This window comes from Paenibacillus sp. FSL M8-0334 (assembly GCF_038000405.1).
Taxonomy (GTDB): Bacteria; Bacillota; Bacilli; order Paenibacillales; family Paenibacillaceae; genus Paenibacillus_AQ; species Paenibacillus_AQ campinasensis.
This window is the reverse complement of sequence record NZ_JBBOCH010000002.1, coordinates 1,958,972-2,016,642: the sequence shown is the minus strand read 5'-3', so window position 1 is coordinate 2,016,642 and position 57,671 is coordinate 1,958,972. Positions and strand designations below refer to the sequence as shown.

General features: G+C 51.8%; 53 protein-coding genes and 1 pseudogene (2 of these 54 running past the window's edge). 46 read left to right on the top strand and 8 right to left on the bottom strand.

All coding sequences use genetic code 11. The annotated features are described in order from the left end of the window. On the top strand, positions 1-1,050 hold the 3' portion of the coding sequence (locus MKX64_RS23295) for a hypothetical protein (RefSeq protein ID WP_341037607.1). 114 nt of this gene lie to the left of the window's left edge; the window shows 1,050 of its 1,164 coding nt (coding positions 115-1,164); the start codon falls outside the window, past its left edge; the stop codon is at positions 1,048-1,050. 45 nt (positions 1,051-1,095) lie between these two features. After that, complete coding sequence (locus tag MKX64_RS23290; RefSeq protein WP_341037606.1) at positions 1,096-1,494, top strand: hypothetical protein; 399 nt, start codon at positions 1,096-1,098, stop codon at positions 1,492-1,494. A gap of 509 nt (positions 1,495-2,003) precedes the next feature. Here the strand turns inward: MKX64_RS23290 and MKX64_RS23285 are convergent. Continuing rightward, positions 2,004-3,203: an Acg family FMN-binding oxidoreductase gene (locus tag MKX64_RS23285; protein ID WP_341037605.1), complete on the bottom strand. Its 1,200-nt coding sequence runs from the start codon at positions 3,201-3,203 to the stop codon at positions 2,004-2,006. A 28-nt stretch (positions 3,204-3,231) separates the two neighbouring features. After that, positions 3,232-3,813 (bottom strand): TetR/AcrR family transcriptional regulator, encoded by a 582-nt coding sequence (locus MKX64_RS23280; RefSeq protein ID WP_095263723.1) that lies wholly within the window; start codon positions 3,811-3,813, stop codon positions 3,232-3,234. A gap of 414 nt (positions 3,814-4,227) precedes the next feature. Between MKX64_RS23280 and MKX64_RS23275 the strand changes: the two genes are divergently transcribed. The 11 genes from MKX64_RS23275 (at position 4,228) to MKX64_RS23225 (ending at position 16,022) form a co-directional block, all read left to right on the top strand. After that, on the top strand, positions 4,228-5,148 hold the full coding sequence (locus MKX64_RS23275) for a phosphatidylinositol-specific phospholipase C (RefSeq protein WP_341037604.1): 921 nt from the start codon (positions 4,228-4,230) through the stop codon (positions 5,146-5,148). Between the two features lie 159 nt (positions 5,149-5,307). Beyond that, positions 5,308-6,375: a LacI family DNA-binding transcriptional regulator gene (locus tag MKX64_RS23270; protein ID WP_230875643.1), complete on the top strand. Its 1,068-nt coding sequence runs from the start codon at positions 5,308-5,310 to the stop codon at positions 6,373-6,375. 359 nt (positions 6,376-6,734) lie between these two features. After that, complete coding sequence (locus MKX64_RS23265) at positions 6,735-7,217, top strand: hypothetical protein (RefSeq protein WP_095398478.1); 483 nt, start codon at positions 6,735-6,737, stop codon at positions 7,215-7,217. Then, entirely contained in the window at positions 7,198-8,337 is a 1,140-nt protein-coding gene (locus MKX64_RS23260; RefSeq protein WP_341037602.1) for a CehA/McbA family metallohydrolase, read from the top strand. Before MKX64_RS23265 ends, MKX64_RS23260 begins: the two co-directional genes overlap by 20 nt. Then, positions 8,334-9,041: a glycerophosphodiester phosphodiesterase gene (locus MKX64_RS23255; RefSeq protein ID WP_341037601.1), complete on the top strand. Its 708-nt coding sequence runs from the start codon at positions 8,334-8,336 to the stop codon at positions 9,039-9,041. Before MKX64_RS23260 ends, MKX64_RS23255 begins: the two co-directional genes overlap by 4 nt. Next, positions 9,025-10,410: an MATE family efflux transporter gene (locus tag MKX64_RS23250; RefSeq protein ID WP_155617792.1), complete on the top strand. Its 1,386-nt coding sequence runs from the start codon at positions 9,025-9,027 to the stop codon at positions 10,408-10,410. The genes MKX64_RS23255 and MKX64_RS23250 overlap by 17 nt, the downstream gene beginning before the upstream one ends. A gap of 140 nt (positions 10,411-10,550) precedes the next feature. Further along, the gene (locus MKX64_RS23245; protein WP_341037834.1) at positions 10,551-11,375 is read left to right on the top strand and encodes a carbohydrate ABC transporter permease; all 825 of its coding nucleotides are present in this window, start codon (positions 10,551-10,553) and stop codon (positions 11,373-11,375) included. Between the two features lie 20 nt (positions 11,376-11,395). After that, entirely contained in the window at positions 11,396-12,241 is an 846-nt protein-coding gene (locus tag MKX64_RS23240) for a carbohydrate ABC transporter permease (RefSeq protein ID WP_095263730.1), read from the top strand. A 115-nt stretch (positions 12,242-12,356) separates the two neighbouring features. Beyond that, the gene (locus MKX64_RS23235) at positions 12,357-13,769 is read left to right on the top strand and encodes an extracellular solute-binding protein (RefSeq protein WP_341037599.1); all 1,413 of its coding nucleotides are present in this window, start codon (positions 12,357-12,359) and stop codon (positions 13,767-13,769) included. 365 nt (positions 13,770-14,134) lie between these two features. Further along, positions 14,135-15,130, top strand: coding sequence for a sigma-70 family RNA polymerase sigma factor (locus MKX64_RS23230; RefSeq protein WP_341037598.1), 996 nt, complete (start codon positions 14,135-14,137; stop codon positions 15,128-15,130). Positions 15,131-15,395: 265 nt separating this feature from the next. Continuing rightward, positions 15,396-16,022 carry a 3D domain-containing protein gene (locus MKX64_RS23225; protein ID WP_341037833.1) on the top strand — a complete coding sequence of 209 codons (627 nt, stop codon included), beginning with the start codon at positions 15,396-15,398 and terminating at the stop codon, positions 16,020-16,022. Between the two features lie 99 nt (positions 16,023-16,121). Here the strand turns inward: MKX64_RS23225 and MKX64_RS23220 are convergent, their stop codons facing one another. Continuing rightward, entirely contained in the window at positions 16,122-16,970 is an 849-nt protein-coding gene (locus tag MKX64_RS23220; protein ID WP_445670849.1) for a polysaccharide deacetylase family protein, read from the bottom strand. 253 nt (positions 16,971-17,223) lie between these two features. Here MKX64_RS23220 and MKX64_RS23215 point away from each other — a divergent pair, with 253 nt between their 5' ends. Beyond that, a complete protein-coding gene (locus MKX64_RS23215; RefSeq protein ID WP_095263734.1) occupies positions 17,224-18,252 on the top strand; it encodes an NADH:flavin oxidoreductase/NADH oxidase in 1,029 nt (342 codons plus the stop codon). Positions 18,253-18,997: 745 nt separating this feature from the next. Here MKX64_RS23215 and MKX64_RS24340 read toward each other — a convergent pair. Continuing rightward, positions 18,998-19,159: a helix-turn-helix domain-containing protein gene (locus MKX64_RS24340; RefSeq protein WP_413773597.1), complete on the bottom strand. Its 162-nt coding sequence runs from the start codon at positions 19,157-19,159 to the stop codon at positions 18,998-19,000. Between the two features lie 202 nt (positions 19,160-19,361). Next, positions 19,362-19,658, bottom strand: a pseudogene (locus MKX64_RS23210) (DUF6434 domain-containing protein); the annotation flags it as partial. A 184-nt stretch (positions 19,659-19,842) separates the two neighbouring features. Between MKX64_RS23210 and lpdD the strand changes: the two are divergent. From lpdD to mobB, 7 genes are all read left to right on the top strand, one after another. Further along, complete coding sequence (gene lpdD / locus MKX64_RS23205; protein ID WP_341037594.1) at positions 19,843-20,199, top strand: prenylated flavin chaperone LpdD; 357 nt, start codon at positions 19,843-19,845, stop codon at positions 20,197-20,199. A 227-nt stretch (positions 20,200-20,426) separates the two neighbouring features. After that, complete coding sequence (locus tag MKX64_RS23200; protein WP_095263737.1) at positions 20,427-21,095, top strand: PspA/IM30 family protein; 669 nt, start codon at positions 20,427-20,429, stop codon at positions 21,093-21,095. Positions 21,096-21,255: 160 nt separating this feature from the next. Continuing rightward, entirely contained in the window at positions 21,256-21,660 is a 405-nt protein-coding gene (locus MKX64_RS23195; protein WP_341037590.1) for a DUF350 domain-containing protein, read from the top strand. A gap of 25 nt (positions 21,661-21,685) precedes the next feature. Then, positions 21,686-22,192 carry a DUF4178 domain-containing protein gene (locus MKX64_RS23190; protein WP_095398469.1) on the top strand — a complete coding sequence of 169 codons (507 nt, stop codon included), beginning with the start codon at positions 21,686-21,688 and terminating at the stop codon, positions 22,190-22,192. A gap of 10 nt (positions 22,193-22,202) precedes the next feature. Beyond that, positions 22,203-22,940, top strand: coding sequence for a DUF4247 domain-containing protein (locus MKX64_RS23185; RefSeq protein WP_095398468.1), 738 nt, complete (start codon positions 22,203-22,205; stop codon positions 22,938-22,940). A gap of 211 nt (positions 22,941-23,151) precedes the next feature. Further along, the gene (locus MKX64_RS23180) at positions 23,152-24,465 is read left to right on the top strand and encodes a molybdopterin molybdotransferase MoeA (protein ID WP_341037588.1); all 1,314 of its coding nucleotides are present in this window, start codon (positions 23,152-23,154) and stop codon (positions 24,463-24,465) included. After that, the gene (mobB, locus tag MKX64_RS23175) at positions 24,462-24,998 is read left to right on the top strand and encodes a molybdopterin-guanine dinucleotide biosynthesis protein B (RefSeq protein WP_095398466.1); all 537 of its coding nucleotides are present in this window, start codon (positions 24,462-24,464) and stop codon (positions 24,996-24,998) included. The genes MKX64_RS23180 and mobB overlap by 4 nt, the downstream gene beginning before the upstream one ends. 74 nt (positions 24,999-25,072) lie before the next feature. Here the strand turns inward: mobB and xerS are convergent, their stop codons facing one another. Beyond that, a complete protein-coding gene (gene xerS / locus MKX64_RS23170; protein WP_095263743.1) occupies positions 25,073-26,155 on the bottom strand; it encodes a tyrosine recombinase XerS in 1,083 nt (360 codons plus the stop codon). Positions 26,156-26,388: 233 nt separating this feature from the next. Here xerS and MKX64_RS23165 point away from each other — a divergent pair, with 233 nt between their 5' ends. The 12 genes from MKX64_RS23165 (at position 26,389) to MKX64_RS23110 (ending at position 40,362) form a co-directional block, all read left to right on the top strand. Beyond that, positions 26,389-26,907, top strand: coding sequence for a GNAT family N-acetyltransferase (locus MKX64_RS23165; RefSeq protein WP_095263744.1), 519 nt, complete (start codon positions 26,389-26,391; stop codon positions 26,905-26,907). A gap of 193 nt (positions 26,908-27,100) precedes the next feature. Beyond that, positions 27,101-27,889 carry an SDR family NAD(P)-dependent oxidoreductase gene (locus MKX64_RS23160; protein ID WP_341037587.1) on the top strand — a complete coding sequence of 263 codons (789 nt, stop codon included), beginning with the start codon at positions 27,101-27,103 and terminating at the stop codon, positions 27,887-27,889. A gap of 261 nt (positions 27,890-28,150) precedes the next feature. Next, on the top strand, positions 28,151-29,038 hold the full coding sequence (locus MKX64_RS23155; protein ID WP_341037586.1) for an aldo/keto reductase: 888 nt from the start codon (positions 28,151-28,153) through the stop codon (positions 29,036-29,038). Between the two features lie 638 nt (positions 29,039-29,676). After that, a complete protein-coding gene (locus MKX64_RS23150) occupies positions 29,677-31,011 on the top strand; it encodes an ABC transporter substrate-binding protein (RefSeq protein WP_155617789.1) in 1,335 nt (444 codons plus the stop codon). Between the two features lie 122 nt (positions 31,012-31,133). Continuing rightward, positions 31,134-31,991, top strand: coding sequence for a carbohydrate ABC transporter permease (locus MKX64_RS23145; RefSeq protein WP_095263748.1), 858 nt, complete (start codon positions 31,134-31,136; stop codon positions 31,989-31,991). Between the two features lie 21 nt (positions 31,992-32,012). Next, positions 32,013-32,888 (top strand): carbohydrate ABC transporter permease, encoded by an 876-nt coding sequence (locus tag MKX64_RS23140; protein ID WP_095263749.1) that lies wholly within the window; start codon positions 32,013-32,015, stop codon positions 32,886-32,888. A 305-nt stretch (positions 32,889-33,193) separates the two neighbouring features. Further along, a complete protein-coding gene (locus tag MKX64_RS23135; protein ID WP_095398463.1) occupies positions 33,194-34,024 on the top strand; it encodes a PadR family transcriptional regulator in 831 nt (276 codons plus the stop codon). 129 nt (positions 34,025-34,153) lie between these two features. Then, positions 34,154-35,911, top strand: a complete 1,758-nt coding sequence (locus tag MKX64_RS23130) for an ABC transporter ATP-binding protein (RefSeq protein ID WP_095263752.1) — start codon at positions 34,154-34,156, stop codon at positions 35,909-35,911. Then, positions 35,892-37,847: an ABC transporter ATP-binding protein gene (locus MKX64_RS23125; RefSeq protein WP_230875641.1), complete on the top strand. Its 1,956-nt coding sequence runs from the start codon at positions 35,892-35,894 to the stop codon at positions 37,845-37,847. Before MKX64_RS23130 ends, MKX64_RS23125 begins: the two co-directional genes overlap by 20 nt. 16 nt (positions 37,848-37,863) lie before the next feature. Beyond that, positions 37,864-38,031: a hypothetical protein gene (locus MKX64_RS23120; protein ID WP_155617788.1), complete on the top strand. Its 168-nt coding sequence runs from the start codon at positions 37,864-37,866 to the stop codon at positions 38,029-38,031. A 30-nt stretch (positions 38,032-38,061) separates the two neighbouring features. After that, positions 38,062-38,415, top strand: a complete 354-nt coding sequence (locus MKX64_RS23115; protein WP_095398462.1) for a DUF2200 domain-containing protein — start codon at positions 38,062-38,064, stop codon at positions 38,413-38,415. A gap of 729 nt (positions 38,416-39,144) precedes the next feature. Next, a complete protein-coding gene (locus tag MKX64_RS23110) occupies positions 39,145-40,362 on the top strand; it encodes a collagen-like protein (protein ID WP_341037583.1) in 1,218 nt (405 codons plus the stop codon). 342 nt (positions 40,363-40,704) lie between these two features. On the opposite strand, the gene MKX64_RS23105 is transcribed toward MKX64_RS23110, so the two are convergent. Then, a complete protein-coding gene (locus MKX64_RS23105; RefSeq protein ID WP_341037582.1) occupies positions 40,705-42,255 on the bottom strand; it encodes an esterase/lipase family protein in 1,551 nt (516 codons plus the stop codon). A gap of 520 nt (positions 42,256-42,775) precedes the next feature. Here MKX64_RS23105 and MKX64_RS23100 point away from each other — a divergent pair. The 4 genes from MKX64_RS23100 to MKX64_RS23085 all read left to right on the top strand — a co-directional run bounded on the left by MKX64_RS23100 (position 42,776) and on the right by MKX64_RS23085 (position 49,213). Continuing rightward, complete coding sequence (locus MKX64_RS23100; RefSeq protein WP_341037580.1) at positions 42,776-45,949, top strand: bifunctional cytochrome P450/NADPH--P450 reductase; 3,174 nt, start codon at positions 42,776-42,778, stop codon at positions 45,947-45,949. 253 nt (positions 45,950-46,202) lie between these two features. Next, entirely contained in the window at positions 46,203-46,550 is a 348-nt protein-coding gene (locus MKX64_RS23095) for a hypothetical protein (protein WP_095263756.1), read from the top strand. Between the two features lie 625 nt (positions 46,551-47,175). Beyond that, positions 47,176-48,120 carry a tyrosine-type recombinase/integrase gene (locus MKX64_RS23090; RefSeq protein ID WP_244908081.1) on the top strand — a complete coding sequence of 315 codons (945 nt, stop codon included), beginning with the start codon at positions 47,176-47,178 and terminating at the stop codon, positions 48,118-48,120. A 466-nt stretch (positions 48,121-48,586) separates the two neighbouring features. Beyond that, entirely contained in the window at positions 48,587-49,213 is a 627-nt protein-coding gene (locus MKX64_RS23085; RefSeq protein ID WP_095263758.1) for a LysE family translocator, read from the top strand. Positions 49,214-49,352: 139 nt separating this feature from the next. Here MKX64_RS23085 and tlp read toward each other — a convergent pair whose 3' ends face one another. Beyond that, positions 49,353-49,580, bottom strand: a complete 228-nt coding sequence (tlp, locus tag MKX64_RS23080; RefSeq protein ID WP_095263759.1) for a small acid-soluble spore protein Tlp — start codon at positions 49,578-49,580, stop codon at positions 49,353-49,355. A gap of 230 nt (positions 49,581-49,810) precedes the next feature. On the opposite strand from tlp, the gene MKX64_RS23075 reads away from it, so the two are divergent. From MKX64_RS23075 to MKX64_RS23035, 9 genes are all read left to right on the top strand, one after another. Continuing rightward, a complete protein-coding gene (locus tag MKX64_RS23075; RefSeq protein WP_095263760.1) occupies positions 49,811-51,100 on the top strand; it encodes a YCF48-related protein in 1,290 nt (429 codons plus the stop codon). A 357-nt stretch (positions 51,101-51,457) separates the two neighbouring features. Further along, positions 51,458-51,634: a hypothetical protein gene (locus tag MKX64_RS23070; protein ID WP_176475566.1), complete on the top strand. Its 177-nt coding sequence runs from the start codon at positions 51,458-51,460 to the stop codon at positions 51,632-51,634. Between the two features lie 286 nt (positions 51,635-51,920). Then, complete coding sequence (locus MKX64_RS23065; RefSeq protein ID WP_095398455.1) at positions 51,921-52,322, top strand: DUF2500 domain-containing protein; 402 nt, start codon at positions 51,921-51,923, stop codon at positions 52,320-52,322. Positions 52,323-52,447: 125 nt separating this feature from the next. Further along, positions 52,448-53,203, top strand: a complete 756-nt coding sequence (locus MKX64_RS23060; RefSeq protein WP_341037577.1) for an SDR family NAD(P)-dependent oxidoreductase — start codon at positions 52,448-52,450, stop codon at positions 53,201-53,203. Between the two features lie 297 nt (positions 53,204-53,500). Further along, a complete protein-coding gene (locus MKX64_RS23055; protein ID WP_341037576.1) occupies positions 53,501-54,151 on the top strand; it encodes a copper resistance CopC family protein in 651 nt (216 codons plus the stop codon). A gap of 3 nt (positions 54,152-54,154) precedes the next feature. After that, positions 54,155-55,243: a copper resistance D family protein gene (locus tag MKX64_RS23050; protein WP_341037574.1), complete on the top strand. Its 1,089-nt coding sequence runs from the start codon at positions 54,155-54,157 to the stop codon at positions 55,241-55,243. A gap of 235 nt (positions 55,244-55,478) precedes the next feature. Next, the gene (locus MKX64_RS23045; protein ID WP_095266532.1) at positions 55,479-55,901 is read left to right on the top strand and encodes a cell wall hydrolase; all 423 of its coding nucleotides are present in this window, start codon (positions 55,479-55,481) and stop codon (positions 55,899-55,901) included. A 54-nt stretch (positions 55,902-55,955) separates the two neighbouring features. After that, positions 55,956-56,381, top strand: a complete 426-nt coding sequence (gene gerQ / locus MKX64_RS23040; protein WP_095266531.1) for a spore coat protein GerQ — start codon at positions 55,956-55,958, stop codon at positions 56,379-56,381. A gap of 398 nt (positions 56,382-56,779) precedes the next feature. Further along, positions 56,780-57,671 carry the 5' portion of a hemolysin family protein gene (locus tag MKX64_RS23035; RefSeq protein ID WP_095398453.1) on the top strand. It continues 422 nt past the right edge of the window, so the window shows 892 of its 1,314 coding nt (coding positions 1-892); its start codon is at positions 56,780-56,782; its stop codon lies off the right edge, out of view.

The window sequence follows — 57,671 nt, the reverse complement described above, 5'->3', positions numbered from 1 at the left end:
CAATATGATATTGACACCTATGAGAAAACAATTTCCTACAAAAATATGAAAGTTGTCATTAAAGATGCCGAAAATCTTGACCTTTTTCTGGATGGAAAAAATTATGAGAATCTGAAATACGAGAAACAATTCAGCAACGAGTTTAATACTACTCTTATCTCTGCATCCGGAGAAATTGATGACCAAAATAGTGTCTATGTTCGCTTGGTTTATGATAAAAAAGAAAACGCTAACGGAAATATTGTATTAACTCGCCGTCATGAAGCATTACCAAACGAATTCAATAAAGATCTCTCATCAAATGTGTTGGAAACTAAGGAATATATTCGATTTGCAGCAATAGAGCCAATTGATTTAAAAACATTGGCTAATGGGGTCGAAAAGAATACAGTTCAAGGCATACCAGATCCAATAAGCAAAATGAGTCTAATGGCATCAGGGGATTTGCCTGTGGTCAAATCATATAAGTACAGTAACTATATGTATGGTGGTGTTTTTTGGAATACGAATTATATTGCAACCGGAAGTAGCGTTGTACAACTTAAGTTTTCACCATTGTACGGTACCTTAAATACTTGGACTGATCCGTATGGTCGTAGGGGGACACTGATAAAAGACCAATCAATGGTGATTTCTACAAATGCTACTTACTCTTTTGTCGGAAGTGGTCCTAAAGGAAGCACTCAACCTACTGTAGATAATCCTAACAACCCTAGGAATGTCACTATAAAAGCTGCTTACAGAGGAGTTGGAGTAACGGTAACTTTACCGTTAGGTTCTAATAACAGTATTTCTCCAGGAATTTCTGCAAATTGGAATTTGAAGAGACAGTATCTTGATTTTGTTGATAGTAGAAGGGGAGACCTGGACCAGTATTATCTAGAAGGAATAACAACAATTACTGGTGCAGGAAGAAGTACTGAGGTGTCAACGAGTGCAACGGTTGAAATCGGAGCAATGTACTACTTCGGTAATATTCCTGCACAAGATGTTATTTTGCGAGATAGCTTTGATATTCCTAGATTCACAGCTTCTATTGTTAGTGAGTAATAGTAAAGAATAACAAGGGGGCTCTGCCCCCTTGACTTCAACGAGGTGATTACTATTAAAACAAGCAGAATTTTAAATGTTCTCCTTATTATTTTCTTCACCTGCACGCTGGCCGCTTGTTCTACGGGGAAAGAAGATGCCGTCCGTGACATGGTTTCGCCTCAGCAAAAATCCTACAATATTTATGTCTTTTGGGATGGGCGTCAATCAGATTATTCCGAACTTATCGAAGAAATGCTGAATGTCATAAATTCAGAAGCTATTCTTGAATCGTTACCCATTCATAATATGTCTTTTATTAGTCTGGATGACCAAACTCAAAAATATGACTATAAGAAACTATTTGCTATTGAACAGTCGCCCACTATTATTGTATTAGATCATGAAGGAATAGTGCTACAGACCAATGATCCTAATGATATTTACGATATTCCAAGGAATTAAAAGTCGTGCACGGTTGATAAAGCCAGTTCGTCTAAGCTGTTATCAGTACTCAGGTACAGTGCAGTATGACCGTTTGCAGAGCGGTCTTTTTTGATTGATATTTTCTACGGGTTAGTTGACATGGTCAAGTCTCTCCGAGGCTCAAGTGAACCATCCGCTCTTGGTGAAATTGCGGGACGCTGCTTTTTCAATCGCTCCTTCGCAGCTGCTTCATAAACGGCTTCAGTTTTTGTATGATGTCGACTTTGATGTGTGATTGGAATGCAGGAAATGAGTTTATGTATAACCCGTTGATGAATGGCTTTCCTGGCAGCATATTTTGACTACAAAAAGCATGAATTCGGGGGGATCTCGAGTTCATGCTTTTTTGGCATCTGGCAAACGATCCTGTCAGCCCGGATCGGAGTTCATCCCACATTCCGTTCCGCAGCGACATAACGAGGAATGATGACTTATCAAGATGTAGGTGCTCGCGGAGAAATGTGCATTGTCCTTCGCGCCTGCCCGGATCATTGCAGCTGCACTTCCTCCGCCGCTCGGCGCGGGCTCGGGATCGCTTGTTCCCGCGCATAGCCGATGCGAAACAGAAACACATGCTCGCCGCGGCCAGCTAGCCGCTGAAGGGCGCTGCCAAAGAGCGGCTCCAGTCCAAGCTGCTGTTCCCGGTCCTGACGCTCATTCGCTTGATTCAAAGGATGGAGAGCAAGTCCCTTGCTGGTAGCCCAAAGGTGAACCCGCTGCCACAAGCGGCCCGCTTCCAGCAATTGCGTTCTGGACCTGGCGGAGACAACGATGCTGCCGAAGGCGGCGGCTGTTGGAATATGCGTGTCTTTTGTCATGCTGAGCCAGTAATCATTCGAAGACGCCTCGGAGATGGGGAGGAGCTTTCCAAGTGCCCGGATGAAGGCGGGGTTGCCTGTGGCGTCCAGCGTTGTCCCGTCCTTGAAGCGATGAATGTCCTCCCTGGTATGACGATACCAGCGATGACTATCGTGAGCCTGAACCGAGTCCTGTATGATCGCTTCCGTTGCTTGAATAATCAGTGCACCGACGTGCTTCTTCGATTGATCGTCCGCATGCCATACCAGATCTGCATTCGGATTATCCCGGCTCAGCAGGCTCATGTCCCGCAGCAGTTGCTCCGGTATTGGCTGCTTGGTATCATAAGCGCCGCGATGGGTATGCCGCTTCGTCATCATCCGGACCAAGGGCGAAACTTCCGGAATTCGATCTGACAGCGTAATATCAGCAACCTTGATACGGTCAAACTCCCCTTCATGCAATTGCACCTTCGGCTCATAACCGAACGCTTTAGCAGCCAGACACAGATTCTCAATCGCACAGCCCAGGCTGATGTTCATTTCCCGATAGAAGGGGTCCATGGCACCGATATTTCGGGACAGGTCAGCGAATAAGTCGATTCGGTTATCCTGTACACGGAACAGCCACGGTTGGGTGTTATGCGCATTGGCGGCCAATATAGCGTATTGTACCAATTTGACAGGATCCTTCTCTGCAAGGTCCGGTTCAAACGCTACATCGACATTCCAGGGAACATAAGCGGGTCCCCGGGCCGTAGAGAATACCCCTTGATCCACAGCCCGGTATAGTCCTCCTCCTGCGAGCAGCACCAATGCAGCCCCTGATGCCTTGAGAAAATTCCTTCTTGACATGTTCTTATGCGGTTGATCCGATTTCGTAGGCTCCACAATCCATCCTCCAGTATATGATTATTGTCTACTTCACGAGATACGGGTCGAGTATTGCCCAGATCAGGCCGACGCCATCGGTAAAACTGACCTCATCGACAGGCTGACCGTTCATCTCGAGAAAGGACAGCCAATTGTTCGCAATGATCCAGCAGGCGATCAGCAGTTTCTGCAGCTGCTCGGAATCAGCTTCGATCCGCAGCACGCCATCCGTGATAAATCTTCGTATAAACGCTTCCTGCTCCACCAGTCGGGTGTTCATCATCTCCGTATGCAGGAGTCTTAAAGCTTCATCTGCCTGAAACAATGACAGTGCCTCCCGGTAAAAAAATCGATACCGCCACAAAATGTCGAAGTTCATCAGCAGCTTCTGCTCCAGATGCTGTTGGGTCAGTGTGACATGTTCGGGGAGCGACCATACCTCATTCCATTCCTCATACATGTCCAGCAGAATCGCTTGGATGATCTCGGACTTGTTCTTGAAATGATAATAGAGATTGCCTGGGCTCATCAAAGCGGCAGCGGCGATATGATTGGTCGATACTTTGCCGATCCCTTGCTCATTAAATAACTGAACCGCAGTTTGCACAATTCGTGATTTGGTGTTCAATCACACATCACCTCTGCTTTAGAGTAATTACTCTAAATATAGAGGGTCACCGATTTTATGTCAACTCAAGTGATGATGTCTCAACGAAAAAATCTGCAAAATCATAAAATGTCACGCAAGATTTTACGAAAACAATGCCAATGATTAACACAGCAAAAATATCTTCTTAATTCTTAATTAACAATCGATTGATAGGCTAATTGACGAGATGTCTATACCTTTCCTTGGCAGGGGTCTTGTATGGATAGATACATAGGCTGTTGCCCCGCGCGGCTTTTGTGCTGCCATCCTAGGTTTCATGATGTCCCGAGTTGTATGGATGACTTCTCGTTGTATGAATGACCTGCTCGATGTTACTCAAGCTGGCGCCGCTTGATTGACATAAAACTATGAAAAGGCAAGGTGATACTCGTGTTGAAGAAAGCGATTCTGCGTGTAACCGTCCTCATGCTGTTTGTAACGTCTGTAGCCGGCACTTTCTTTGCTTCCGATGCCTCCGCGTCATACAACAGTTCCAACTGGATGGGATCCATCAGCGACAACACTTCCCTGTCGAGCCTCTCGATTCCGGGAACCCATGACTCCGGTGCATTGTACGAGCCGATTTACGGTACAGCCAAGAACCAGGATCTCACCATTGCAGAGCAGCTGTCCGTCGGTGTGCGTTACTTAGACATCCGTACGAGACACTATAAGGATGCATTCACCATTCATCATGGTGCGGTGTACCAGAATCAGAATTTCGACGATGTTCTGAACGCGGTCATCTCGTTCCTGAACAACAACCCGACAGAGACGGTTATCATGAGTGTGAAAGAAGAGCATACCGCTGCTGATAACACGCGCTCCTATGAGGATACGTTCAACTGGTATGTAAGCAAAAACCCGGACAAATGGCTGATGACGAATCACGTCCCAACGCTTGGCGAAGCGAGAGGTAAGATTGTGCTGCTGCGCAGATTCCAGGCTGCCCAGCTTCCGAAAGGCATCGACGCCACATCTTGGCAGGACAACACAACCTTCACGATTCAGAACGCTGCCAATCTGAAAATCCAGGATTATTACAAAGTGTCGGATCGCAACAAAAAGTGGAACGACATTCAGAACATGTATCATGAAGCCAATTCGTCCAACCCGTCATGGCTGTACATCAACTTCACCAGCGGTTATAACCCGGGCTTGTTCGGCATCCCGAACATTCGCACGATTGCCAATGACATCAACCCGAAAGTCAATCAGTTCTTCAGCACTAACACCCACGGCCGCTTCGGCATCACCGTGATGGACTTTATTACAGGCGATCATGCCTCGAAAATTATCTCTACCAACTTCTAATCGGCAACGCGGCAAGGAATGGGGGGGACGGTGAATGCTTTCACCGTCTCCTTCTTTGTGCGCGCCAGCTGAAGCCAGGCTTCTGTGTGTTTAGCGCAATGTGGAGGATCGGCACCGGTGCTGTCGCTGCATCCGGAGAGGTTGACGTGAGGATGGGCGTTGTCATATCGTAGAAGACAAGCACGATACTGGGTAAGGGGTGGCATGGTGGGAGCTAGCATTAAAGATGTTGCGCGCAGGGCCGGGGTGTCGGTCACCAGCGTTTCCAGAGTGTTGAATGGCGAGAAGTATGTAAGCCAGGAGCTGCTTGATAAGGTGAACCGGGCGATCGAAGAGCTGAATTATACGCCGAGCCATATCGCACGCAGCCTGAAGATGCAGAAGACGAATACAATCGGCATTATCGTGCCGGATCTGACGAGTCAATTCTGCTCAACGATATTGAGCAGCATTGAGGAAACCGCGAGCGCACAAGGATATAACCTGCTCGTTGGCAACATTGCAGAAAGCATGGAGAAAGAGCTGCGTTACCTGCGTGTTTTTCAAAATATGAGGGTGGACGGCATCATCGTCATGCATCAGAAATTCAATCAGGATATCCTCGAGTTTTTTGAACATGCTTCAATGCCGATTCTGTTCTCCAGTGTGAAAGGTCCGTCTTCATCCTACTTATCGGTGCTGATCGACGACTATCAGGCGGCATTCGATGCGACGGAGCATCTCATTTCCTCAGGCCATGAGAAGATTGCCTTTATCGGCGGCGACCTGGCGGACATTACGTCCGGGTTCAGCCGTTACAACGGTTACGCGGAAGCGATGAAGAAGCACGGCATCGAGCCGGACCCACGTTTTGTGAAATTCGGGGACTACAAGCTCCCTTCGGGCCGGAGGCTGATGAAGGAGATGCTCGGCGAGGACGAATGGCCGACGGTCGTGTTTGCCGCCAGTGACGATATGGCTGTCGGAGCGCTGAATTGCGCGCTGGACCACGGGCTGAAGGTGCCGGAAGATATGTCGATTATGGGCTTTGACGGAAGTTTGATTACCGAGGTCGTGCGTCCGGCAATGACGTCGATGCAGCAGCCGGTGGAGGAGCTTGGGAAGAAGTCGGTGGAATATATGCATCACATGATCGTTAATCCCGAATTTACATTTGATTCGGATATTATTTTGCAGCATCGTCTCGTTGAGCGTGAGAGCTGCCGCCCAAGGCTGGCACACGCGTGAAACGAACAGCAGGAGCTGGGAACAGGCTTATCAAACGATAAGCCTGTTTTTTTATGCTCGCGGCCGCTGCAAGCAAGCGGCAATCCAGCGGCAATCCAGCTTTTCCGCCTATGCAGTAAGAGCTCAATTCCTCTCATGGCGATGGCGCTATCATCATTTGACAAAATCAGACGTAATTCTCCACGAAATTTATATAACGCCGAGGAAAAACGGTAATAGATTTTACAAATGTCCTCTAAAATACGAAGTATCATTCTTCTGGTAACGATACCATACCGCAACACAGGTGACAGAGAAGCAAGACATCAGCATGGATAACCAAAGCGAAAATCCATGAAGCAAAAGGTGGTCGAAAACTTATGGACGATCTGTTGATTGTGGAGGGAAACGTAACTCCGCTTAGCTCCAAGACACATATTACCTATCAATTTCATATCGATGAGCCTGCCGCCTGCCTAGACATTGCTTTTGCCTACAGCCCGAAGGCGCTCGAGGATCGGGAAGCTTCGCGGCGGATGATCCTGGAGGCCATCGACAAGTATGCGGAGCCGTCGATTTCTGAGCTCCAGAAGCAGCATTGGGAGCGATTCGTTCCCCTGCAAAATTTGCTGACGCTATCGCTCGATGATCCGTCCGGTTTTCGCGGCTCGGCTCATCGGCATCCCCCGGAGCAGCATCATCTCCTGACTGAGGAGCAAGCATCGCCCGGGTTCATTGCCGGGCCGCTGCCCAGCGGCATCTGGAAGCTTACGATCAGCATTCACTGCGTCGTGACGCCGGAGTGCCACTATCGACTCGTTGTGAGAAAGGGAGGGAATGCCGATGCCATGGGTACCATTTGAGCTGCACACTCATACACCGCATAGTGACGGAAGACATTCGCTGCTGGAGATGTGCAGGGAAGCGAAGAAGCTGGGTCTTGGAGGCATTGCGCTGACCGATCATAATACGCTGTCAGGCATGGCGGAAGCCAATGCGGCACAGGAGGAAACCGGGGTAGCGATCATTCCCGGGATGGAATGGACGACCTTTTACGGACATATGCTGACCCTTGGTGCCCCTTACTGCGAATGGAGAGATCTCGGACCGCGGGATATTCATAAAGGGATCCAGCGGGTGCATGAGGCCGGAGGAATCGTAGGGATCGCACACCCCTACAGCATGGGCAGTCCGATATGCACAGGCTGTCACTGGGAATATGAGATCCAGAATTGGAACGATATTGACTATGTTGAAGTGTGGCATGAGATGATGCCGCCGTACAAGCATCACAACATCCCGGCATTCCAGCAGTGGACAAGCCTGCTTAATGAAGGCTTCCGGATCACGGCCACCGCAGGGCGGGATTGGCATCACTCAGAGCATGCAGACGGCTGGTCAGCCTTCACCTATGTCGGTTTGGAGAAGGAAAGCGAACGCAGCCGGCCGGAATCGGTCGTGTCAGCCATTCGGCACGGACGCTGTATCGTGAGCATGGGACCCCTGCTGCATGTGGAAGCAGCGCACGGCGGGGCGACATACGGGATTGGCGATATCATCACGGTCTTAAGCCCGGAGACGGCCACGATCGAACTGCGTATTCAGGTAGAGCCATCGTCCGTACCTGGCCGGACGGCGGATGAGATGCAAGTGACGAAGCTGATTGTGGAATCGAATGCAGGAGAGCTTGCGATTCTGCCAAGGACAGATCAGCAGGGCGCCGCGGAATGCAGCATCCCTGCGGCAGGGATTCGCTGGCTTAGAGTGAAGGCTGCGGGCATGCTGGCAGGCGGCCATGCAACACTCGCGTTCACGAACCCGGTATACATCCTGGCGGCTTCGAACGACGAGTCGAGGGAACCGTACAGTGACGTGGAAGAAATGGACGGGGTACCAGCCTGGCAGAGCCGCAACATCGCCGCGTTCACGGACGGAATAACACCGGAGAAGCATGGAACAGAGAAGGGAGCTACAGAGAAATGAATCAATTCGATTGGATTGCCCATACCGGATGTGATGGCACGCCTTATAACTCGCTCGTCTCCTGCCAGGCAGGTTACGAGACCGGGGCCGATGTGCTGGAGGTCGACGTCCGGACTTCCCGAGACGGCATAGCGGTCCTATACCATGATGATCAGCCCGACGTCTCACAATATACATACGAGGAATGGACTGCGGCCGGTTATGAGCCGGTCGAGAAGCTGGAAACCATTCTCACCCCGTATCGAGGAAAGCCAGTTGCTTTCAACCTGGATCTCAAAACCGAGGAAGCCTATGCAGCTGCAGCGGCCGTTGTTGATCGGCTGGATGTATGGAGCCAGGTGTACTTCACGGGCGTGACCGATCATTTGGCCAACGGCCCGCGCGCGAGGCATGTCATCTGGAATCTGCCGCCGATCCCGACGGACCTGGCGGATGACATCTATGAAGAGCGTATCCGGCAGTACTGCCAGCAGGCAGAGCAAGCAGGCTATGCCGGAATCAATGCGCAGTACGGCTCATGCCGGCCTGCCCTCGTGGCGCAAGCGCATCAGCTCGGATTGCGGGTGTGGCTCTATACGCTCCCGGCCGACGAGCCCCTGCTTCGCCATTATGCGGATATGGGCGTGGATGCGCTGTCCGTCACCGACCTGACCCCGGCAATGGAGCTGATGAAACGCGGGTCAACCGATGGCCACCGCTCGTAAATTGGCCGAGCCCGGCCAGCACTTCCTCGAGGAATCGCCGCGGTTCTCGCTGTTCCGGCTGGCCTGGCCGCTTCTGCTGAGCCAGTTCGTGCAGACGCTGATCGCCTCAATCGACACATTGATGTTAAGCGGTCATTCCGATCAAGCGGTTGCCGCTATCGGCACCGTGTCGCAGGTGATGACCGCGGCCCATCTGCTGTTCGGATTTATCATCGTGGGCGCGTCGATTCTGATCGCCCAGTTCTCCGGGGCAGGCAGGGTGCAGGACGCAACGAGAATTGCTTCCATTGCGCTCGGAACGAACATGATGTTCGGGCTGCTGGTCGGGCTGTCACTATATACATTTGCGGGACCGGTGCTGGGCGCGATCCAGCTCCCTGCGGAGCTTATGGATGAAGGAAGAACATACTTGTCAATCATCAGCCTGGGGGCGTACGCAACCGCCTTCGTCATGACCTCGGAAATGATTCTGCGCATGAACGGCCTTGTCAAGCGGATGCTGCTCTTATCGGTCATCATGGTGACGCTGAATACACTGGGCAACTATGTTGTGCTGTATGGTCCATGGGGCCTTCCCACTTACGGGGTGGCCGGGGTGGCGTGGGTCACGCATGCCAGCCGCCTGGTCGGCTCGGTGATCGCGGCGGTGTTCTTGATAAAAGGGCTGGAGGCCAAGCTTTCCCTTGCGGTCATGCTGCGTCCCTTCGGGCGAGATCTGAAGCAAATATTCCGGCTCGGCATTCCTTCGGCGGGAGAACACCTGTCCTATACGGCCTCCCAGGTGGTTGTCACGATGATGATTGCGGTGATCGGCACAACCGCTCTAACGACCAAGGTATATACCCAGACCTTGATGGGTTATGTGTTCCTGCTGTCAGAAGCGCTTGGCATGGCCGCTGCCATCCTGATCGGTCACCGCATTGGCGCCAAAGCCTATGATCAGGCCAGCCGGATGGGCATCCGGTACACGCTGCTTGCGGTTGCAGCCTCGGTGTTGATCAGCGGCACGCTGTACATCGCAGCCGTCCCGCTGCTGGGCCTGTTCACGGATGATCCGGACGTGCTTCGCATCGGGAAGATCCTGATGCTGATCGGCATCCTTCAGGAGGCTGGCAGAGCATGCAATGTCATGATGATCAGCGCGCTGAATGCGACAGGAGAGGTGCGGTACCCCGTCATCGTCGGCCTGATCATCATGTGGGGCTTCAGCATGCCGCTCACTTATGTGCTGACGATGACGCTCGGATGGGGCATTTACGGGGTATGGATCGTGTTCGTGATTGATGAGTGGGTCAGAGGCGCCTTCATGATCGCACGCTGGCGGTCGGGCAAATGGAAACGAATCAAGCTTGTCACATCGGAAGGATAAGTAATCCCTGTCGTTGATTCCACGAAAAGGAGGGAGGGCAGCGTAGTCGCTGTCCGGTCAACAATATGTCGCAGATTCGAACGAAACTATTCGGAAAATGGAGGGTCGCTTCACGAAGGGAGTCGCACGCCATATGGTATGTGTTCTTGCTTCCAACACTGCTGGGCATCTTGCTGTTTACGGTGTACCCGTTGATCGAATCGCTCCGGCTCAGCTTCACTAGAGGAGCGAACGAGCGGTTTGTCGGCACGCAGAACTATGCCGATGTGCTCGCCTCGGAAACGTTCTGGTATGCGGTGTACAACACGGTATACATCACGGTATTCCAGCTGTTGATTGCGATTCCGATCGGCTTTCTGATCGCCTGCTTGATCAACAGCTTGCGCCGATCCTCCAATCTGTTCAAGGTGCTGTTCTACATCCCGAATGCGACCTCGATGGTCGCGGCAGCCACCGTATTCCTTGCTATTCTGCATCCGGACGGGCCGCTGAATTATGTCGCACAGCTGCTCGGGTTCGAGAAGGTCGTGTGGCTGTCCCAGCCGACCTCAGCCAAATGGGGCGCGATCATACTGTCCGTATGGCATTGGCTCGGCTTCGTCATCATTATTAATCTGGCGAACCTGCAAGCGATCCCGATTGAGTATTATGAGGCGTCTGCGATTGACGGCGCGACTCCCTTCCAACAGTGGTGGCGGATCACGGTGCCGAATATGGTTGGCAGTCTGACGATCCTGTTTGTACTTGGGTGGATTGGAGGGCTGCAGCGCTTCACGGACGCCTACATGCTTGGCGGACTGCAGGGAAGTCCGGCCCGATCGCTTCACACCGTGGTCGGATTCATATTCGAACGCGGCTTCGGCGGGAATGAATACGGGATTGCTTCAGCAGCCGCTTACATTCTGTTCGTATTCATCCTGATCTTCACCTATATCAATACCAAATTGCTGCGCATGAAAATTTAACAAGGACGGGGGATCCATATATGCCTGGCATGCAAGACAGACGGAAACTGATAAACGGGGTCATATTCATCCTGCTGACGGTGCTCGCCTGTACGATGATCTATCCGTTCGCGTGGATGATCAGCGTCAGCCTGGAGCGAACGGCCAATCTGGCGATGCCGTTCCCGCCAAGACTCATTCCCGGGGATTTCTCGTGGTTCAACTATCGGCTCGTATTCGAGAACAACGCCCTGCTTCAGGCTTACTGGAACTCGATAGTGATCGCGGTATTCAGCGTCACCTTCAGCGTCGGCTCGGCACTGCTGGGGGGATATGCCTTCTCCCGGGGGGACTTCAAGGGCAAGCGGCTGCTGTTCTTCACCGTGCTGGCCACGATGATGATTCCGTTTGAGACTCGTCTGATTCCGATGTTTACGATGTTCAATGATCTGGGGATGATCAACACGAAGTATCCGCTCATTCTGCCATCATTCGTGAATGCGCTGGGGCTTGTGCTGACCAAGCAATATTTCGACCAGCTCCCGGAGGGGCTGCGGGAGTCTGCCAAGATGGATGGTGCGGGGGAGTTCAAAACCTTCTTCTACATCTTCGTTCCGCTGACCGGCCCGATTACGGCAACGCTGGCAATCCTGTCGTTTCAGGATAGCTGGAACTCCTTCATCTGGCCGCTGGTGGTAATCAACGATCAGGATCTGAAGACGGTGCCGCTGTTCCTGTCCAGTTTCTCCGCCGAGAATGGAAGCCGGCTTGCCGGTGTGACGATGGCGCTGGCTACGATGAGTATTTTGCCTTTGCTGCTGGTGTTCCTGTTTTTCCAAAAATATATCATTCGAAGCGTCGCACTCAGCGGCCTGAAAGGAGAGTGATGGGCCCGGGACAATCAAACGAGAGCGGAAGCGATGGATCGGGAGAAGCAGTCTGGTTGTGGGATAGGCACTACGGGGTTTAAAAAAAATCATTCATTCATCTGGAGGAATAACGATGATCAAAGTAAATTCCAAGTTTGTTGTCATCACCCTGCTGTTGTTGTTTGCGCTGACGCTTAGCGCCTGCGGCGGGACCAGCACCGACAATGCCGGGGCGAATACGAGCGAGACAACGACCGAAGCGCAGACAGAAACGACGGACTCGGCGGAAGCCGCTGGGCCGGAGCTGTCCGGCAAGCTGAAGGTTCAGCTGATCGGCGATTTCTCTTTGGAGGACAAGACCGATGCGCTTACAGGACAGACGTCCAAAGGCGTGAAAGTGCTGAAAGATGAGTTCGAAAGACTGTATCCGAATACGGAAGTCGAATTTGTTCTGATGGGCTGGGACAACTACAACGAGAAAACACAGACCATGCTTCAGTCCGGTGCGGCGGATGTGTATCAGCTGCCAGGCATTGCTACATTCGCGGAACAAGGGCTGCTGGAGCCGCTTCAGCCCTATATTGAGCGGGACAGCTTCGATCTGGACATCTATCTGAACGGTCAGGTGGACGGCTGGAGAGCGATGGGGCCAAACGATCAGGAGCCGGAAATTTACAGCTTGCCATTCATCGGGGATGCGCGCTTAATCGTATATGATAAACAGCTGTTCGACGATTGGGGCGTGGAGTACTTATCCGAAGAGCCAACGATCGAAGAGATTATAGAGAAAGCATCCAAAATGACGGGCACCAATCCGAAAACCGGTGAAAAAAACTATGGCCTGACCTTCAACGGCAACGATGCTGCTGACAGCATCATGAATATTAACGAGTCGAAAGGCGGTCAGTGGGGTACCGGATTCTTGTGGAAGGACATGAAGCTGGAATTCGACTCGCCTACGATGATCGAAGCTGCGGAGCTGCTGAAGGAAGCGGCCCAGTATGCACCAGAAGGCGTAATGGTGAACCAGGGAGCCGAGAATTTCCTGCAGAATAACAACAATGTTGCCATTAACCTGCGCGTGGCGCCAGGCTTTGTGAACAGCCTGGAGACGTTTGGCACGCAAGAGCGGTATCAGGGAGCGCTGCTGTTCAAGCATCCGGAGAAGGGCATGGGCGGCATGTTTGCCGGAAGCCCGTTTGCCATCGGGGCGAACAGCCAGAACAAGGATCTCGCCTGGGAGTGGCTGAAGTTCAGCGGAAGCGAGTTTTTCCAGGAGTACATGTGGAATGAACAGCGTTCCCACAGCATGCCTGTCATTAAAGCGGCAGCAGAGTGGGAAAGTGTGAAGGAAGTGCCGCAAATGGATATCATCCTGAAACAGATGAGCCAGCTGTGGGCACCGCGTTATCCGTACCGTGCCGGACAGCCGCGCTACATCTTGTCTGAGAATGTGGAGCGCATCCTGCTTGGCGAATTGTCCGCTGCGGACGCGATGAAGAAAGCGCAGGAAGAAGCTACGAAATGGCTGGAGGGCCAGCAGTAAGCGGCATCTGATCGGTTAAGTGAAGTTCAGAAGTAAGCAGATGATTAGCTAGTATTTAGGTGAAGGCGATAGCAGGTACAAGCGGAGTCCCGATTCGGGCTCCGCTTGTCTTGTCTGTAAGGAAAGAGGGAGCGGGAAACGTGACTGGAAGGATGTATACCTGCTGCTCGGGCACAATCCATTCATTTTAAGGAATGAAATGTCTAGTAAAATGATATTGTAAAAGCACTAAACACGGGAAAGCTTGCGTAGATGCTTCGGGTTTAGGCCGTAAGCCAAAAAACTTTGATATCCCCCGTATCAAAATCCCTGGTTCAAGTGTCTTTTAGAGTGAAGGACAAATAAAGCATTGGAGGAAATGAAACATGCATCGTGCAGAAGACTTGCAAAGCCTGGAGCAAGAAGCGTGGCAGCTGAAAAACAGGTTTCTGGCTATCATTGAACCTTATCGTTCGGATTTATGGCGGTTTTGTCTCAGTCTAACGAAGTCCCCGTGGGATGCAGAAGACCTGGTGCAGGAAACGTTAATCAAGGCATTGGCCATCTTAGGCCAGGTATGGCAACCCCTCAACCCGAGAAGCTACCTGTTCCGCATCGCAACGAATACATGGTTAAATCAACAAAGAAAACGAAATAAAGAAACCCTGATGGACAACGCAGAAGAGCTTATGCAAGACACCATGCCGATGAGCGGGATGGAGGTTCAGGAATCGATAGAAATGCTTGCAGGCAGCTTGACACCCAAACAGACCGTCATCGTCCTTGTCATGGATGTATTTGATTTCACTGCGCGTGAGGCAGCCGAATTGCTCACCATGAGTGAAGGGGCTGTTAAATCGGCGCTGCATCGGGCACGAGCGAGATTGAGGAAGTTGAGACAAACGGAATCTAGAGCCATGGATATACCACCAAGTGAAGAGAAACAAACAACCGTACTAACCGAACAGAATTCCCCTGAAAAAGCAAGGCTCGTGGATCGTTTTATCGAAGCCTTCAATCATCGGAATCTTGACATGATGGCCTCGCTATTGGCAGAGCATGCTGAATGGGACGGTGTTCATGTAGGACAAGAGTATGGAAAAGAAACAAGTATCAAGCACTCGCTGGCTGATGACTTTAAAGACCCGCTGCTCGAGAAGCAGTTCGCCAAATGCGAACAGCTCTGGGGAAGGGAAGTCGTTGCCATCTATTACAACTCAGAGAGCGGTCCACAGCTTAACGATCTTATTTACCTCGATACGGAAGAAGAGCATATTACGATGCGAAAACACTATTATTTCTGTCAGGATCTGCTGGCAGAAGCGGCGAAGGCTTTAAATGTCACACTTCAAGAGGATAAAAAATATAAAATTGAATCATAGGATCTACCTAAGAAAAAGGGAGGGGCATGCCCCTCCCTTCCAGCATTTGCTTGCAGTAAAGGTTACAAATTTGTGATATATTCGTAACCGTTATATCATTTTTCGAGAACCTGTAGCGATTTCACTCCCATGGTCGGGGGTGGAAGAACAAGGAGGCAATTGGATGTTGAAGAAGAATAATCGCAATGTTCCGCCAAGAAGAAAGAGAAGCGCTGCTAAGAAGTGGAGCAGGACCGTAAACTTAATCACCGCTTGCTCGCTCGCCATGGGCATCTCTTTTGTAATACACCCACATCCGGCAGAAGCGGCCAGCAAGGTGCATTCCGCCAAAGAAGGGGATACATATTATGTTCTGTCCAAACAGTATGGCGTGGACCTGAACAAGCTGATGCAGGCCAATCCGAGCATTAAAGCGACCAATATTTATGCAGGTCTCAAAATAACGATTCCGTCCGAGGCGAAAGCCGTCGCGGCTACCAAGGCCCAAGCGGCCTCGCCGGCGGTGATGCTGCCAACATTAAACGTATTTCCGGAGAATAAAGTGGTGGAGGCATGGGGAAAAACCTTTGACTATTCCAAAACCCTTAACGTAAAGGCAACAGCATATTCTTCGGCTGCAAGCGAGAACGGCGGCTGGGGAGCGGTCGATTATTTCGGAAATCCGCTGGAGCTGGGTACAATCGCAGTTGATCCGAAAGTAATCCCGCTGGGAACCAAGGTGCTGGTCACCGGTCACACCCACCCTGGACTTCCGAAAAAAGCCTTTGTTGCAGAAGCTAGAGACATTGGCGGAGCGATCAAGGGAAACAAGATCGATATCTTCATTCCGGGTTCACCCAAATCCGTTCGAGAGTTTGGCATCCAGGACGTGACCTTATATTTCATCAAATAGCACAGCTCTTGCGCACATCTTGAAAAAAGACGGCTTTCCTAGAATCACATTGTGGTTCAGCCGTCTTTTTTTCATTTCATGAGAACCTGTAACATCTTGCTATTTGCTTTCGGGAACGCCCAGCATGTCCGGCAGCGTGACAAAATCGTAACCTTGACGCATCAGCTCTGTAATGATCTCCGGCAGCGCCTCAATGCTTCCGGTGAGATCCGAACCGGCTCCACCGCCTGCATGCTGGAGGACGATGGACCCCGGACCGATGGCGGATAAAATATTATGCTTGACCTCATCTTTGTTCAGTCCTTTCCAGTCTAGGGAATCGACGTTCCAGTTCACCACCTTGTAGCCGTTTTTCCTGGCCCATCTGAGCTGCTGTTCATTGATGTCGCCATAAGGCGGGCGGATGAGGGTTGGCGTCACACCAACGATGGATTCAATGACGGCATTGGTCCGTTCAATCTGCTTGATAAAGTCAGGCAGGCGAAGCTTGTTCAGTTGGGCGTGGTTATAGGAATGGTTGCCAATCGCATGACCTTCCTCGTGAATGCGTTTCAGCAAGTCGGGGTGCTTCTTGGCCCGGTTACCGACGACAAAAAAGGTGGCTTTGACATCATACTGCTGAAGAACGTCAAGCACTTTTCCTGTAAATCGGGGGTCGGGCACATCGTCAAAGGTTAGAGCAATCCGCTTGACGCGGGGACCACGGGTCCGGAATGTGTCGGGATATTGGGTCATTAATTGACTCAAGGTTGGCGTTTTCTTAGCGTCTTGCTGAGCACCTCCTGAATCGTTCCCTTGTTCGAACGTATCGGAAACCACAGGGGAATGAAGTTGATCCAGGACAGCGAGGACATCGCCATGATTAGCTGCGCTCATCGCAACGCCTGGCGAGATGACCATTCCGAATAAGAACAGCAAACAGCATACAATCGGATAGCTTTTCATCAATGACCCTCACTCCTTTGATTACAGTTTAGTTATGGAGAAAAAGCATGATGTGAGAATGATATGGGCCCGTTCTTGCATGCATAGATCCGGGAGTTTGCAGATTGAGATCGCCAAAGACGTTTTCCTATGGTATTCCCAGCACGGTATGCAATTATCCCCAAGCAAGGTTCTTTTTCGTTAATCCCAGGAAGGTGTATAATAGACATCGATAGGAGATAATTAGACAGATTTGGTTCGGAAGGGATGATATCGAGTGGCTGATTTATTTACACCTTATAATTTCAAAAACTTAACGCTGAGAAACCGTATCGTTATGCCGCCAATGTGTCAATATTCCGTGAAGACTGAAGACGGGATCCCGAACGAATGGCACTACGTACATTATGTAAGCCGCGCCGTCGGTGGTACAGGCTTGATTATTGTGGAGATGACAGCGGTTCATCCGGAAGGACGAATCACAGACCAAGACACCGGTATCTGGGGGGATGAACATATCCCGGCATACCGGAGGCTGGTGGATGCTGTGCATTCATACGGAACCAAGATCGGGATCCAGCTTGGCCATGCTGGACGCAAGGCTCAGGATGCAGATCCTCCTGTGGCACCGTCGGCGATTCCGTTCAATGACAGCTTTAGAATGCCGAGGGTACTGTCTACGCAGGAGATTGAGCAGTTAATCGAAGCTCATAAACAGGCGGCTCGCCGCGCTGTAGAAGCCGGATTTGATACGGTGGAGATCCACGGTGCACACGGTTATTTGATCCATCAATTCCACTCACCGTTAACGAACAAGCGTGAAGACGCGTATGGCCAGGATCTGGCGCTGTTCGGAGAGCGGGTCGTCAGGGCAGTTAAAGAGGTCGTGCCGGAAGGCATGCCGATTCTGATGCGCGTATCTGCCCAGGAGTATGTCGATGGCGGGTACGATGTGGAGTATTGTCTGGAAATCTGCAAGCGGTACAGAGACGCCGGGGTTGATATTTTTCACGTATCTTCAGGCGGAGAAGGGCCGATCGGTTCCGGTGGAGGGCCGAAAGCAGAGCCGGGATATCAGGTAGAACTGGCAGCCGAAATCAAGCGTCAGCTCGAGGTGCCGGTGATCGCGGTCGGATTACTGGATGAATATCAGGATGCGCAGGACGTCATTCTTTCTGGCAAGGCCGATCTTGTAGCGATTGGCAGAGCGATGCTCCGTGATCCATACTGGGCGATTCATGCAGCCAAAGCGTTGGATGGTGAGCAAAAAGTGCCGAAGCCGTACGAGCGGGGGTACCGTTCCTAATCCAGGTCATCATAGCATTACAAGAAAGAGGGTGTCCCAAAAGGGTACCGACGGATAAGCCAGTCCCAAACGTTAAACGGAAAAGCCTTCAAAACCACCGTTAAAGTGGGTTGAAGGCTTCTCTATTGCTTGAATTCCTGTCTAAAGTGGGGGCTAAAAAATCATAAAATACTTTTGGGACAGCCCCTTTGTTATTGGGCACGTAGCGGATGGAGAGATCCTATTCCTGCCATTCAACCAGGTTGGGCGTCTTGTCGAGAATGGAATCATATTGTGCGGACCAGCCGTATTTTGCATCGGGATCAAGCTGTTTGTACCGTTTGCATTTCTCCAGACGATGATTCGATTCGGGTCCGCCCATCCCATATGCTTGAGAGGCACGCCGGATAATGTATGTGGCAGCTCCAGCACATTTTCCGGGAATCTGCCGAAATGCTGGGGCGTTTCTTTCCACCGGGGACAAAATCCGGCTTGTATCGCACAAGAAAAGGGCGGTAGTAATGCTGTTCGTTCCAATACATGTCTTCCCGGTAGTGCGTCGGACTCCAGAAGTCCTACAGACGGAAGCAAAACACGTCATAATCGGTCTGTTCCAGCATCGCGTCCAGCCTGCTCTCAAAGCGGGACTCGAGCCATTCGTCGGCGTCCAGATTCAGAATCCAGCCGGGATGGACCCGGACCGTTTCCTCCCATTGCTGCTTGCGGAGTATGACTTCATTACTGAAGCAAGATTGTTCATTTCGGATCAGGGTTCGGGCAGACCTAGGGCAGCCGTAATCCGGTTGAGCTCCATCATGGATAGTGATTTATTTCCATTCAAGGTGCGGCTAAGCGCTCCAGAGTTAACGCCAGCGATCTGAGCAAATTGAGAGATCGACCAGCTTCGGTCTCTCAGATAAGATTCTATGTTTTGACGAATCCTACTATATCCCCTTCCAATAAATGCAATCTTATATAATATAAAGAAAACGCTGGCAAATTAACTTTATAGCTGAGAGGAGAGACACTTGAAGGTCCTGAAGAGCGTCTCTTAGGCGCGTAAAGCGTATGGGATACCTTTACGTTGTGGTGGAATTCCGAATACGGCATCAAGACTGGGAAACGGCCAGCTACAATGAGGGCGTATATTTATTGCTTCCGGGAAGCTTCTTGATTTCATTCCAGGCTTCGATTGCAGCTGTGCGGTCTTTGCCTCTGTTGTTCGGGTCTGCATAAAAATCGCGAATGAATTGATTGTATTCAAATTGAGGAGCAATGTTCTTCTTGTATGAGGGATCCTTCTGCCGATTCTCTTCCTCGTGCCAAGCTTCCACGGCGTCGCGGTAAGTTTTGCCTACATTGTTCTTGAAATAGTTCTGGATATAGGTGGAGAAATGAAACTTGGGGATCACGGTTTTGAAAAAAGCTCAGCATTTGTTCTTGTTGGACAAGCGATATGAGTAAATCAAGCCCAGACGTTCTCTTTCGAAGAGTAAAGGACAGCTAGGGTCTCTCTAAAGGACAAGCAACTTCCGTATGACAATGTTCATGGCAAGTGGACTTCATGCTGGTATCCAATGAAGATATACGAATGTGAGGGAGGCTGAACCGATGGTCCCGTTCCAAGGAAAGTTTGATGATATACAGGTCGAGTGCAAGGGCTATGGCGAAGATGTTCTGTTTACGATCACCGGAGGAGCAAGTCATATTGGGGCAATATCCACGGCATACCGGACTGCGCAGCGGCCAGGGTTCGCCGTGGACACCATTCGGGTGCCGGGGCATAAGGAGTATTTGCTGACAGGAGAGTTCGCATTGAAGGCCGCAGAGAGGCTGGGTCGTCAGGTAACGGTCATGATGGGCATCCATTATCCGGGTTTAACCCGTGAAGAAACGGAAGCCATTGTGTTCATAACGCGCGGGAAGCTGGAGAAAGTGCTGGTTGAATGGCAGCAGGCCCATGTATAATGAGAATATATCGATATTGTGGCTCATGGCAATCATCCGTGGTTGACATCAGAGCGGTCGGAAGTCCTCTCGTTCCCGCAGCGGGCACACCCTGACGGGAAGTCGAACTCGGATATCTGATACGAGCCATATTTTTTGATTTTTTTGAAACGTATTGCGGCACCACCACGTATCAATAGTCATAGTGTTTCAAATTCAAATATGAACTGAAGCGGAGGAAGGGAACCATGTCCATTTTTAAAAGATTACGCGACTTAACGATGGCGAACATTAACGCGATTATTGACAAGGCTGAAGATCCAATCAAAATGACCGATCAATATATACGGGATATGACCGCAGATCTGGAGGACGCCGAGAAGGCTGTTGCAGCACAGATTGCCATTGAGAAGCGCTTCAAAGCGCTTTATGAAGAGCAGGCTGCGCTGGTGGAGAAGCGGACCCAACAGGCACACACAGCGGCTCAAGCACAGAACGTGGATCTGGCTCGCCGGGCGCTCGAGGAGAAGAAGGCTGCTGAAGCGAAGCGGGATGAGTACAAGGCAAGCTATGATCAGAACAAGCTGGCAGCCGATAATCTGCGCGGCAAGCTGGAGGAAATGCGCAAGCAGCTGACCGAGATGAAGAACAAGCGGGAAACATTGGTAGCCCGTTACAACGCGGCCAAGGCACAGAATGAAATCAACAAGGCGATGAACGGATTCAGCTCCGACTCGGCATCTGCCGGCCTGAAGCGTATGGAAGAGAAGATGCTGCAGATGGAAGCAAGAGCAGAGGCTAGCAACGAGATGACCAAGCGCGAGAAATCGCTGGACGAAGAGTTCGAAAGCCTTGGCAAAGACAAGCAAATCGAAGATGAGCTTGCAGCTCTGATGAAACAGTACGAGGACAAGTAAAACGGGCATCGAACCATGGCGGCAAGTGGAGGCGAAGGAGGACAGGGAAGCTTTCGGGCGGACATCTCCTTCGTCTTTCTATATGCAAATGTCCGGTGCACATCCAGGATCTGAGGCTCTTGAATGAAAGCAAACGGAAAGTTGAATGTGGGGGAACGTTATGAATTTGGAAATGTTATTAAGCGTGCTCTTGTGGACGGCGACAGGGGCCGTGCTGCTGTTCGTGCTGATGTGGGTGGATTCACTGTTTACGAAATACAAGGATCTTGAGGAAGTCAAAGCCGGGAATATGGCGGTAACGACGCGGCTCGTGTTGAAGCTGGCAGCCCAGGGCTATATTTTATCTGTATCGATCAGCACGGCCTATCACCTGCTCGAGGCGGTTATTGTCTCCATCATCTCCTTTATCATTCTGCTGGTGCTCGAAACGTTGACAGAGCTGTTGCTGCGGCGTTTCGCCGGGCTTGATCTGGATCAGGGAACGAAGGCAGGCAAGACAGGCTACGGCCTGTTAGCCGGATCTCTGCACATCGTTGGGGCACTGATTATTACAGCATGTTTGTAAGATGATGAGATAGGGGATATGGATGATGAGCGTATGGAAACGAATCGGCAATATGTTTGCCAAGCCGAAGCCGGAGATCAAGGAGAAGAGTCCGCTTGAATTGTCCCCCGGCGATATCTGTGAGGTGTCGCTGGTTTCATATGAGGTGACAGGCCGCGTCCAGAACCGGAGCCGGAACGCCGCGCTGCTGACACTGCAGGATGGCAGCCGGATCGCATATCTCTATATTGAGGTGCGCGAGATGGTTCAGTATGCGCTGTATCATGCAATTGATGGCCGCTTGGACACACCGGGTGAAGTTCCGACAACGATTGAGCTGGATGAGCATGTTTTTCACCTGGAGGAAGAGTATAACGGTCATGTGACTGTAGCGGGGAAAACGCCGTTTATGGAGGGCGGAGAACAGCATGTATGGCAGTATCAATCCGATGATTACCGCCTGCTCCGGATTGAATGGCAGAATGGACGATTTATGCTGTATGAAGGCGAGAAAGTGATTCCGGGAGATGTGAGAATCCTCCGGGCGACGTAGGAGTGGTAACATGAAAGCACGCTCTTTTTTGCCAATCAAAATATTGCTGGTGCTCAGCTTCCTGGTATCGCTCCTGAGCGGTTGCGGCGCGCCGAATGTACGAGATACGTATCCGCTGGAATCGGTGAACCGGGAGAGCGGAGCCGAGTCCTTCGTGTACCGGGCCGAAGGGAAAAGTGTTCCCGAGGTTGCCCAGGAGCTGATGGCCGCGCAGGCCCCGGATCAGGTCTCGCCTGAAGATGATGAGCGAATGTTCCTCGTCTATGGGGATGAGTTCTACCACCTGCAGCAGGACCCTGACCAGCCATCGGATACGCTGATCGAGATCGATACCAAGGAATATGTCCGGAACAACTATAATCCGAGTTTCCTGCAAGGGTACCTGACGGCTGTTCTGCTCAGCGATCTGTTCGACAGCATGGGCAGAAGCGGCGGGGAGTATCGCGGCTATACCCAGAAGGATGTCTATAAGCCGAAGGAAGGCAGCTTCCGGAAGCCGACAGATCAGGACAAGAAGATAGCGCCACCGCTAACGGTGGACCGAAGCGGCAAGATCACAAGACGTGGTCAGGACAAGGTAGGGACGGGCGGAAGCCTGTTCAAGCGGAATCCGGATTCCGGGAATAACCGGGGCAGCATTACTCGCGGCGAATCCGGCGGCAGTCTGTTCGATTCACCGAAGAAATCATATACCAAACCGAAGACTCGCTCTGGATCAGGCAAGGTGTTCCGGCGTGGTCGAAGGTAGACCATTTGCGTGCGGCGAAGGCCGCGCGCTTTTTTATATCGACAGGAGCTCCCCGTGAAGAGCTTGGTTATACGCTGATCATGCGAGCGGTTTGGTTCGCGGGGGACGCAGGGGCTGTGTTTGCCATCACGATCATTTGGCGTTATAACTGATACTATAGGTTGATGAAGGCAGCTGGGAAGTATAGTCATGAAGAAGTGGGGGAGATGTAATGGAGAACGGGAAGGAACAGAGCGGGAAAGAACAGAACGGGAAGGGACAGCCCGATACACCCAATAAATTTCAGCGTAAAGCATTGCAGGTGCCGGTAGCCCAGGAGAAGGCGCTGGCTTATGTGCAGCCTGGTGAGACGGAGATCATCAGTCTGAAAGAAAGCGATGGACGGATTCTGGCCGCAGATGTGATTGCGCCTCATCCGTATCCGGCTTTTCGCCGGTCGGGTATGGACGGGTATGCGGTTCGTTCAGAAGACACGCTGGCTTGTGAAGAGGGGGAGACGGTGTGGCTCAAGGTCGTAGACCATATTCCGTGCGGATATGTATCGTCAGTGCCGATCACCGAAGGGACGACCTCGCGCATTATGACGGGTGCCCAGGTGCCAGACGGCGCGGACGCTGTGGTCATGCTGGAGGCGACAGAGAGCCGCAGTGAGAACGGAGAGACGTATATCGGGCTGAAAAGAGCGATTGAGCCTGGAAAAAATGTAACGCCGCGCGGATTCGAGCTCCAGGAAGGCGAGTTGATTCTTGCCAAAGGGCGCGAGATCGGTCCGGGTGAAATTTCAGTATTGGCGACATTCGGTGTTCATGAGGTGGAGGTGTACCGGCGCCCGGTGGTCGGGATATTCTCAACCGGAACAGAGCTGCTGGACATCGATGAGCCGCTTCAGCCGGGGAAGATCCGCAACAGCAACACCTACATGCTGGCAGCCCAGATTCGGGAGGCTGGAGGCACTCCGGTCGTCATGGAGGCGATCCCGGACGACATTGAGCTGGCACGAAGCAAAGTGGCGTCTGCGCTTCAGGAGTACGATATCGTGGTCACTACAGGCGGCGTATCGGTTGGCGACTATGACATCATGGGGGAGCTGGTTGCTTCGGGCGGGGTGGACATGCTGTTCAATAAGGTGACGATGCGTCCGGGCAGTGTAACGACGGCGGCGGTGAAGGACGGGAAACTGCTGTTTGCCTTGTCTGGCAATCCGGGTGCTTGCTTCGTCGGCTTTCTGCTGTTCGTCCGTCCGGCGATTCGCAAGAAGCTTGGCATGACGCAGCTGCATCTGACCGAATGGACCGCCGAGCTTGGGGCGGATTACAGCAAAGTGAACAATTTTACCCGGTTCGTGCGCGGACGGTTGGGGGTTCGGGAAGGTCGACTCGTTGCTACTCCAGCTCAGCTTGATGAATCCAGTGTCATGGTCACGATCAAGGATAGTGAATGTCTGATTGTGATACCGCCGGAGTTGAAGGGCGCGTCTAAAGGGCATCCCGTGACGGTGCTGGTGCTTCCGGGAGCCTGGTCATGAAAGAGGTTCGAGTCGTTCAACTATGCGGTTATAAAAACAGTGGAAAAACGACGCTGCTGGCTGCTGTCATACGTCAGCTCAAGGCGCGCGGCGTCCGGCTGGCTGTCATCAAGCATGATGCGCATCAATTTGAGATGGATCATCCGGGCACCGACACCGATCAGTTCCGTGAAGCCGGCGCGGATGCGGTAGCGATCACATCACCGGGACGAACGGCGGTGTTGATGGAAGCAGAGACGCCGCTTGAGACACTCATCGGCGCTTTCCGGGACGTTGACCTCGTGCTCGTGGAAGGCTTCAAGCAAGCGGCATATCCGAAGCTGGTGCTGCTGCGGGATGAAGCTGATGCTGGGCTGCTGCAGCTGCAGGGCGTAATGGGCATCGTTGTGCCGAAGGAGATGATTAAGCCGCAGAAGATGACAGAAGAGCCGGGCAGGGGACTGACGGTGGGGTCTGACCTGCCGGCTCCGGTGATACCGCGGGATGACGTGGATGCCATTGTGGCGTTGATCCTTTCGAGTGAAGCTCAGTGAAGCAATTTGATGTGCTATGAAACCATAAGACTCACAATGAGACGTTATAAGTCACTAGGTGTCCCTATGACACATTAAGCGTCCGTTCGGCGTTCAATAGCCTCGGACATCGTTTTGTCGGTCAGATGGGCATATACCTCGGTTGTTTCCGTCGAGGCGTGCCCAAGCTGTTCCTTGGTTTTGTAGATGTCGTTCTGTAAATAATAATCGGTGGCAAAAGAATGCCGCAGCTTGTGGACGGTCAGCGCTGGCTTGCCAAAACGCTTGGCGTATTTGATAATCATCGCCTGGATCGCGCGCTTGGTCATGCGCTGGCCTTCGTTTTGCCCGTTTCGCAGGGCGACGAACAGTGCTTTCTCCTTCTTCGGAACCTTATAGCGGGCTTGCCGCAGCTGCAAATAATGCTCCAGATCGTCTTTGGCCTGAGTCCGGAAATAGACCGGCGTTTTGAACGTTTCGTCGTTGTTGCCCTTGCGGAATACGTGAAGCATCTTGTTGTTCAAATCAATGTCCGACAGATTGAGATTCACCACCTCGGACACCCGCAGCCCGGAATTCAGGATCAGACTGGCGATGCAGGCATCCCGGACCTTGTTCTGCTCATGGGCGTATAACGCCTGCTTGTTGTTGGCGACATCCTGGGCGTAGCCCTCGTGGATGTAGGTGATGAATTCCTGCAGCTCGTCCTCTTCCAAAATCTTGCCCTTGAGCTTGGCGGCAGTGTCCTTCGGCTTGTGGATCCGCTTGATCTCCACCTTCGCCATAATGTTGCGCTTCAGAAGCGGATAGAAATCCTCATCCTCAGCGATTTGACTTAAATAGTGAAACAGCGACCGCAGTGAAGACAGCTTGCGGGACACCGTGATTCTGGAATTTGCGCCCTCTCGGCGCGTCGTCAGGTACAGCCGGTAAGCGGTAATGCTGTCCATGCGCAGGCTTTCCAGCTCGGAGAGCGCCACTTCCCGGTTCGAAGCTGCGGCCGACAGACCTTCCGCCCGCAGCCAATTAAAGAACGTTTCATAATCTCTTACGTATTCGAGCAGTGTCGAAGGGGAGAGATCCGGAAGTTTATAGTCGATAAATTGCTGTACATACCAAGGCATGGCCGGGGACTTCTCGTCCAGCTTGACCCGATCCTGTTCTTTTTGGATGTTCATGGTATCACCTCTAATCAAATGCGATGAAATGCGGATAAGCTTGTTCTTTACCTAGTGTATCATATGACGCCCTTTGACGTCCTGATGAATGGGAGGGTGGGGGCTTACCGGGCAGCGGTGCTGGCGGTTTGCTGTTACTTGCTTGTGATCGGACAGGTCACGTTATATGATAACAGTACATCGTGGACCTCATCGTTTAGACATCGTCATCTTGGCAAGGAGGCAGCAGTTTCATGAATTCAGCGCATAGCGGCAGAATGGGGCTGGAGCTTGTCCCCAAACGAAAGCAGCATGTTATTACCAATATGATGCAGTTTTACTTTTATGATTTTACCCGTTATCTGGACTTTGATTTGAACGATCAGGGGCTGTTTGCAACGTACCCGGATCTGGATCAGTTCTGGAAGAAGCGGGACCGGAAATACCCGTTTCTCATTACATACGACCAGCGTCCTGCCGGATTTGCATTAATTGAGCGGGTGGAGGATAGCGAGGAAGCGGATTATTACATGACCGAATTTTTTGTCATGCAGAAATACCGCAGGTTCGGGCTCGGTTCATGGGCGGCTCGCGAGCTGTTCGACCGCTTCCAAGGGCGGTGGAAGGTCAGTCAGGTAAGCACGAATCAGCCGGCACAGACGTTCTGGCGCAAGGTGATCGGCGTTTATACGGACGGGAGATACCAAGAGCGGATTGACCCGGAGCGCGGGAATCCGTCGCAGTATTTTTCCTCTGGCCCGGGAAACCGTTAGCTCTTATGTGTAGTGTGATAGATAGACAGCGACAGAAAGATATATATAGCAGCTTAACGATCATTATATATCGATAGCAAATTTAATGATATTAATTATTAATCTGGTTAAATGATTGGTGTATCGTGGATGTATCGGGCGGAAATCGCCTTGGAATCGAAATAAATGGGGTTGTAGTATGGAGGGGAATATATTGTATTTGCCATCTTTTCGTTTAGAGGGAAAAACAGCGTTTGTAACAGGTGCAGGCCGGGGAATCGGGAGAGCGTTAGCGATCGGGCTGGCCGAGGCGGGCTGTGATGTCGGTCTCATGTCGCGCACGCGCAGTGATCTGGAGGAAACTGCAGAGCAGGTTCAACGTGCCGGGAAGGGCAAGGCGATTATCCTTCCGGCAGATCTGACGGACAGAGAGCAGATGGAGGGAGCGATCTCGCAGTTTGTGCAGGAAGCGGGCAAGCTCGATATTCTCGTGAACAACGCAGGCATGAACATCCGGACGCCGGCGCTTGAGGTGACGGAAGCAGAATGGGATGTGATCGTACAGACCAATCTGAAATCGGCTTTCGTTGCCTCACAGATCGCGGCTAAGCAGATGAAGGAGCAGGGAGGCGGCCGCATTATCAATATCTCATCCGTAGGCGGACATACGGCGCTAAGAACCGGCGTGGTCTACGGCTCGACCAAAGCGGCGCTGATCCATATGACCAAGGTGCTCGCGCTTGAATGGGCGCAATACGGCATTCAGGTCAACGCGGTGGGTCCGTGGTATTTCCGGACTTCGCTGACCGAGAAGCTGCTGTCCGACGAGGCGTATCTCAAGGATATACTGGACCGAACTCCGCTCAAACGCGTGGGTCAGCTGGAAGAGGTCGTGGGCCCTGTGGTGTTCCTTGCCTCCGATGCGGCCAATTATATGACAGGGCAGACGCTGCTTGTGGATGGCGGAATGAGCATTTATGGGTTTGGATCATTGTTACCATAAGTGAATATCGTAGGCTCAACCCCAGACATTGGTGCTTGATGTGTGTCGTTGTCTTTCTGCCTCCCTTATAACCATTAACCCTTTGGTTCAGGAGGAATCAGCCTGATCAAACGGGATAATCATGCTAAGCCTCTGGAGAAGGAGGACGTGTGCTGGAATCGACATTTGCTTCTATAATCGAGGCTGGATTCGAAATAGCCGTGCAGGGTAATAATCCCGTAAGGCCGAAATGAATCATGTAAAAAAGGAGCGTGTTGTTGCATGGAACGCAGAGCTTATGGCAATACGGATATGCAGGTCAGCATTTTAGGATTCGGCGGGGCCGAAATCGGGAACAAGGATTTGCCGACGGTCGAGAAGCTGCTTCACAGCGCGCTGGACGCCGGACTTAACGTCATTGATACGGCGGAGTGCTACGGCAATAGCGAGGAGCTGATCGGCAAGGCACTGGCGGGGCGCAGATCAGAGTATTATCTGTTCACCAAGTGCGGACATGCGTCAGGGCTTGATTATCCCGACTGGGATCCGGTACTGCTGGAGAAGACGATTGATCGCAGCTTGCAGCGGCTGCAGGTCGATTACGTAGATATCATTCACCTCCACAGCTGTTCCGAGGAAATCCTCCGCCAAGGCGAAGTGATCGAGGTGCTGAAGAAGGCGAAGGAGCAGGGCAAGACGCGCTATATCGGCTACAGCGGGGATACCAAGGATGCGCTGTATGCGGTGCAGACCGGAGTCTTCGATAGCCTGGAAACCTCGGTGAACATTGCCGACCAGGAAGCCATTGATTTGACCATTCCGGAAGCGCTTCAACGGGGGATGGGCGTCATTGCTAAGCGGCCGATTGCCAACGTTGCCTGGCAGCATGATACGCTCAGCGAGCAGGATTATGCGTATCCTTACTGGCTCCGTCTCGGAGAGCTGAATTATGATTTCCTGACAGATGTTCAGCAAGGCGTTGAAACCGCGCTTCGATTTACGCTGAGCACCCCGGGGGTTGCAACGGCGATTGTAGGAACGGCCAACCCGGGGCGCTGGCAGCAAAATGCCGAGCTGCTGGCCAAAGGCCCGCTGCCGCAGGAAGCGTACGAATCGATTCGCCGCCGCTGGAAGGAAGTGGCCGGGGCCGATTGGGTCGGCAAAGTGTAATCGACGGCTCCTTATTCACAGACAGGATATTTACATCAGGATTGTGCAGATTGCTAAGTGGCTGATCAGCAGGAGGATTCCTGCAGGTCGGCTTTTTTTATGACCAGAACCTGGGCGTATACTGGCTTGTAACGACATAAAGTGACACCCCGAAGGACGAACCGGATGTCAATACGTAGAGAATACGAACCTCAGATCTATGAGTGTATACATAATTGCGCAAAATACCCATAAAGCCGATGATAACGGCCATTTCAACCCCCTTATTATATTATTTCAACATATGAAAATTTCACAATAGTTGAAAGCGACCATGCCGCTCTTGAGACCTTTCATCTGCCATTCCACCACCCACGTACCTAATTACCCACGCCCGTATCAAAAGAGAGGGGAGCCCGAAACAGTTCAAAGCCTCCACCTCGACCTCCACCTCGACCTCGCCGCTAGCAGCCGCGAAGATATCGAAGAACGTCATCTGGGGAGGGGGATATAGGGTTAAGGCATCCCGGCAGGCCCGGCTGTAGAATAATTTACCCCTGCATAATAAAATTGTAGCCCTTTGAAAGCCTTTGCCCGTGGCATAAAATGCTGATAAGACATCAACGACCCACGGCAAAAATAACGAAGGGGGAAATCGAATGTTAAAAAAGTCATCGATGATTCTGATGAGTGTCATGCTGCTGTTCGCGACATTCCTGGCTGCCTGCGGCGGCGGAGGCACGAGTTCGTCGGGGGATGGCGGCGACACGGGGACAGAGACACCGCCCGTGGCGGAAGAGAATGCACCGCCGGTCAAGCTGCGTGTGTTCTCGACGTTCGGCGGAACCGATGCGGCGCGTGAAGCGTTCCAATCCGCGCTGGACGAGTTCACGGCTTCACATCCGAATGTAACGATTGAGAATGACACGATGTCCGCGAATGACGACGGCTTCCGGACGAAAGTCAACACCGACATGAACAGCGGCAACGAGCCGGATCTGCTGTTCTACTTCATCGGTGCGGATGCCGAAGGATTCGTCAATGCGGGCAAGGTCGTTCCGCTCAACGATCTTCTCGAGGAGGATGCCGAATGGAAGGGCGGCTTCATTCCGGATGCGCTGGAGCTTGCCAGACAGGAAGACGGCAACATCTATGCGGTGCCGCTGACGGGCTTTTATGAAGGTCTGTTCGTGAACAAGAAGATTTTCGAGGATCATGGGCTTGAGCTGCCAACCGATTGGGATAAGCTGACGACAGCGGTCAAGACGCTGTCCGAGAATGGCATCATCCCGTTGTCGGTGCCGTTTGACCAGTCTCACTATCTGATCGAGCATGCCGTACTGTCGGCTGCGGGTCCGGAAGGTCAGAACAAAGGGCTGAAGGATGAAGTGGATCCGAACTGGGAGAAAGGCTATGCTGCCATCAAGGAATTGTATGATCTTGGCGCATTTCCGAAAGATGCGGCAACCATCGATCTGAGCATGGCCGGCAACTATTACAGCGAAGGTCTTGCGGCCATGATTCTTGAAGGCTCGTGGGCCATCGGCGGATGGAATGAAGATGTGCGTGACCAGACGACGGTGGTGCCATTCCCGGCCGTTCCTGGCGGTGTAGGCAGCGGCAACGACATTGTGGGCGGCTTCGGCACAGGCTTCTACCTGTCCAAGGCGACGTATGATGACGCAGCGAAAAAAGATACGGCGGTTGCGTTGATGAAACATCTGACGTCCCCGGCCAGCATTCAGAAGATTGCTACCGCGAACGGCGGTACGCCGGCGGCGGATGTAGAAGTGACCGGGCTGCCGCAGGTTGCGCTCGACGGCTTCTCGATGGCGGCGAAAGCAGCATCCATCAGCTCGCCAATTGACAGCAAAGTGGCACAGGAGACCTTCGGCAACCTTCGCGCCAGCGTATATGCGGTTATCCAGGGCGAGAAGACGCCGACCGAAGCGATTGCCGATGCGAAAAAGGTAGAGGACGACAACAGACCATAAATATTGTCTAGAGAACATTCGCATAACCGTTAGCAAACGCCGCCCGATTCTGCATGCCTGGGCGGCGTCGCTATTTCGGGTGTCAGGAAGAACCGATAAATTCTACATCAAGGGTGATAAAAATGAAGGGTGATCGAAAGTATATATGGATGTTTTTGCTTCCTGCCGCAGTGATCATGGCCATCTTTTTGTATTATCCGTTTTTCAAGAGCCTCTATCTGAGCTTTTACCGGACGACAGGCTTCTTTGATAAACGGTTTGTCGGGTGGAACAACTACGAGCGGCTGTTCTCGGATGAGCTTCTGGGTGCGGCAACGCTGAACACGCTCGAAGTGATGCTGTACGTGCTGGTGTTTCAGGTCGGCATCGCGCTTGTTCTCGCAGTGCTGGTGGACTCGATCCGAAAGGGGAAGGATTTTTACCGGACGGTCTTTTTCTTCCCGGTGGTCATATCCGGTACGGCCATTTCACTGTTGTTTGTCCTGTTCTATAACTATAATTTCGGTCTGCTGAACAACCTGCTTGCCCAGTTCAATATCGAGAAGGTGCTGTGGCTGGATCAGGGCAATGCGCTGAAGGCCATTTCGATTCCGACGGTATGGCATTATGTGGGCTTTTACTTCATCTTGTTCCTGACTGCCATGTCCAAAATCCCATCCGACTATTATGAGGCAGCCAAGCTGGAAGGCATCAGCGGCCTCAAAAAGACAACCATGCTCACCATTCCGCTCATCATGAGCGACATCAAGGTCGTCATTACGCTGGCCATCACCGGTACGCTCAAAGTATTCGAGTTCGTCTGGGTCATTACAAGAGGCCAGAACGGCACCGAGGTACTCGGGACGTATATGTACAAAAAGGCGATGGTCGATCAAAACTTCGGATATGGTTCAGCAGTTGCAATTTACATGGTTATTTTCGGCGTGGTGTTGGCGCTTGTGGCCAACCGGTTGTTGAAGCGGGATGAGATTACATATTAAGCCATATAGGGGTGTTCGATTATGGAGCCGACGATTGTCGCGGAGCAACAAAAACAGCAGGTGATCCATAAGAAAAGATGGAAAGCGAGCAGTGTGATCATCTACATCATTCTGACGGCATGGTCGCTAACCACAATATATCCGCTGTTCTGGATTGTGAACAATTCGTTCAAGGTGTCCCGGGATGTCATGAATGACTCATTCTCCATTGCGTGGAATCCGGTGTGGACGAATTATGAAAATGCTTTTGAGCGGATCAACATTGGCCGAAGCTACATGAACAGTCTGATTATGTCGTTCAGTACGGTATTCCTGGTGCTGCTGCTGGGAGGCCTGGCAGCCTATGTGTTGTCCCGGTTTCAGTTCCAAGGAAAAAGAACGATCTATTCCGTGCTGTACGCCACCTTGCTGATTCCGGCATTCGCCACCGTCGTGCCGGTGTATGAGCTGCTGATTCAGACGAGTCTTGTGAACACATATTGGGGATTGATACTGCCGCAGACGGCCGGGAATTTGACCTTTGCGATTCTGGTCATCGCCGGATACATGAGCACCATTCCGAAGGAGCTGGAGGAAGCGGCGTTCATGGATGGCTGTAATCGCTGGCAGATGTTCTACCGCATCTTCGTGCCGATCTCGCGCCCGGTGTTTGCATCGGCGAGCATTTTTGTATTCCTGTGGTCTTACAATGACTTGTTCTCGGCACTGATCTTCGTGAATAAGGAAAATGTACGGCCGATCGTTGCTTTGCTGAACGAGATCAGCTCGCAGTACGGAACCGACTTCGGCCTGATGGCCACGGCGGTGTCGCTGACGGTCATTCCGGTGTTTCTGGTGTACTTGATGATCTCGAAGTATATCCAGAAGGGATTGACCGAAGGAGCGGTCAAGGGATAAGCAGGCCTTTAGGGACGGGATAGAATCCGTTAAGGGAATTGGGGAGATGGTATGACGGATTTATGCAGATCAGGCGCCCGTTCGTGCTGGACATAATGAAAATGATCGTGCGAGGATGGAAGCTGACTTCGCCACCGCAATGTGGAATGACGGTGGTGATAGGTCGGCTTTTTATTTTTTTGTGTAGCGACAGGGCCTGAAGTCAATGCGAAAAATGGAAAAAACAGCCTGAAAAACGATTGTATTCTAACGATATATCGTATAAAATTCGGAGTAATACGATATATCGTAATGGAGGGCAATGCATGACCAAGGAATGGAAGCAAGAGGAGAGACTGTTTTTGCATTTGGGCAATGCGCGGGACACCGGAGGCTCGGGCAGACGGTATTTCAGCCGGGGCGGGGTTAAGTATGCGCTGCTGGAGCTGCTCAGTCATGAGAATATGCATGGCTACCAAATGATGAAGGCGCTGGAGGAGCAGTCGGGCGGTACATATAAGCCAAGCGCCGGCTCGATTTACCCGACCCTGCAGATGCTTCGGGACCAGGGATTGGTAGAGCCCTATAAGCAGGACGGCAAGCGGATATTTCAAATTACGGAGGAAGGCCGGGCTTATTTGCAGGAAGAAATGGAGCGTCCGGAACCGCTCAATGCTGCTGAGCAAGGGGGGGAACCTGCTGAGTTCGGCTACGACGGTCACCGCGGCTACCGCGGCCACGAAGACGAGCGCGATGCGGACCTGGATCCGCCGATGCCCCGGCGCAATCGGCGGCTGACGCCGAAGGGCAAAGAGCTGATCCACCTGCTGAAAGCAGCGGAAAGGGCAGCGATCGCCGATCCGGCGAAAGCAGAGCAGCTTCGGGCTGTGCTTGCGGACCTTCGCCAGACGCTGCAGCATATCGCTGGCATGCCCGTGCCGGGCAGCGAGTCTGATGCGGCGTATTCCGCGGCTCCGGCAGAGCCTGGCGGTTCGGCAGGGACGCCAGCGCCCGAGGGGCGTGAGGGATCGCCCGACGCTCCTGGCCCAGCGGACCGCTCCGATCATCCCGCTGCGGGTTCATCCGGCATGCCGGAAGGGCCATTCGGGCAATCCGGTTCCAGCGGCAGCCAGCCGCAACGAAATGAAGAGGAGTGAGCTGCTGCGGTTGTAGCAGTAACGCTGCCAGGCATTGTCTGGCAGCTGCCGTGCAGAATCGCTCGGGTTCCTATGAACATGTTCCCCGGGTCCAGGACTGGAACTGACAAGACGGGAGGTGGGCGTGCCTTGACATCCGCACGCATATTGCTGGATTTTTTTCGGAAGACGTGGTTGGTATATTTGCTCTCACTTCTCCTCCATCTCGTATCCAATCTGATTAATGTTTATTTCCCGAAGGTGCTGGGGGAGTTTACTGACAAGCTGCATGTCGGGGAGCTGACCCGTTCGCTCATTGTCGATTACAGCCTGCTGCTGCTGGCGATCGGGGTAGGGCATGTGCTCTTTAACGGCGTGGCCATGTATTTGATCATGCATATCGGGCGCAGGTTCGAATTTCTCGTAAGAGGGCGGCTGTTTCGTCATTTCACCGAGATGAGCGAGCGCTTCTATTCCCGTAACGGGGTAGGCAAGCTGCTCAGCTATTTCATGAACGATGTCACGGCGGTGCGCGAGTCGATCTCGATGGGCTTTAACCAGTCGGCGAACGCCGCGATGCTGCTTATAGCGGCCATGTCGATGATGTTTATCAGCGGCATCCCGGTTTATCTGATCGCAGCCTCGGTGCTGCCGCTGCTGTTGATTCCGTTTATCGTGGTGTATCTTGGTCCCGTGATCAGAAAGCGGTCGCTGGAGGTGCAGGAGGCGCTTGGACGCATGACCGATACAGCCGAGGAGCAGTTTGGCGGCATTCGGGTCACGAAGAAATTCGCCGTAGAAGATATTATGCAGCAGCGGTTTGACCAAACGGTGGAGCGCATTCGCCGCAACCAGCTTCGACTGGTGCGCGTATCGTCGTTCTTCCAGGCATTGATTCCGTTTCTCGGCACGATTGCATTGATTACGGCGCTGGCATTTGGCGGGTATCTGACGATTATGGGCCGGATCACGCTCGGTAACTTCGTCGCACTCACGCTCTATGTCCGGATGCTGATGACTCCGCTGCAGCAGATTGGCAACGTCATTAATTCAATTCAGCGCTCACGCGCGTCGCTGGAGCGACTGAATGACCTATTGTCCCAGAAGTCGGACATTGTGGAATCAGATCATGCGAAGGCGGTGGATCTCGGCAAAGCCGAAATCCGGATCGACAACCTGAGCTTTGCTTATGAGGACACTTCTCATCAGGTGCTGAAACAGATCGATCTGAACGTTAAACCAGGGCAGACGCTAGGCATCATCGGGCGGACCGGAAGCGGCAAAACAACGCTGATGAAGCTGCTGCTGCGCACCTATGATCCACCTCCGGGCACGATTCATTACGATGAGACGGATGTGAGAGCGTTGACGCTGGAAAGCCTGCGCAGCCAGATCGCCTATGTGCCGCAGGACGGTTTTCTGTTCAGTACGACGATCCGCGAGAATATCGCCTTCTATAAGCGCGATGCGGATCTTGATCGTGTGGAGAGCGCCGCGCGCCAGGCGCAGATCTACGATAATATTGTGGAGCTGCCGAGCCGGTTCGAGACGAGACTGGGGGAGCGCGGCCTGACACTGTCCGGCGGTCAGCGGCAGCGGACGAGTCTGGCCCGCGGCCTGATCAAGAACGCGCCGATCATGATTCTCGATGACAGTGTCAGCGCGGTGGACGCGGTGACAGAGAAGGAGATTATCGATTCGATCCAGAAGGAGCGTCAAGGCAAAACCACGATCATTATCGCGCATCGGATCAGCGCCATCAAACATGCGGATCACATCCTTGTGCTGGATGATGGCGTAATCATTCAGCGCGGCACGCATGAGGAGCTGCTGCGGCAGGACGGACTTTATGCCGACCTTCATGCCATACAGGAGGAGGGAAGCCAGCATGGCACAAGCCATTCATAACTGGAAGGCCGACCAGAAGGCGGATCTGAACCAGCCGGAACAGAAGCCGCATTACATCTCGGCGTTCAAGGCGTTGTCCGGCTATATCAAGCTTCATCGCTTGGGATTTATCGGGGTGTTCTTATGTTCGCTGATTGCAATCATGTCCGAGCTGCTGCAGCCGTTCCTGATGAAAATCGCAATTGATGACAATCTGCTGGCTGGCGTTAACGATTACAGGGGACTGCTGATCATCTGCGCGATCTATCTGGGCTTGTCGGTGTCGAGCTTCGCCTTCACGTATTTGCAGAACAACCTGCTGCAGCATATCGGGCAGAGCATCGTGGCCCGCATTCGCAAGCAGCTGTTTGGCCATATCATGAAGCAGTCGATGAAATATTTCGACCGGATGTCCAGCGGCAGCCTGATCACGCATGTGTCAAGCGACACGGAAGCGCTGAATCAATTTTTCAATCAGGTGCTGCTAAGTCTGTTCCGCGACGGTCTGACGCTCGTGTTCATCATTGTGATGATGTTCCAGCTGGATGGGCAGCTGGCGCTGTATTGCATGATTTTGCTGCCGATTATTTTTGTCATCGCGATTGCGTTCCGCTCATTCATGCGTACGACGTATCAGCTGGCCAGAACGAGGCTGTCACGGATGGTTGCCTTTGTGGCCGAAAATCTGTCCGGCATGAATCTTGTCCAGGTGTTTCACCAGCAGAAAGAGCAGGAGAAGCAGTTCAACGAGCGGAACAGCTCGTATTTTAAAGCCAATTTGCGTGAAATCCGGACGAATGTGCTGTTTGGACGCACCTTTGATATATTGAGCAACCTGTCGATTGCGCTGGTGGTCTGGGTTGGCGGAAACGCGGTGCTGGATCAAAGCCTGGCGTTCGGCGTTCTGTATGCGTTTATAACGTATATCCGTCAGTTCTTCCAGCCGATCAATACGATCACTCAGCAATGGAATACGCTGCAATCGGCTACGGTAGCGGTGTCGCGCATCTGGGCAGTGTTCGAGAGCAAGCCGGAGATCGTGGATCGCACAGATGTCGTGTCAGCGGATGCCGCGGCATCGTCTTCTGCGTCTTCTGCGTCTTCTGCACAGCCGACGAAGTTTGACGTGGACCGTGCGGCAGCTCGGAAGGGCGGCCCAGCGGAGCCTGAGGGGCGTCATTCAGTCAAGAGCGCTCAAGGATTTCTGCCTGAACAGGTGAGAGGACGTATTGATTTTCATGAGGTTTCTTTTGCATACGAGGAAGGGACACCGATTATCCGTCAGGTGGATCTGCATATTCGGCCCGGTGAATTGATCGGGGTGGTCGGTACGACCGGTGCGGGAAAAAGCTCGCTGATCAGCCTGCTGTGCCGCTTCTATGACGTGCAGGAAGGCAGCATCTGCATTGACGGCGTAGATGTGCGCGATATTCCGCAGCGTTCACTGCACCGCATCGTCGGGCTTGTGCAGCAGGAGCCGTACTTGTATTCGGGCAGCATCATTGATAATATCCGGATGTTCGACGAGTCGATCAGCCGTGAGGAAGTGATATCCGCTTGCGAGTTTGTGGGCGCGGATCATATTATCCGGAAGCTGGCGAAAGGCTATGATACGATGCTGTCTGAACGGGGCAGCGGGTTGTCGGCGGGCGAGCGGCAGATGATTTCTTTTGCCCGGATTATTGTGTTCAAGCCGAAGATCCTTATCCTGGATGAAGCCAGCGCCAACCTGGACTCGTACACAGAGCAGCTGATTCAGAATGCCCTTTATGTCGTGTCCCAGAATCGCACCACGATTGTTATTGCCCATCGGTTGTCCACCATCATGCAGGCAGACCGCATTCTCGTGATGAGTAAAGGCGAAATTATAGAGCAAGGCACTCACGAGCAACTGCTGGAGCGCGGCGGCCAGTACCGGGAGCTATACGAGCACTCGCAAGGCCATGTGGCGGTGTAGCAGGAGGGGATATTCGTTGCAGTGCAGTACAGTGCCGTGCAGTGCAGTTCAGGCCGTGCCTGCCATCAGTCTAAGGGGCAGCGCCGTTATTGCCTCTAATACGGGCACATGGCTTCCGGTTGATCGATTCCGGTTCCTGGTATCCAGCAGCTTCCTTCGTCACGCTTCGGCTTACATGCTATAATAGAGAAAACTTGATAAGGGAAGATGAATGATGACCAAACATCGTATCTATACAACCAGCTTTGCAAGTGTCTATCCCCATTATGTGACGAAGGCGGAACGAAAAGGCCGTACCAAAGCCGAAGTGGATGAAATTATCTGTTGGCTGACAGGATATAGCCAGGAAGAGCTGGAAACACAACTGGACGAGAAGACAGATTTTGAGACTTTCTTTGCGAAGGCTCCAGCCATGAATCCGGCGCGGGCTTTGGTTAAAGGCGTCGTATGCGGCGTCCGCGTGGAAGACATTGAAGAAACGACGATGCGGGAAATTCGCTATCTGGATAAGCTGATTGACGAACTGGCTAAAGGGAAAGCGATGGAGAAGATTTTGCGAAAAATGTAGTTAACCCGTTGAAGGATATGGAAGTCCGCCTGTCACGGTGCCCCCGATTGCGAAATCGGGGGTTTTTTGTTGTTATGGCACTCTTTGTGACGCTGTATTGGGATAGAAGTAATGAGCATGTTTATTAGTAGAGACGGTAGGAATCATCATCAGCATGAGTTTCATGTGTTGTGCGTTGTCTGTTTATGGCATTTTTGCGGCCTTTGAGAATACAGATAATGGTATATGAAGTTCGCTTTCCGATACATACAGGATACACACGCAAATTTGTGGTTTAACTACTGGATATTCATGGGAATGATGGCCGTGGTCATGTAGAGCGACGATACAATCGAACAACAGGGGGAGCAAGATGAAAGGTTGTCACAATCTTCCCGCTTATTGATGTTCGCCCTTCTAAGTAGATACATGGGGATTGGATACCCGGGCGGCTTGAAATCGTCGATCAAAGCAATCGGAAGGGAAGGCTGGAGGTGAAGATGCTTATATAGGCTAATGCACGATGAGCGTTGCTGATTGTCAAGTTGGAATGGCGTGCCGTTATGCGGATGGAAGTCATCTGGATTCGTGCGGCGATAAAAGGATGGGTGTAACATTGGGAGGCTTGAGCTCGATCTGATCTTATGACGCTCGCGAACCATGGTCGAATGTTGGAAGTTATCCATGTTGAATCTATCCTATCACAAGAAAACTGGGAATGGACGGCAAAAGCGAACAGGAGGAGAAAGCATGTCTCAGTCCAACATCCCCAACATCACGCCGGTCATTACGATAAGCCGGGAAGACGCCATTAATTTGCTGCTGTCTTCGATTGCCATGGAAGAGTTGGGGTTAAGCCATATTCTTAATGCCGAAGGGGAGAAGCTGCAGTATGTTCTTGGCACCTTGCCGGGAATGACCGGCCCCACGGCGACGATAAGTGATTTGCTGATGATCAATAACAGCATGCGGGAGACCATCCGCGAAATAACGAAGAAAGAATGGGCACTGCAAGGTAAACTGGAGCGGATCATGTCCCCGCCGGTCCCGTTCGGCCCGCCAGGTTCACCGGGGCCGGCAGGACCGACCGGTGCGGTAGCTCCTGGGACGTTCCTGTTTAATGTAGTCGGTGAGGCTGGCAGTGTGCCGATGACAGCCGGTGAAAGCCTTACGTTCACTTCGAACAGTCTCGACATCGCAGCGACACCCGGTTCGGCAATCGTCTCGATTGAGTCGGAGGAAGGCGGGACCGGCGCAACAGGCCTGACTGGCCCAACCGGTGCGACGGGTATCCCGGGTGTGACCGGGGTTTCGGGAGCGACGGGAGCGACGGGTGCTGCCGGATTGACCGGGGCGACCGGGGTGACAGGTGTCACGGGGGGAACCGGGACACCTGGCGAAACCGGCGAGACGGGAGCGACAGGGGCAACGGGTGTGACTGGAACGACAGGCGAGACGGGAGCGACGGGTGCGACCGGGGTAACAGGCGCCACGGGCGTAACGGGTGAGACCGGAACAACAGGCGTGACAGGCGTCACCGGTGTGACGGGCGTGCCAAGGCAACCGTTTGTGCTGGCATCTGCTCCGGAACAATCTGTTGCACCTAACGCCCCGCTGACGAACTATATTTTTGAAGCCGCAGGGCTTGGTTTTGACAACACAACAGGCACCATTACGGTTCAACAGGAAGGCTTGTATTATGTTAACCTAACGTACAACAAAGCTGCGGGAACACCTTCAGGATCCCGCTTCGGCTATGCCTTCAACGGCATTCCATCGTCCACTCCGGATATTCTGGACTCCGCAACTGCAGGCAATGGATATGTGATCGTTTCGATTTATCTCAGTGCCGGGGATACGATTCAAGCCTTGAATTTATCTGCATTCCCGGTTGCACTATCCGAAGGATTGGCGAATAGCGCTGCGCAGCTGTTCTGTTTTCGATTTGCGGGACCTCAGATGACATAAGCTTGCTGTATGGCAGACTGGTGCATAGAAGAAGACTCATGGCGTGTCTCAAACGAATCTCAAGCACATTCAAGGCAATCCCAAGCGAATAAGGATCATTGTCAAGGACTTCAATCTCATTGTAGTCCTTGACCTCATTTTGTTATTAATGAGTTACGCAGGTGAATTCATATATTCACCCCCTTAATAATTACATAATATATATTATGTTAACTTTAGTGGAGGTGAGACATGGAATTGACATTAGTAAGTGATAATAAGGAAAGAGCAGAGTAGGATCTCTGCTCTTGTCAATGCTCGAGGATATGTCTCATTGGATTTCCGCGTGGATCGCTTTCCCTTCTACAGCCCGTATTGGCGCCCCGATTCGTCCACGAATACGGATTGCACGATCGTGCGGCGGAACGGATAGCCCTTGTCGGTAACGCCTGCTGCTTCAGCCGTAATGCTGTACAGTCCCGGCTTGTTGAACGCCGACATGTCCGGCTTTGCATTCGCGCTGAAGTTCTTCGTTGAGATGGACGGGGAAAGCTTCTGCGGGGACAAGCTGTCAGGATCACCGAAATAGCTGATATCATAGCTGATGTTGTTCACATGCGCTTGATCTTGCTGCTGAAGCTGAATTTCTGATCCGGTAGATTTCAGGCTGATCTTGAAATCTTGAGGGCGATGGAACTGGGCTGCCATCAGGTAGGCTGCGGCGTCCGGAGCCGATGCGGTCAGTTCGTAAGCTCCCGGGGCCGGCTGATTCAGCAGCACCTGGTGATGCCATGCCCCCTGGAATATTTCTTCATCTTGGTACATCTCAGGCTGAAGCGTCTCGACAGTGCCGTCCGGATGGGTGAGCTCCAGGCTGTGAAGCGGCTTGTCGCTGATCCAGCTCAACTGAACGGATGCCACGCCATCTTCGACAACGAGCGTCTCGGTTGCCTGTCCGTGGAGCTTGCCTCCCCGGATATAATGGCTGCCCGGATCGTGAGCTACCGAGGCGCTTGGCGCAATCCGTTCGTGGCCGGATTCAGAAGAGAAGGCCTGGGCCGGTTCCGCTTGCTGCAGATAAGGAGCCAGCAGGGAATAGACATGGGAACCTGTGCGCACGCTCGTGTGATTCCAAGGGCCTACGCGGACCATGCGTCCGCCGGGCACATAAGCGCTCTGGACGGTGACGACACCGTCGTTGTCGCCATAGGAAGACAAATACAGTCCGCCGAAGAAATGCGAAGTGCTGCCAGAAGACCAACTATTGCCCGCGAGTGTGTAAAAGGGTACGCCTCTGCCCGAGCTCAGCCCATCGGTCTGTGAGCGGAAATATTGCATGTAGGACGTCTGCATCGAAGCGGTGCCGGGATTTCTGGAACCGATCAGGTCTGCCAGCCAGCCGGCCCAACTGCTGTAGGCAAGGTCTGCCAACTGCGAGCCGTGATGCGGGCTGCCCAGGGTGATGACGCGCTGCACATAAGGTGCCGCACCGTAATGGACGATGGCTGCCTGTGTATCGACACCGCCTTTGCTGTGGGCGATCACGATCAGTTTTTTACCGAAATGCTCGCTGATTTCCCGGATTTTCCCGGAGAGAAGCCTGCCGTTGTCCCACATGCTCTCGGAGGTTCCTGTAATGTCATACAGATTGATAAAAGAAGTCTGGTACCCGTTATTGTACGCCTGTTCATACATATCGTTGTTCTCGTACCATACATTGGCACTGCTGTTCAGGCCATGCACGAACAGGATGGCCGGCTTCGATGGATCGACACGCTCAGGCGCAGCGCCCACCGTCCAGCTTCCGGGTGTGCCGCCCGTGTTCGGATTTGTCGGTTTTCCCGCCTGCACCGGCGAAGTCGTGATGCTGAATGTGATGAGGCCAGCAAGCAATAAAGACATCCATTTTCTCATAAATTCATCCCCTTCCAACTTTTTCAATTCTCTCGTATCTTAGCATCTGAAATAAATGGGAAGTGTCGATTCTATTTCAAATTTTCGTTAAATCTATGAGGAAGTGTAAAAAATGATGTAGGTTTCATAGATGGAATATTTCACTAGGTAAGCGTGATTAAATATACTAATGATTGAATGCGAAGCGGCAGCGGCTTTACAATGAATGCGTTTGCGATGATATACTCGCACTGTACTCTATGAATAGAGCGCTACCCAATGGTCCTAAGACTTTGAGACTGTTGTAGATTGGAACTGGAAATGTTAGGGTAAAAGCAGATAACGAAGTGACTTATTTTTTTACGCTAGAATGACCGTTATACCAAATTGGTCAATTGGTTCTGTTTCGTTTTTTTAATGTTTTGCATTCAATGTGATTACTTGCAGCATATGAAGTGATCTCCGTGAATTTGTAGCGTTTATTTCAAAAAAGTCATGATTCAGAAGGTTGGATTAATAAGTTGGAGGAGGAGTGATGTGCATGTCCCTTTTTTCAGTACCGCAACCCAAAACATTCGGCCCTTTAGGTAACTTGCCGCATTTAAACTTTGAGGAGCCTGTGCAATCCCTGGTTAAACTTGCAGACCAATATGGACCTATCTTTCGAATGGAGTATCCAGGACGAAGCGAGCTGTATATTTCAGGTCATGAGCTGGTCGCCGAGGTAACGGATGAATCCAAATTCGATAAGCGTGTGTGGGCACCTCTTGAGAAAGTTCGTGCGTTTGCAGGAGATGGCTTGTTTACAAGCTGGACCTATGAATCCAATTGGACAAAAGCCCACAATGTGCTGTTACCCAGCTTCAGCCAGCGAGCCATGCAAGGATATCATAACAAGATGGTTGATCTGGCTGTGCAGCTTGTTCAGAAATGGTCCAGGCTGAATCCCGATGAAGCGGTTAACGTCCCCGATGATATGACACGTCTAACCCTGGATACGATCGGATTGTGTGGCTTCAATTATCGGTTTAACAGCTTTTACAGAGAAGAACCGCACCCATTTATCACGAGCATGGTACGCGCATTGGATGAGGCCATGAGTTCACTGCAGCGCCTTCGTATTCAGGATAAGCTGATGATCAGTAAAAAGAAACAGTTCGAACAGGATATCCGTTCGATGTTCACGCTGGTCGATCATATTATTGCCGAGCGCAAAGAGCACCCTCAGGAAGGTGCGGATGATCTGTTATCCCATATGCTTAACGGCAAGGACCCGGAAACGGGAGAAACACTGGATGATGAAAATATCCGTTATCAGATTATTACATTCCTCATTGCAGGGCATGAGACAACGAGTGGATTACTATCCTTTGCCATTTACTACTTGATGAAAAATCCGGATAAGTTGGCCAAGGCGCAAGCCGAAGCCGACCAGATTCTGAAAGATCCGGTTCCGACGTACAATCAGGTTCGCAATCTGAAATACATCCGCATGGTGCTGAACGAAGCGTTGCGCTTGTGGCCAACGGCTCCGGCATTTTCCCTTTACGCCAAAGAGGACACGGTGCTCGCAGGAAAGTACCCTTTGCAAAAAGGGGATAGTGTAAGTGTGCTCATTCCCAAGCTGCACCGTGACCGTGATGCTTGGGGGGACGATGTAGAGGAATTCCGTCCGGAGCGGTTCGAGGATCCGAGCAAGGTTCCGCATGATGCCTACAAGCCGTTTGGTAATGGTCAACGGGCCTGCATTGGACAGCAGTTTGCACTTCAGGAGGCAACGCTTGTGCTGGGCATGGTCCTGAAACATTTTGACCTGATCGATCATACCGATTATCAGTTGAAGGTAAAAGAGACTTTGACACTCAAGCCGGACAATTTCACCATTCGGGTTCGTGTCCGTGGTGGGCAGCCTGTCATGGCTGTTCCAGGTGTTTCGGTAAAGGAACCATCTTCGGTTGCCAAAAGAAAAGTGCCTGATCCGGCAAATGCCCATCACACCCCGATGCTGGTCTTGTACGGCTCCAATCTGGGTACTGCGGAAGGCATTGCCCGTGAGATTGCAGATCATGCACGATACCAGGGATTTCGAAGTGAAGTCGCAGCACTGAATGATCGGGTAGGCAAACTGCCGAAAGAAGGTGTTGTTATTATCGTCAGTGCATCCTACAATGGCCAGCCGCCGAGTAATGCCAAGGACTTTGTGGAATGGATTGAACATGCAGATCACAAGGAATTTGAGGGAGTCCGTTATGCTGTTCTTGGATGCGGGGATCACAACTGGGCCAGCACGTATCAGCGTATCCCGCGTTTGATTGATGAACAGCTCTCTTCGAAGAGCGCAACGCGGTTGTCTCCTCTTGGTGAAAGTGATGCAAGCGGGGATTTTGAGAAGCAGGTAGAGGACTGGAGTGAACAATTGTGGCAGGATCTGGCACGAGCGATGGGACTTGAGCTCAGCAGCAGCTCAGGCAGTGAACGCAGTTCATTGTCCGTACAGTTTGTAAGTGGGCTAGCGGTGACACCGCTCGCAGATACGTATGATGCCCATGTAGCTCAAGTGCTCGAAAATCGGGAACTTCATGATGCGGGCAGCCCGCGGAGTACACGTCATCTGGAAATTAAACTGCCTGAGGGCATGACCTACAAGGAAGGTGATCATCTGGGAATTCTGCCGCAAAATCCACCGGAACTTGTGGAACGCGTACTAAAGCGCTACGGTTTCACCGGTACGGAACATTTGGTTCTGGATGCATCGGGTCGAAGTGCCGCACATTTGCCCCTACAGCAGCCGGTTAATCTATATGACCTGCTCAGTCACAGTGTGGAGCTACAAGAGGCAGCAACGCGTGCACAGCTGAGAGAGCTGGCGGCATATACCGTATGCCCGCCGCACAAGAAGGAGCTTGAAGCTCTCCTGGATGAATCTGTGTATATGGAAGAAGTGCGGAGCAAACGGATATCGATGCTGGATTATCTGGTTAAATACGAGGCATGTGAAATGCCGTTTGAACGCTTCCTGGAACTGCTGCCTCCACTCAAAGCAAGATATTATTCCATCTCCAGTTCACCTCGTGTACAGCCGGAACAGGCCAGCATCACAGTCCGTGTAGTCCGTGCTCCTGCCTGGAGCGGACAAGGGGAATATACAGGCATAGCGTCAAACTATCTGGCGAACCTGAAACCGGGTGAAGAGGTGGTTATGTTCATACGGACGCCAGAGTCCGGGTTTGATTTGCCAGATCAAGCGGATGTACCGATTGTTATGGTAGGTCCTGGAACAGGTGTGGCACCATTCCGTGGTTTCCTGCAGGCAAGACGTGTTTTGAAGGAACAAGGGCAGCAGGTTGGCGAAGCCCATCTGTACTTTGGATGCCGTAACCCGGAACATGACTTTTTGTATAAAAATGAGCTTGAAGCTGCACAGCAAGAAGGGCTTGTCCAACTCCATACGGCTTTCTCCAGAGTAGATGGACAGGACAAATGCTACGTGCAGCATCTGATGAGAGACGACGCCCACAAGCTGATTCCACTGCTTGAGCAGGGCGGGCATCTGTATGTTTGCGGAGATGGAAGCAAGATGGCTCCTGATGTGGAGGCTACGCTCAAGCAAGCATACATCGACATTAGCGGCAAATCCGCAGAACAGGCGGATGCATGGCTTGAACGTTTGCAGCAGGAAGGCCGGTACGCCAAAGATGTTTGGACAGGTCTATAGTGGGATAAACGAAATGAATCGAGTATTACTTGCCATACATGAATGAGTTGCACGGTGAGACACAGAGAAAAAAGCTGTGCTCACCGTTATTTAGTCGTGATGTCCCCATACGAGCATAGCGATACAAGTTAAGGTATAATTTAATGGGCAGTATAGATGTATAGCAAGAGACTGAGACTGATCAGTGTATCTGCTTTTTCTTTTTGGCGTGCTGGGCGAAGGCTCATAATCTAAGATACAGGAAGTGATCCAATTGAACGTGGAAATCAATAAAGATCTTATAAAGGATGAGCGCGGGAATTATTATATTGCCGTGCAAATGGAAGGGAACGAGCTAACCCTCGTCAATGCGTTTGTTGAAGCATCCTTTACCCCAGAATTGATCTACAATGAAGAGTTTCGTAACAGACATAAGGAGATCGAGGGCGGGTTCGTTGGCAAAATTGCTATGGACCTACTGCGCCATGATGTGGTCATGGGGCTGAAAGCCATCGACCGAAAGCTGCTGGACTTGTCCGAAGTGGAGCAGCAGTATAAGGTGAGTTTTATTGATACCATTGAATTCTTTCGCCATCCCGCGTGGAACACACACAAAGCTTGAACGCTAGCGTCTTGTATTCAGACACCTTTGGAGAAAGGCAACGGGATTGGGACTATCGGTACCGATCCGATCGGCGCAGCGGTGCAATTCGCTAACCCATCCAATGGAGATACTGTATTGCAGAGTGTCTGAATTCGCAGTATCGGTTTACGGATGCAGATCGCGTCGTTTACGCTTAATATAGGATGAACGTATATCGGACCGCGAGTGATCGCGGTCTTTTCATTTCAATTCACATCTGCCTCTATGAGGCAATAAGCTAGAAAAGGGCCGAGAGTAGGGGCCCCTATGCCTATTCATACCCATCAGCGAGAGCAAGATCGAGGGAACAATCGGCGAAGTTTATATCCTTCAGTTAACAACGGGTTATCGCCCTCTATAACTGCGTATAATATAAATTATACGCAGTTTACGTTATGAGCGAATGGGCGCACCAGCATGTACACTTGGTCATCTTTCATGCTCCTGAAAGCGCGATATGGCTCGCAATCCGTCAACGGATCAGGTACAATGAAGAGCGTTATCGTGCATCCAATAGGGAGAAGTTGGCACGAGTCGGTGAAACATCATAGAGGCAATCCTAGATTCAGTGAATTGGCGATCGAGAATGGAGTGTGTGGCAGCGATGAACAGACATGGGGAAGAAGAGATCTCGGACCGGTATGGCCTGTACCTGGATTCGTTTCTGATCTGGATGCAGGATGCGGGATACAGCGAATACACCGAGCGGAACTATATGAGCGATGTGAGGCAATTTCTGAGCACGCTGGATGGGCGGGATCTCGCCGAGTGTAAAAAACTTCAGGTGATCGCGTATTTATCTCAAGCGAGACGAAATGGCGCCAGCGATCAGACGCGTAACCGCAAGCATGCGGCTATTCATTGCTTCTTCAAGGCGCTGCAGGAGCTGGAGCTGCTCGAGAACAATCCGGCAGCTGGCATCAAGAAGGCCAAGACGGAGAAGAATAAAGCCCCGGTCTATATGGATGAACAGCAGCTGACAGCGTTTCTGCAATCGGTCAGCGGCAAATACCGGGAGCGCAACCTGGCGATTTTCCTGCTGATGGCGTTCATGGGGCTACGCGTAGGGGAAGTGCATGGACTTAATCTCGGGGACTATCAGCCTGACCGTAAAACACTGCAAGTATTCGGTAAAGGGCGGAAATGGAGGACAATCCCGGTTCCGGAGCCGGTTGCCGAGATGCTGTCCGTCTACCTGGAGCACAGGCTGACGCCTTATCGGCGTAAAGAAGAGGCGATGTTCATCTCCCAGAAGGGGAGAAGACTGTCGATCCGCACCATTCAGCAAATTGCAGCGGATTCGTTCCGGCAGTACCAGAGTCATCTTCCAGAGCAGATGCGGGTCGCTTATTCCAGTCACAAGCTTCGCCACTCCTTCGCTACCATGCTGCTGCGCAAAGGAACGGATATTCGAACGGTGCAGGAGCTGCTCGGTCATGCCTCGATCCAGACGACCACGGTGTATACGCATGTTTCCAATCGGGAGAAGGAAGAGGCGATGACTCGGCTGGACGTGAAACTGCCGAAGCTGCGTTCAAACCGCAGATGATTAATGTCATTAAATAAATAATCAAATTACATAATGAGGATTATGTAAACCTGATGAATGATGCAGATTTGCGGTTTCAAACGGAATGGAGGCACCGCGCGCTGGGAACTGCGCGCAGTGCGAATAATCGTTGGGGGCATCATCATATGTAGAGGATAATACAGTGAGCGCAGGAGGCAGATCGGCTCGCTATCAGGTTTCTATAAAATTCGACATGCGACAAAGAAAGGCGTCCAATTTGGACGCTTTTTTATGTGCGCTGTGCGCTGTTCGATGAATCGAATGTGGAACGCTTATAATCATTCGTTTATCCATTTAATAGTTAATGACATTAATCAATATGGAAGACATCATAATATATATTATGTTAACATTTGTTGTTTCACAGCCGTCACAAGCAGACGATGTGTCCCAGATATGCTACAATAAACCTCGTTCGACTTATATGGAAAGGAACGATGTCGCCATGTTTACATTGTCATCCCTCCTTCTGTTTATGGGGGCGGCGATTCTGCTTATTCTTGTGCCGGGTCCGGATCTGGTTTTTGCGGTGACGCAAGGGCTGACCAGCGGCAAGAAAGCCGGGGTATTAACCGCGCTCGGGTTAAGTCTCGGCAACATTGTACATACGCTCGCCGCAGCGCTTGGACTGTCCCTCATTCTGAAAACGTCTGCCGTAGCGTTTACGGCTTTCAAGATCGCCGGGGCGCTCTATTTATTTTACCTGGCCTATAAATCGATCAAATACCGCAAAGAGCCGATTGGCCTCGAGAAGGGCAAGCCCCAGTCCGGCCGCAGCCTGTTGATGAAAGGCTTTCTGATGAATGTGCTGAACCCGAAGGTGGCGATTTTCTTCCTGACCTTCCTGCCCCAGTTTGTGAACTATCAGATCGGCCAAGTTGGATTGCAGCTTGTCATCCTAGGTCTTATTTTTCTCGTGCTCAGCGGGGTGATCTTCGGCTTGCTGGCGTATTTTGCCGGGGTGTTCAGTCAGCGAATGCTCAGGAGCTCCCGCTTCGGGGAGATGGCGAATGTTGCAGGAGCGGCGATCTTCTCCGCGCTGGGCGTCAAGCTGCTGACTACCAAGCTATAAGAAGCAGTATGTGTGTATGTATGTGTGATTCTGGCATACGGTAATGGGCGGAGCTTGTGTATAATGTAATGACACGGAACAGGGAGGCGGATGGCCACCCTCCTGTTCCGCCGTTTCTGCCAGTCGTTAAGGCCCTGAGTTACTGATCACGTTGATGGCGGGCTTCGTCCTTGATTTCTTCACGAAATCCGGCGATGCTTTCTCTGCGGCGCGTGTTGCGTTCCTCGATTTGTTCCTTTTCCTCGGCCGGAATTTCGTCTCCAAATTCCTCAAGATAATCTTCAGCCTCGCGGAAGTTTTCAATGGTGTCCTGGACCGCATCCTGCAGATGCTCGACATTATCCTCGCGATTATCCGGTTTTGCCACTGGTGTTCACCTCCCGAAATGACAGTGATTCATGCTGAGTATGCACTCCACAAGTTTTCCAAAATAATGGCTCTGTTATGCATTTCACAGCGTTTCTGCTATGAAAAGGAAACATTATTGTCATGAATGAAGGTCAGTCTGTTCATAATCCGCTTTAGCAGATATGTTATAATGTCGGAATAAGTAGTATATGGGCACATAAGGCAAAGAGCTTTGAGGAGGAACACTCATTGAAGGCAAGAGGTTTTACTTTCTGGATCCGTATAATGACAATCATTCCTATATTGCTGTCGGCCTGTTCGTCGGAGCAGGCCCAACCGCAGCCTGAACCCCAGCCCCAATCGCTGGAGCAGACCCCGCCGGAAGCGGCTGAAGAAGGGCAGACGATTACGATCGTCACGCCTGAAACTGCCCAAAATCCGGCGGAAGAAAAGAACCAGTATCAGATTCACACACGACTGACCGATTTTCATCTGCTGAATGAATCGACTGGAATCGCGTGGGGCCTGACCAACAATGCGTTACGATTGTACCTAACCGAGGATTACGGCGTCACCTGGGTTGACATATCGCCATCCGAGAACGTGAAGTTTACGGATAAGCTGGAGTACGGCAGGGATATCGTATTCCCGGATAAAGATCATGGCTGGATCATTCGCAATCAGCGTGGCGGCGCCGGAACGGTGCTGCTGAACACGGATGACGGCGGGGATACGTGGAGCATCTCTTCGCTGCCCGAACGCGGAAGCGTGATGGCCGTGGCGTTTGCATCGGCAAGGCTCGGCTGGATCATGTCTTCGGAGAAAAGCTTCGGCTACGCCCAGGACAAAACGCTGTTCCAGACGGATGACAACGGCCGCTCCTGGGACAAGGTTATGCAAAACTCGGATTACCCGTCAGCGAACATTCCAAGCACGGTCATGCCGCAGTCGGGGAGGGTGATCGGCATGGATTTTTCCAACGCTAACGTCGGACTCGCAACGGTGAAGGACACACACTTGTCGAGACTGTATATTACCCGTGACGGAGGTCAGAAATGGAGCTCGTCGGCCCAGGTGTTCAACAGCACATCACTGAACCGGTGCGAGGACATAACTCCTGGAAAGCCGAAATTTCTCGGCAACCGAACGGACGCCTACATCCCTGTCACCTGCTACACGGAGGATCGAACGAGCTATTTCGGCTATTTCACCGCCGACAGCGGCAAGTCGTGGAATCTCGTTCCGTTTGAGCGCATCGGCGACATGGAGAACGGCTCGATCCAGCCGGTGTTCAGACGGCTTTACGACGGCTGGAAAATGGCGAACGGGATCGTCTACCATACGACGGATATGGGCAAGAACTGGAAGCCGTTCCCGAGGGACAAGCTGCTGACTCAAAATCTCGGGAACTATCCTAGGGTGGTAAAATTGCAGTTCTTCAGCTCGAAAGTAGGCTGGCTGCTGATTGAAACGCATGATCAGAAGCGTTCCCGGCTGATGAAGAGCACGGATGGCGGCGTGACATGGCAAGGCATTTAACGCTGAATATGCATCGCAGTGGATTATTTGATAACGGATCTTTAATGGATGGATGATCCTATAGCTGAGCATGTAACTGATCACTTGGCTGAACATCTCATGAATTATCATGATGATCAGCTAGCGTATTACAGGCTTTATCTGCTAAAAAACCTATTCGGTATGGCAGGTAAAGCCTTTTTGCCGGTGAATAGGAGGTTAACACGATTTTTAAAGCCGTGTCCTCTGCGTTATTGGGATACTATGTTCATCTTTCAGCATTCATGTGAAAATAATCACAAAACATAAGCGCCCGTTATGCTATGCTAGGAGTGTAAGGAAGAGCTTCCACACCACAAGCAGAAGGAGCGGATCGAGATGACTTATGATCGGATCACCCAACATTATCTGAACCTTTGTTATAACTGTGACTATAACCACGAATGCCAGACCGAAGAGGAATGCCTGGCCTGCTGGACCGAGCAAGGATTGCTCACCGCCGAGGACGATGGGCAGCAGGAGACAAGAAGATGGATGCAGATGGCCAATGACTGACTCGTCATCGCAAGCACAACCCCCTGCAAGCGAAGGACACCGCGGTGTCTCGCTGCAGGGGGTTGCTGTGTGCTTGAGCCCTCTAATTCGCCTGTAATCCGCTTGTTTCTTCGTGAAGGCTGGAGTGTGGTTATAATACACTATATCATCGCGAATTTGAAGGAAGGACATTGACAGGATTGCGGGACAGGCTTCAACATTTTGTCTAAAAACTTTGTTTCCCTGTGTTAAGTTGTCTAAAAATAGGCATATACATAAAGCAAGACAAGGTGGAGGGGGGAGCCATATGGGATGGGGATCGGATTGGATGTTCGATTTTTTTGGCAGTGTCATGCCCGTGTTCTTCATTGTCGTTGTCGGCATTGTGCTGCTCTCTGCAGGGAAAGGGCTTTTGCAATGGAGCCGGAACAATCGTCAGCCGCTGCTCACCGTGGAATCTAAAATTGTAAGCAAGCGCACGGAGGTGAAGCACACCCATCACCATGACGATACGATGTCCAGTCGGACGCGTACCACCTATTACGTCACTTTCGAGGTTGAAAGCGGGGACCGGATGGAGTTTGTCGTGAGCGGAGAGGAGTATGGGATGTGTGCGGAGGGGGATCAAGGAATGCTGCGATTCCAGGGCACCCGGTTCTACAGCTTCGCGAGACATCCGAAGATCCATCAGGATCTGGCCAGAGGTTAGCCTCACACCGTCTATGCCGGAATGCTGCATCTTCACCCGAGGATTGGTAAGCGAACTTCTGTGCGCTATAATGAAATCATATCGTGATGCGATTATTTACGCTTGCACAGGAGGAGCCAAATCACATGAATACAACCACGTTCAAAGGAACAACCGTCGTCATTACCGGTGCAGCCAAGGGCATCGGCAAGGGGCTGGCGGAAGCATACGCTGCCGCTGGCGCGGATGTGATTGTCAGCGACACACTGAAGGATGAAGGGCAGCAGACGGCCGAACAGCTGCAAGCGAACGGATATTCAGCTGTCTTCGTCCCATGCGATGTCCGGGACGAGCACGAGATTAAGCAGTTGATGGAAGAGGCAGTCAGACGGACCGGACGGCTCGATATTCTGATCAACAACGCCGGGGTATCGCGCTGGAAGTCTCCCTATGAATTGAAGGTCGAGGAATGGGATGATGTGCTGAATACCAATGCGAGAAGCTGTTTTCTGGCCTCGCGGGAAGCGGCATTACATATGAGAACCAATGGCGGGGGCGCCATTGTCAACATTTCCTCGACCAGATCGGTCATGTCCGAGCCGAACTCTGAAGCGTACGCGGCGTCCAAAGGCGCGATTGTCGCCTTGACCCATGCGATGGCAGTCAGCCTCGGGCCAGACGGCATTCGCGTCAACTGCATCAGTCCGGGCTGGATCGAAACGGGCAGCTATGATCAGCTGCGGCCGGAGGATCACAGTCAGCATCCGGCAGGCCGGGTCGGCGTGCCGAAGGATATCGCCAAGGCTTGCTTCTACTTTACAGATCCGGACAACACCTTTGTGACCGGGGCGCATCTCGTCGTGGACGGGGGAATGACGCGTAAAATGATATATGAGGAATAGAGCGAACGAGGAATAAACCCGAAGGATTGGCCGAGCTTCATCTAGGCCGATCCTTTTGTTTTGCAGCCTCCGATTTGAATATTTCGACAGATTTAGATAGCCCCTTAGGATTTAATGAATTCGACGAGAACGATGATGACATCGTTGCGACGATACCGTGCTTATATTAAGTTAACATAAAATATATTATGTATACTAATGACAATGTTCACAAATCTATCAATAGCCATAACTGACAACCTTTGTTATGATGGGGAAGATTTAAATTGAAGATAAATTGGAAGTATGGAGGCGATTATGGTGAAAAATATGTGGAAAGTCTCATCCCTGCTAATGGTGAGTTTCATATGGGCACTTCTGTTCCCCGCATCCTCTTGGGCACACTCCAAGCTGGAGAGCAGCGTGCCTGCCGCTGATGCGATCATTAGCGAAGTCGTGGAGGAAGTGAGTCTGTCCTTCAATGAGAATATCGATGAGAACTTGAGCATTCTGAATGTGAAGAACGAGCAGGGGGAAGAGGTTGAGTTGGCTGAGGTCTCGGTGACCGGTGAGACGCTGAAGGGCGTTCTGGTTTCCCCGCTTCAGTCCGGCAGCTATACGGTGGACTACAAGATCGTAAGTGCTGACGGCCATCCTGTTGAAGACAGTTACCAATTCCAGGTTGACGTGCCGGAGCAGGAAACAGCTGCCGAAGCGCCGGATACTCCGGTTACCGGCGAGCCGCAGGAAGAGCCGGTGACGGATGAAACTTCAGAGCCAGCGACAGACGAAGCGCCTGCTGACGAGGCGGCGACCGATACATCCGGTGATCAAACGGCGTCGGAACAGGAAAATCCGGCAAGTGACAACGAGGGTCAGGGCGGATTTAACGTATGGATTGTCGTCGTTGTTGTCGCCGCTGTGCTGGTTGGTTATTTTGTAGTCAAGCTTTCCCGGAACAGGAAGTAAACCATGTATTATTGGCTGAGTGAACCGTTTCTGTATTTGGGTTATGCGATTTTGGCAGCAATAAGCGTGCTTGCAATTGTCCCGGACCGCTATAAGCCAAGACTGGCCGTTCCTGCCTGGCTGGGGCCGCTTGCCGCTCTGGCGGTGGCCGTCGGCGGTTTTATCCCGCTGCTGCGAATTGTGATGTTTTTCAAGTCAGATCTCGGTTTCTGGAAAGCCTTCAACAGCATCATGTTCCAGTTTCGTGAAGGGGAACAATATGCATGGCTGCTCGTGCTCGCCATCCTCATGGCTGTGCTGGCATGGATCGTGCAGCGGAATCCGCGTACGATCACACGGTTTCTGATGCTGCCTGCAGTGCTGGGCATGGCATGGGGGCTATCCGGATTCAACCATGCGGCGACGCTGTTTGACTGGCTGGGCCCGGTTGCTTTTCTCGGTCATTTTGCCGGCATGGCATTTTGGACAGGGACGCTGCTGCTTGTCGGATGGTTCAGTCTCGGATCGGATCGCTGGGACGCCTTTCTGAGATGGTTTCATCCGTTTGCCATCCTGTGCTTTGTCATCGTCATGGCCTCGGGCCTTTATCTGATGAGCGGGGTGGCCCCTGATCCGGTGAACAGCTGGGGCTTGTCTTACGGACAGGCGCTGCTGGTGAAGCATATTCTGATCCTGCCCCTGCTCGTGTTTGCCTTTGTCAACGGTGCTCTGATGAAGCGTAAGCTGCGGCGAGAAAGCTTTTACCGCCCTGCCTCATGGGCACGCAGCGAAGGGGTGCTGATCTGGCTGATCTATATCGTTACCGGATATATGAACCAGCAGGCAGCCCCCCATGAAGTGCCGGATACGCTCGCGATTTACGGGCCTGCTCCGACCTTTCTGTGGTTTCATTCCGGATTCCAGGAAGGCGCGCTGCTCTTGCAGTGGAGCTGGATCGGTATCGTTTGCCTGGCAGCAGGATTGGCGCTGCTCGGCGGTATCCTATACGCCTTCAAACGTAATAAAGGCCCGGCATTCGCGCTGCTCAGCAGCCTGGCTGCCATCGTGCTTCTGTACTGCGGCGTGATGTTCTCGATAACCGTATCCGCTTAAGAGGACCTTTCCGAGTTTCGACTCGGGAAGGTTTTTTTGCATGCTTTTCACAGCAGCCTGACTTATGATGCCGCGCTGTTTTTTTTTTTGTGAAAATATTTCCCTTATATGTATTTCATCCCCTGCCTCCTCGTATGTATAGAGCAGTGAAAAAAATCCCTTCGCTCATCGTCACCCCGCTAGGCAAATGCACATACGATACAGTGGTGAAGTCAAGGAAGTGGAGGGAGTTATTGTGGCTGTTATCAAAGCAAATTCAAGTGATATTGATCTTCTGGCAAGACTGATCCGGGCAGAGGCGGAAGGCGAGGGAGAGCAGGGAATGCTCATGGTCGGCAATGTTGGCGTGAACCGCATCCGTTCCAATTGCCTTGATTTTATGGATATCCGCAGCATGAGGGATATGGTATACCAGAGTCCGGGCGGATTCGAGGCCACGCAGAAGGGGTACTTTTACCAGAAGGCAAGGGAGCGGGACAAAGAGCTGGCCCAGAGAGTCATTAACGGCGAGCGAATCTGGCCGGCCTCCAACGCGCTGTGGTTCTTTCGCCCGGTGGGCGATTGTCCTCCTACCTGGTACAATCAGCAGCATTCCGGCCGATTTAAGGCGCATTGCTTCTTCATCCCGACTTACGAAGATTGTCCTGCCGTTTATTAATGGCTTGAACAACCGCTTCATGCGAAAGATATGACAAGGAGGTAATCCAGTTTTATGTACAACCACAGTGTTCCCCCGGTTCATTTTGTCAATCAGGTGCGTTATCCCGGCGTTCCTCAGCGGTCCGTCGCCGGCTATGCCGGCAATGTCCCGCCGCAGGTGCCAAGCGGAGCCCCGATTACCCCTGGTGGTGCGGTGCTGCCAACCCAGCAATTCGAGCAATCTTACATTGAGAACATTTTGCGCCTGAACCTCGGCAAGCAGGGCACCTTCTACATGACCTACGAGAACAACAGCCAGTGGAATGCCAAAGTGTTCACAGGCATCATCGAAGCTGCCGGCAGAGATCACATTATTATCAGCGAGCGTCAGACAGGAAGACGCGTCATTCTGCTGATGGTCAATCTGGACTACGTCGTATTCGACGAGCCGCTTACTTACCAATACCCTGGCCATGTGGGCACTCAGGGCGGAAGATAATCTCCAATCAAGCTGAACTCCGGATAGCGATCTATTCGGAGTTTTTCCGTACATACGAGCATTTTATGCGCAATCCGGACGCTATACGAAACCTTCAAGCCGCTCATTTCATAGACTATATCAATTCGGCGATATCAGGGGCTAAACCCAGGTATTCAAAAAATAGCCGCTAACAACGCGTTTTTATGTCATAAGACAAAGTTTGACTGTGTATCGTAGTTCTATATAATTATTTATATAGCTTGTATACGTCTCAAATAAGACAAGGAGATGATTTCATTGGGAAGTTGATGCGCGGTTCGGATACGCTGCAATGTGTGATCGCTTCACAAATTTTTAACAATCGAAGGAGGTGATCCTATTCGTCATGGCATGTTGCATGGCGGATAGGAGATCTATTGAGTGACCCCTTACCGAGTTTATTAAGTTTATTCTTGGTGTTTTTACTTGTATTTTTGAACGGTTTTTTTGTATCGGCAGAGCTGGCCTTCGTGAAAGTGAAGGGAAGCCGGATTGATGCACTGGCCGAGGAAGGGCATCGGAGAGCCCGATTTGCGCAGGGCATTCTGCAAAATCTTGACCGTGTGCTGTCCGCATGCCAATTGGGCATTACGCTAGTTACGCTTGGACTTGGCTGGATCGCCGAAAGAACGATTTTTGCCATGATTACGCCATGGTTTGGCGGGCTTGGATGGAGCGAGACGCTCATCCATATCATATCCCTGGTTATTGCATTTATGCTTATATCACTGATTCATGTCGTGTTTGGCGTGCTGGCCCCGAAATCGGTGGCGGCTCACAAGGCGGAGCGCATTACGCTGTTGTCTGCGATTCCGCTGAACCTGTTCTATAAAGGCATGTCGCCGCTGTTGTGGCTGGTCAATGGGCTATCCGGCGGACTGCTGAGCTTATTCCGGATGCAGCGCGTCGTGGAACGCAATGTGCATACGGAGGAAGAACTGCGGGATATGATGAAGGAAAGCAACGAAATCGGGCTGATTGACAACACGGAGATGGCGCTTGTTGACAACATCTTTGAGTTTGCCGATACGACCGCACGTGAAGTCATGATTCCCCGAACCGATATGATCTGTTTATACAATAATCTGTCCTTGGAAGAGAATATGAAGATTGCGCAAGAAGGCATGCGAACCCGTTATCCGGTATGTGATGAAGACAAGGACCATATTATCGGTTTTGTGCATATCAAGGATCTGATGCGCGGACTGGCGCATAACCAGATTTCATTGATTCGCCCGATTCTGGCTGTTCCCGAGTCGATGAAGATCA

What these genes read in the sequence shown, in the direction of transcription:
- MKX64_RS23265 (WP_095398478.1), top strand. Translation starts at nt 6,735, where the DNA reads ATGGACGATCTGTTGATTGTGGAGGGAAACGTAACTCCGCTTAGCTCC.
- MKX64_RS23260 (WP_341037602.1), top strand. Translation starts at nt 7,198, where the DNA reads ATGCCATGGGTACCATTTGAGCTGCACACTCATACACCGCATAGTGAC.
- MKX64_RS23255 (WP_341037601.1), top strand. Translation starts at nt 8,334, where the DNA reads ATGAATCAATTCGATTGGATTGCCCATACCGGATGTGATGGCACGCCT.
- MKX64_RS23250 (WP_155617792.1), top strand. Translation starts at nt 9,025, where the DNA reads ATGGCCACCGCTCGTAAATTGGCCGAGCCCGGCCAGCACTTCCTCGAG.
- MKX64_RS23240 (WP_095263730.1), top strand. Translation starts at nt 11,396, where the DNA reads ATGCCTGGCATGCAAGACAGACGGAAACTGATAAACGGGGTCATATTC.
- MKX64_RS23235 (WP_341037599.1), top strand. Translation starts at nt 12,357, where the DNA reads ATGATCAAAGTAAATTCCAAGTTTGTTGTCATCACCCTGCTGTTGTTG.
- MKX64_RS23230 (WP_341037598.1), top strand. Translation starts at nt 14,135, where the DNA reads ATGCATCGTGCAGAAGACTTGCAAAGCCTGGAGCAAGAAGCGTGGCAG.
- MKX64_RS23225 (WP_341037833.1), top strand. Translation starts at nt 15,396, where the DNA reads ATGGGCATCTCTTTTGTAATACACCCACATCCGGCAGAAGCGGCCAGC.
- lpdD (WP_341037594.1), top strand. Translation starts at nt 19,843, where the DNA reads ATGGTCCCGTTCCAAGGAAAGTTTGATGATATACAGGTCGAGTGCAAG.
- MKX64_RS23200 (WP_095263737.1), top strand. Translation starts at nt 20,427, where the DNA reads ATGTCCATTTTTAAAAGATTACGCGACTTAACGATGGCGAACATTAAC.
- MKX64_RS23195 (WP_341037590.1), top strand. Translation starts at nt 21,256, where the DNA reads ATGAATTTGGAAATGTTATTAAGCGTGCTCTTGTGGACGGCGACAGGG.
- MKX64_RS23190 (WP_095398469.1), top strand. Translation starts at nt 21,686, where the DNA reads ATGAGCGTATGGAAACGAATCGGCAATATGTTTGCCAAGCCGAAGCCG.
- MKX64_RS23185 (WP_095398468.1), top strand. Translation starts at nt 22,203, where the DNA reads ATGAAAGCACGCTCTTTTTTGCCAATCAAAATATTGCTGGTGCTCAGC.
- MKX64_RS23180 (WP_341037588.1), top strand. Translation starts at nt 23,152, where the DNA reads ATGGAGAACGGGAAGGAACAGAGCGGGAAAGAACAGAACGGGAAGGGA.
- mobB (WP_095398466.1), top strand. Translation starts at nt 24,462, where the DNA reads ATGAAAGAGGTTCGAGTCGTTCAACTATGCGGTTATAAAAACAGTGGA.
- xerS (WP_095263743.1), bottom strand. Translation starts at nt 26,155, where the DNA reads ATGAACATCCAAAAAGAACAGGATCGGGTCAAGCTGGACGAGAAGTCC.
- MKX64_RS23165 (WP_095263744.1), top strand. Translation starts at nt 26,389, where the DNA reads ATGAATTCAGCGCATAGCGGCAGAATGGGGCTGGAGCTTGTCCCCAAA.
- MKX64_RS23155 (WP_341037586.1), top strand. Translation starts at nt 28,151, where the DNA reads ATGGAACGCAGAGCTTATGGCAATACGGATATGCAGGTCAGCATTTTA.
- MKX64_RS23150 (WP_155617789.1), top strand. Translation starts at nt 29,677, where the DNA reads ATGTTAAAAAAGTCATCGATGATTCTGATGAGTGTCATGCTGCTGTTC.
- MKX64_RS23145 (WP_095263748.1), top strand. Translation starts at nt 31,134, where the DNA reads ATGAAGGGTGATCGAAAGTATATATGGATGTTTTTGCTTCCTGCCGCA.
- MKX64_RS23140 (WP_095263749.1), top strand. Translation starts at nt 32,013, where the DNA reads ATGGAGCCGACGATTGTCGCGGAGCAACAAAAACAGCAGGTGATCCAT.
- MKX64_RS23135 (WP_095398463.1), top strand. Translation starts at nt 33,194, where the DNA reads ATGACCAAGGAATGGAAGCAAGAGGAGAGACTGTTTTTGCATTTGGGC.
- MKX64_RS23125 (WP_230875641.1), top strand. Translation starts at nt 35,892, where the DNA reads ATGGCACAAGCCATTCATAACTGGAAGGCCGACCAGAAGGCGGATCTG.
- MKX64_RS23115 (WP_095398462.1), top strand. Translation starts at nt 38,062, where the DNA reads ATGACCAAACATCGTATCTATACAACCAGCTTTGCAAGTGTCTATCCC.
- MKX64_RS23110 (WP_341037583.1), top strand. Translation starts at nt 39,145, where the DNA reads ATGTCTCAGTCCAACATCCCCAACATCACGCCGGTCATTACGATAAGC.
- MKX64_RS23105 (WP_341037582.1), bottom strand. Translation starts at nt 42,255, where the DNA reads ATGAGAAAATGGATGTCTTTATTGCTTGCTGGCCTCATCACATTCAGC.
- MKX64_RS23100 (WP_341037580.1), top strand. Translation starts at nt 42,776, where the DNA reads ATGTCCCTTTTTTCAGTACCGCAACCCAAAACATTCGGCCCTTTAGGT.
- MKX64_RS23090 (WP_244908081.1), top strand. Translation starts at nt 47,176, where the DNA reads ATGAACAGACATGGGGAAGAAGAGATCTCGGACCGGTATGGCCTGTAC.
- MKX64_RS23085 (WP_095263758.1), top strand. Translation starts at nt 48,587, where the DNA reads ATGTTTACATTGTCATCCCTCCTTCTGTTTATGGGGGCGGCGATTCTG.
- MKX64_RS23070 (WP_176475566.1), top strand. Translation starts at nt 51,458, where the DNA reads ATGACTTATGATCGGATCACCCAACATTATCTGAACCTTTGTTATAAC.
- MKX64_RS23065 (WP_095398455.1), top strand. Translation starts at nt 51,921, where the DNA reads ATGGGATGGGGATCGGATTGGATGTTCGATTTTTTTGGCAGTGTCATG.
- MKX64_RS23060 (WP_341037577.1), top strand. Translation starts at nt 52,448, where the DNA reads ATGAATACAACCACGTTCAAAGGAACAACCGTCGTCATTACCGGTGCA.
- MKX64_RS23055 (WP_341037576.1), top strand. Translation starts at nt 53,501, where the DNA reads ATGGTGAAAAATATGTGGAAAGTCTCATCCCTGCTAATGGTGAGTTTC.
- MKX64_RS23050 (WP_341037574.1), top strand. Translation starts at nt 54,155, where the DNA reads ATGTATTATTGGCTGAGTGAACCGTTTCTGTATTTGGGTTATGCGATT.
- gerQ (WP_095266531.1), top strand. Translation starts at nt 55,956, where the DNA reads ATGTACAACCACAGTGTTCCCCCGGTTCATTTTGTCAATCAGGTGCGT.